The 56,384-nt window shown below is 60.7% G+C and carries 55 protein-coding genes and 1 pseudogene (1 of these 56 running past the window's edge); 13 read left to right on the top strand and 43 right to left on the bottom strand.

Going from position 1 to position 56,384, the window contains the following annotated elements:
* Window positions 1-107: 107 nt before the first annotated feature.
* The 5 genes and pseudogenes from AC1D1Z_RS07625 to AC1D1Z_RS07645 form a co-directional block, all read right to left on the bottom strand.
* Window positions 108-971, bottom strand: a complete 864-nt coding sequence (locus AC1D1Z_RS07625; RefSeq protein WP_477850022.1) for a D-amino-acid transaminase — start codon at window positions 969-971, stop codon at window positions 108-110.
* Window positions 972-1,037: 66 nt separating this feature from the next.
* Window positions 1,038-2,402, bottom strand: a complete 1,365-nt coding sequence (gene ntrX / locus AC1D1Z_RS07630) for a nitrogen assimilation response regulator NtrX (protein WP_018241921.1) — start codon at window positions 2,400-2,402, stop codon at window positions 1,038-1,040.
* The gene (locus AC1D1Z_RS07635) at window positions 2,392-4,662 is read right to left on the bottom strand and encodes a sensor histidine kinase NtrY-like (RefSeq protein WP_168299877.1); all 2,271 of its coding nucleotides are present in this window, start codon (window positions 4,660-4,662) and stop codon (window positions 2,392-2,394) included. The genes ntrX and AC1D1Z_RS07635 overlap by 11 nt, the downstream gene beginning before the upstream one ends.
* 330 nt (window positions 4,663-4,992) lie before the next feature.
* Window positions 4,993-5,982 (bottom strand): potassium channel beta subunit family protein, encoded by a 990-nt coding sequence (locus AC1D1Z_RS07640; RefSeq protein WP_018241919.1) that lies wholly within the window; start codon window positions 5,980-5,982, stop codon window positions 4,993-4,995.
* 606 nt (window positions 5,983-6,588) lie between these two features.
* Window positions 6,589-6,807 (bottom strand): annotated as a pseudogene (locus tag AC1D1Z_RS07645) (helix-turn-helix domain-containing protein); the annotation flags it as partial.
* Between the two features lie 99 nt (window positions 6,808-6,906).
* Between AC1D1Z_RS07645 and AC1D1Z_RS07650 the strand changes: the two are divergent.
* The 3 genes from AC1D1Z_RS07650 to AC1D1Z_RS07660 all read left to right on the top strand — a co-directional run bounded on the left by AC1D1Z_RS07650 (window position 6,907) and on the right by AC1D1Z_RS07660 (window position 8,877).
* Window positions 6,907-7,290, top strand: a complete 384-nt coding sequence (locus AC1D1Z_RS07650) for an EF-hand domain-containing protein (RefSeq protein WP_131606862.1) — start codon at window positions 6,907-6,909, stop codon at window positions 7,288-7,290.
* A 186-nt stretch (window positions 7,291-7,476) separates the two neighbouring features.
* On the top strand, window positions 7,477-8,310 hold the full coding sequence (locus AC1D1Z_RS07655; protein ID WP_026188384.1) for a universal stress protein: 834 nt from the start codon (window positions 7,477-7,479) through the stop codon (window positions 8,308-8,310).
* 210 nt (window positions 8,311-8,520) lie between these two features.
* On the top strand, window positions 8,521-8,877 hold the full coding sequence (locus tag AC1D1Z_RS07660) for a TraR/DksA family transcriptional regulator (RefSeq protein ID WP_018241915.1): 357 nt from the start codon (window positions 8,521-8,523) through the stop codon (window positions 8,875-8,877).
* A gap of 148 nt (window positions 8,878-9,025) precedes the next feature.
* Here AC1D1Z_RS07660 and ntrC read toward each other — a convergent pair whose 3' ends face one another.
* From ntrC to dusB, 3 genes are read right to left on the bottom strand one after another with little or no spacing between them, the layout of a single operon-like run.
* Window positions 9,026-10,477: a nitrogen regulation protein NR(I) gene (gene ntrC, locus AC1D1Z_RS07665; protein WP_477850027.1), complete on the bottom strand. Its 1,452-nt coding sequence runs from the start codon at window positions 10,475-10,477 to the stop codon at window positions 9,026-9,028.
* Window positions 10,474-11,628, bottom strand: a complete 1,155-nt coding sequence (locus AC1D1Z_RS07670) for a two-component system sensor histidine kinase NtrB (RefSeq protein ID WP_018241914.1) — start codon at window positions 11,626-11,628, stop codon at window positions 10,474-10,476. The genes ntrC and AC1D1Z_RS07670 overlap by 4 nt, the downstream gene beginning before the upstream one ends.
* Window positions 11,625-12,641 carry a tRNA dihydrouridine synthase DusB gene (gene dusB / locus AC1D1Z_RS07675; RefSeq protein ID WP_205928530.1) on the bottom strand — a complete coding sequence of 339 codons (1,017 nt, stop codon included), beginning with the start codon at window positions 12,639-12,641 and terminating at the stop codon, window positions 11,625-11,627. Before dusB ends, AC1D1Z_RS07670 begins: the two co-directional genes overlap by 4 nt.
* A 145-nt stretch (window positions 12,642-12,786) precedes the next feature.
* Here dusB and AC1D1Z_RS07680 point away from each other — a divergent pair, with 145 nt between their 5' ends.
* The gene (locus tag AC1D1Z_RS07680; RefSeq protein WP_446967724.1) at window positions 12,787-14,004 is read left to right on the top strand and encodes a bifunctional 2-C-methyl-D-erythritol 4-phosphate cytidylyltransferase/2-C-methyl-D-erythritol 2,4-cyclodiphosphate synthase; all 1,218 of its coding nucleotides are present in this window, start codon (window positions 12,787-12,789) and stop codon (window positions 14,002-14,004) included.
* The gene (locus AC1D1Z_RS07685) at window positions 14,001-14,504 is read left to right on the top strand and encodes a CinA family protein (protein ID WP_446967723.1); all 504 of its coding nucleotides are present in this window, start codon (window positions 14,001-14,003) and stop codon (window positions 14,502-14,504) included. Before AC1D1Z_RS07680 ends, AC1D1Z_RS07685 begins: the two co-directional genes overlap by 4 nt.
* Window positions 14,505-14,518: 14 nt before the next feature.
* On the opposite strand, the gene AC1D1Z_RS07690 is transcribed toward AC1D1Z_RS07685, so the two are convergent.
* Both AC1D1Z_RS07690 and AC1D1Z_RS07695 read right to left on the bottom strand, forming a co-directional pair.
* Complete coding sequence (locus AC1D1Z_RS07690; protein ID WP_003559123.1) at window positions 14,519-14,971, bottom strand: type II toxin-antitoxin system RatA family toxin; 453 nt, start codon at window positions 14,969-14,971, stop codon at window positions 14,519-14,521.
* 31 nt (window positions 14,972-15,002) lie between these two features.
* A complete protein-coding gene (locus AC1D1Z_RS07695; protein ID WP_477850032.1) occupies window positions 15,003-15,230 on the bottom strand; it encodes a hypothetical protein in 228 nt (75 codons plus the stop codon).
* Between the two features lie 221 nt (window positions 15,231-15,451).
* Here AC1D1Z_RS07695 and AC1D1Z_RS07700 point away from each other — a divergent pair, with 221 nt between their 5' ends.
* Both AC1D1Z_RS07700 and AC1D1Z_RS07705 read left to right on the top strand, forming a co-directional pair.
* Window positions 15,452-15,865 carry a hypothetical protein gene (locus tag AC1D1Z_RS07700; protein ID WP_128409088.1) on the top strand — a complete coding sequence of 138 codons (414 nt, stop codon included), beginning with the start codon at window positions 15,452-15,454 and terminating at the stop codon, window positions 15,863-15,865.
* A 285-nt stretch (window positions 15,866-16,150) separates the two neighbouring features.
* The gene (locus AC1D1Z_RS07705; RefSeq protein ID WP_446967722.1) at window positions 16,151-16,813 is read left to right on the top strand and encodes a class I SAM-dependent methyltransferase; all 663 of its coding nucleotides are present in this window, start codon (window positions 16,151-16,153) and stop codon (window positions 16,811-16,813) included.
* Window positions 16,814-17,042: 229 nt separating this feature from the next.
* Here AC1D1Z_RS07705 and lipA read toward each other — a convergent pair whose 3' ends face one another.
* From lipA to AC1D1Z_RS07770, 13 genes are all read right to left on the bottom strand, one after another.
* On the bottom strand, window positions 17,043-18,014 hold the full coding sequence (gene lipA, locus AC1D1Z_RS07710) for a lipoyl synthase (RefSeq protein ID WP_477850034.1): 972 nt from the start codon (window positions 18,012-18,014) through the stop codon (window positions 17,043-17,045).
* Window positions 18,015-18,060: 46 nt separating this feature from the next.
* Window positions 18,061-18,309, bottom strand: a complete 249-nt coding sequence (locus AC1D1Z_RS07715; RefSeq protein ID WP_012757333.1) for a GlsB/YeaQ/YmgE family stress response membrane protein — start codon at window positions 18,307-18,309, stop codon at window positions 18,061-18,063.
* A gap of 20 nt (window positions 18,310-18,329) precedes the next feature.
* Window positions 18,330-18,584: a GlsB/YeaQ/YmgE family stress response membrane protein gene (locus tag AC1D1Z_RS07720; protein ID WP_003539329.1), complete on the bottom strand. Its 255-nt coding sequence runs from the start codon at window positions 18,582-18,584 to the stop codon at window positions 18,330-18,332.
* A gap of 76 nt (window positions 18,585-18,660) precedes the next feature.
* Window positions 18,661-20,109 carry a dihydrolipoyl dehydrogenase gene (gene lpdA, locus AC1D1Z_RS07725; protein WP_477850039.1) on the bottom strand — a complete coding sequence of 483 codons (1,449 nt, stop codon included), beginning with the start codon at window positions 20,107-20,109 and terminating at the stop codon, window positions 18,661-18,663.
* A gap of 16 nt (window positions 20,110-20,125) precedes the next feature.
* Entirely contained in the window at window positions 20,126-20,707 is a 582-nt protein-coding gene (locus AC1D1Z_RS07730) for a GNAT family N-acetyltransferase (RefSeq protein WP_018241906.1), read from the bottom strand.
* A gap of 2 nt (window positions 20,708-20,709) precedes the next feature.
* Window positions 20,710-21,351, bottom strand: a complete 642-nt coding sequence (locus AC1D1Z_RS07735) for an SGNH/GDSL hydrolase family protein (protein WP_018241905.1) — start codon at window positions 21,349-21,351, stop codon at window positions 20,710-20,712.
* A 19-nt stretch (window positions 21,352-21,370) separates the two neighbouring features.
* The gene (locus tag AC1D1Z_RS07740) at window positions 21,371-22,732 is read right to left on the bottom strand and encodes a pyruvate dehydrogenase complex dihydrolipoamide acetyltransferase (RefSeq protein ID WP_283185010.1); all 1,362 of its coding nucleotides are present in this window, start codon (window positions 22,730-22,732) and stop codon (window positions 21,371-21,373) included.
* 15 nt (window positions 22,733-22,747) lie between these two features.
* Window positions 22,748-24,133, bottom strand: a complete 1,386-nt coding sequence (locus AC1D1Z_RS07745) for a pyruvate dehydrogenase complex E1 component subunit beta (RefSeq protein WP_018241903.1) — start codon at window positions 24,131-24,133, stop codon at window positions 22,748-22,750.
* Window positions 24,134-24,148: 15 nt separating this feature from the next.
* Window positions 24,149-25,195, bottom strand: a complete 1,047-nt coding sequence (gene pdhA / locus AC1D1Z_RS07750; RefSeq protein ID WP_003559100.1) for a pyruvate dehydrogenase (acetyl-transferring) E1 component subunit alpha — start codon at window positions 25,193-25,195, stop codon at window positions 24,149-24,151.
* A gap of 145 nt (window positions 25,196-25,340) precedes the next feature.
* Complete coding sequence (locus tag AC1D1Z_RS07755) at window positions 25,341-25,661, bottom strand: FtsB family cell division protein (RefSeq protein WP_018241902.1); 321 nt, start codon at window positions 25,659-25,661, stop codon at window positions 25,341-25,343.
* 137 nt (window positions 25,662-25,798) lie between these two features.
* Window positions 25,799-27,073 (bottom strand): phosphopyruvate hydratase, encoded by a 1,275-nt coding sequence (gene eno, locus AC1D1Z_RS07760; RefSeq protein WP_018241901.1) that lies wholly within the window; start codon window positions 27,071-27,073, stop codon window positions 25,799-25,801.
* A gap of 248 nt (window positions 27,074-27,321) precedes the next feature.
* Window positions 27,322-28,167, bottom strand: coding sequence for a 3-deoxy-8-phosphooctulonate synthase (gene kdsA / locus AC1D1Z_RS07765; protein ID WP_018445458.1), 846 nt, complete (start codon window positions 28,165-28,167; stop codon window positions 27,322-27,324).
* Entirely contained in the window at window positions 28,164-29,060 is an 897-nt protein-coding gene (locus AC1D1Z_RS07770; RefSeq protein WP_018445459.1) for a VOC family protein, read from the bottom strand. Before AC1D1Z_RS07770 ends, kdsA begins: the two co-directional genes overlap by 4 nt.
* Window positions 29,061-29,258: 198 nt before the next feature.
* Here AC1D1Z_RS07770 and lexA point away from each other — a divergent pair, with 198 nt between their 5' ends.
* The gene (lexA, locus tag AC1D1Z_RS07775; RefSeq protein ID WP_003539306.1) at window positions 29,259-29,978 is read left to right on the top strand and encodes a transcriptional repressor LexA; all 720 of its coding nucleotides are present in this window, start codon (window positions 29,259-29,261) and stop codon (window positions 29,976-29,978) included.
* On the opposite strand, the gene AC1D1Z_RS07780 is transcribed toward lexA, so the two are convergent.
* Window positions 29,959-32,391, bottom strand: a complete 2,433-nt coding sequence (locus AC1D1Z_RS07780; RefSeq protein WP_113542279.1) for a ComEC/Rec2 family competence protein — start codon at window positions 32,389-32,391, stop codon at window positions 29,959-29,961. The genes lexA and AC1D1Z_RS07780 overlap by 20 nt on opposite strands.
* A gap of 290 nt (window positions 32,392-32,681) precedes the next feature.
* Between AC1D1Z_RS07780 and gltA the strand changes: the two genes are divergently transcribed.
* Entirely contained in the window at window positions 32,682-33,971 is a 1,290-nt protein-coding gene (gene gltA / locus AC1D1Z_RS07785) for a citrate synthase (protein WP_477850045.1), read from the top strand.
* Between the two features lie 31 nt (window positions 33,972-34,002).
* Here the strand turns inward: gltA and lpxB are convergent, their stop codons facing one another.
* From lpxB to AC1D1Z_RS07855, 14 genes are all read right to left on the bottom strand, one after another.
* Window positions 34,003-35,181, bottom strand: coding sequence for a lipid-A-disaccharide synthase (gene lpxB, locus AC1D1Z_RS07790; RefSeq protein ID WP_283185009.1), 1,179 nt, complete (start codon window positions 35,179-35,181; stop codon window positions 34,003-34,005).
* A complete protein-coding gene (locus AC1D1Z_RS07795; RefSeq protein WP_018241896.1) occupies window positions 35,178-36,059 on the bottom strand; it encodes an LpxI family protein in 882 nt (293 codons plus the stop codon). Before AC1D1Z_RS07795 ends, lpxB begins: the two co-directional genes overlap by 4 nt.
* 3 nt (window positions 36,060-36,062) lie before the next feature.
* On the bottom strand, window positions 36,063-36,881 hold the full coding sequence (gene lpxA / locus AC1D1Z_RS07800) for an acyl-ACP--UDP-N-acetylglucosamine O-acyltransferase (RefSeq protein WP_018241895.1): 819 nt from the start codon (window positions 36,879-36,881) through the stop codon (window positions 36,063-36,065).
* Window positions 36,878-37,345 carry a 3-hydroxyacyl-ACP dehydratase FabZ gene (fabZ, locus tag AC1D1Z_RS07805; RefSeq protein ID WP_168299889.1) on the bottom strand — a complete coding sequence of 156 codons (468 nt, stop codon included), beginning with the start codon at window positions 37,343-37,345 and terminating at the stop codon, window positions 36,878-36,880. Before fabZ ends, lpxA begins: the two co-directional genes overlap by 4 nt.
* A complete protein-coding gene (gene lpxD, locus AC1D1Z_RS07810) occupies window positions 37,338-38,405 on the bottom strand; it encodes a UDP-3-O-(3-hydroxymyristoyl)glucosamine N-acyltransferase (protein ID WP_018445462.1) in 1,068 nt (355 codons plus the stop codon). Before lpxD ends, fabZ begins: the two co-directional genes overlap by 8 nt.
* A 50-nt stretch (window positions 38,406-38,455) precedes the next feature.
* A complete protein-coding gene (gene bamA, locus AC1D1Z_RS07815) occupies window positions 38,456-40,795 on the bottom strand; it encodes an outer membrane protein assembly factor BamA (RefSeq protein WP_113542290.1) in 2,340 nt (779 codons plus the stop codon).
* A gap of 199 nt (window positions 40,796-40,994) precedes the next feature.
* Complete coding sequence (gene rseP / locus AC1D1Z_RS07820; RefSeq protein ID WP_018241891.1) at window positions 40,995-42,128, bottom strand: RIP metalloprotease RseP; 1,134 nt, start codon at window positions 42,126-42,128, stop codon at window positions 40,995-40,997.
* Window positions 42,129-42,156: 28 nt separating this feature from the next.
* Window positions 42,157-42,987, bottom strand: a complete 831-nt coding sequence (locus AC1D1Z_RS07825) for a phosphatidate cytidylyltransferase (protein ID WP_477850050.1) — start codon at window positions 42,985-42,987, stop codon at window positions 42,157-42,159.
* On the bottom strand, window positions 42,987-43,730 hold the full coding sequence (locus AC1D1Z_RS07830; RefSeq protein ID WP_028732002.1) for an isoprenyl transferase: 744 nt from the start codon (window positions 43,728-43,730) through the stop codon (window positions 42,987-42,989). The genes AC1D1Z_RS07825 and AC1D1Z_RS07830 overlap by 1 nt, the downstream gene beginning before the upstream one ends.
* A 37-nt stretch (window positions 43,731-43,767) precedes the next feature.
* Window positions 43,768-44,328 carry a ribosome recycling factor gene (gene frr, locus AC1D1Z_RS07835; protein WP_018241888.1) on the bottom strand — a complete coding sequence of 187 codons (561 nt, stop codon included), beginning with the start codon at window positions 44,326-44,328 and terminating at the stop codon, window positions 43,768-43,770.
* Between the two features lie 51 nt (window positions 44,329-44,379).
* Window positions 44,380-45,102: a UMP kinase gene (gene pyrH / locus AC1D1Z_RS07840; protein ID WP_003539289.1), complete on the bottom strand. Its 723-nt coding sequence runs from the start codon at window positions 45,100-45,102 to the stop codon at window positions 44,380-44,382.
* A gap of 96 nt (window positions 45,103-45,198) precedes the next feature.
* Window positions 45,199-46,125: a translation elongation factor Ts gene (gene tsf, locus AC1D1Z_RS07845; RefSeq protein WP_018241887.1), complete on the bottom strand. Its 927-nt coding sequence runs from the start codon at window positions 46,123-46,125 to the stop codon at window positions 45,199-45,201.
* Between the two features lie 240 nt (window positions 46,126-46,365).
* Window positions 46,366-47,133: a 30S ribosomal protein S2 gene (gene rpsB / locus AC1D1Z_RS07850; protein WP_003559062.1), complete on the bottom strand. Its 768-nt coding sequence runs from the start codon at window positions 47,131-47,133 to the stop codon at window positions 46,366-46,368.
* Window positions 47,134-47,507: 374 nt separating this feature from the next.
* Window positions 47,508-48,344: a cell envelope integrity EipB family protein gene (locus tag AC1D1Z_RS07855; protein WP_018241886.1), complete on the bottom strand. Its 837-nt coding sequence runs from the start codon at window positions 48,342-48,344 to the stop codon at window positions 47,508-47,510.
* A 136-nt stretch (window positions 48,345-48,480) separates the two neighbouring features.
* On the opposite strand from AC1D1Z_RS07855, the gene AC1D1Z_RS07860 reads away from it, so the two are divergent.
* From AC1D1Z_RS07860 to AC1D1Z_RS07875, 4 genes are all read left to right on the top strand, one after another.
* A complete protein-coding gene (locus tag AC1D1Z_RS07860) occupies window positions 48,481-48,951 on the top strand; it encodes a RidA family protein (RefSeq protein WP_130716330.1) in 471 nt (156 codons plus the stop codon).
* On the top strand, window positions 48,948-49,667 hold the full coding sequence (locus AC1D1Z_RS07865) for a glycerophosphodiester phosphodiesterase (protein WP_018445469.1): 720 nt from the start codon (window positions 48,948-48,950) through the stop codon (window positions 49,665-49,667). Before AC1D1Z_RS07860 ends, AC1D1Z_RS07865 begins: the two co-directional genes overlap by 4 nt.
* A gap of 78 nt (window positions 49,668-49,745) precedes the next feature.
* Window positions 49,746-50,936, top strand: a complete 1,191-nt coding sequence (locus tag AC1D1Z_RS07870) for a GNAT family N-acetyltransferase (protein WP_477850055.1) — start codon at window positions 49,746-49,748, stop codon at window positions 50,934-50,936.
* A gap of 155 nt (window positions 50,937-51,091) precedes the next feature.
* Window positions 51,092-51,523 (top strand): HIT family protein, encoded by a 432-nt coding sequence (locus tag AC1D1Z_RS07875; protein WP_115157594.1) that lies wholly within the window; start codon window positions 51,092-51,094, stop codon window positions 51,521-51,523.
* A 72-nt stretch (window positions 51,524-51,595) separates the two neighbouring features.
* On the opposite strand, the gene clpA is transcribed toward AC1D1Z_RS07875, so the two are convergent.
* The 5 genes from clpA to cysE all read right to left on the bottom strand — a co-directional run.
* On the bottom strand, window positions 51,596-54,088 hold the full coding sequence (gene clpA, locus AC1D1Z_RS07880; protein WP_018241881.1) for an ATP-dependent Clp protease ATP-binding subunit ClpA: 2,493 nt from the start codon (window positions 54,086-54,088) through the stop codon (window positions 51,596-51,598).
* A 10-nt stretch (window positions 54,089-54,098) separates the two neighbouring features.
* Window positions 54,099-54,449: an ATP-dependent Clp protease adapter ClpS gene (clpS, locus tag AC1D1Z_RS07885; protein ID WP_017988219.1), complete on the bottom strand. Its 351-nt coding sequence runs from the start codon at window positions 54,447-54,449 to the stop codon at window positions 54,099-54,101.
* A 277-nt stretch (window positions 54,450-54,726) separates the two neighbouring features.
* A complete protein-coding gene (locus AC1D1Z_RS07890; protein ID WP_130716328.1) occupies window positions 54,727-55,098 on the bottom strand; it encodes a phasin family protein in 372 nt (123 codons plus the stop codon).
* 274 nt (window positions 55,099-55,372) lie between these two features.
* Window positions 55,373-55,576, bottom strand: a complete 204-nt coding sequence (locus AC1D1Z_RS07895; protein ID WP_003539277.1) for a DUF3126 family protein — start codon at window positions 55,574-55,576, stop codon at window positions 55,373-55,375.
* Window positions 55,577-55,716: 140 nt separating this feature from the next.
* Window positions 55,717-56,384 carry the 3' portion of a serine O-acetyltransferase gene (cysE, locus tag AC1D1Z_RS07900; RefSeq protein ID WP_003539276.1) on the bottom strand. The gene runs 166 nt beyond the window's last position, so only the last 668 of its 834 coding nucleotides appear in the window; its start codon lies off the right edge, out of view; the stop codon is at window positions 55,717-55,719.

The following is a 56,384-nucleotide window of genomic DNA, read 5'->3' on the forward strand; positions in this document are numbered from 1 at the left end:
CGCTTCTTTCTTTATTGCCGACCTGATCTGGCCGGTAGAATATCAATCAACCTCACCATGCGAAGACCGGTGGCATCCTCATTCCACCTGTCCAGCAAATCTTGGTATCAAATCGCAATCTTTTCCGCAACGTCGAAAAAGGCTTCGCGAACTTTCTGCGAAACGCTGCCCGGATGGCCGTTGGCAATGGCCTGGCCATCGACGGAAACGACCGGAAAACAAATGCTTGTGGCTGCAGTGAGGAAGACTTCGCGGGCTGCGAGCATCTCCGAAACGGAGAAGCTCCGCTCGGCGATCTGCAACCCCAACTTGGCTGCGACTTCCATCAGAGTGGTGCGGGTAATGCCGCGCAGAATGCCGTGTTCGGCCGGGCGGGTCACCAGCGTTCCGTCCGGATCGACGATCCAGACATTGGTCGCCGCCCCTTCCTTCACCATGCCGTCGCCGTCGACATAGATCGCTTCCTGGGCGCCGGCCTCCTTGGCTTGCTGGCGGGCCATGGCATTCGGCAGCAGCCCGACGGACTTGATGTCGACGCGGTCCCAGCGATTGTCGACAAGGGTGATCGCCCTGATGCCGTTGGCGTTCTTGGCGGCGATGATCCTGGCATCGGTGCTCTTCGCGGTAATGACCAGCGAGGGCGGCGTTCCATCGGCCGGGAAGACATGATCGCGGCGGGCGACGCCGCGTGTCACCTGCATGTAGAAAAGCCCGTTGCGGACATGGTTGCGGCGCAGCGTCTCGCGAATGACCTGCGTCAGCGCCGCCCGGCCCATCGGCCAGGCGATGCGCAATTCACCGAGCGAACGGTCGAGACGGTTCAGATGGCGCGTGAGATCGACGATATAGCCGTGGCGCACTTCGCAGACCTCGTAGACGCCATCGGCAAACTGGTAGCCGCGATCCTCGATATGCACGCTGGCATCGGAATGCTTGACGTAACGGCCATTCACATAGGCAATTCTCGGCATGGGAAACCTGGTCTTCCGGGAAGCAATATATAGGAGGCGGCGCGGCCTCGGCCGCGCCGGATACAATCAGACGCCGAGCGACTTCAGCTTGCGGTGCAGCGCCGAACGCTCCATGCCGACGAATTCCGCCGTGCGAGAGATATTGCCGCCGAAGCGATTGATCTGGGCGATCAGATAATCCTTCTCGAACATTTCGCGGGCTTCGCGCAGCGGCAGCGTCATGATGTGATAGTCGTTCTTGGCGGACACCTTCGGCAGCATGTCGCCGAGATCGGTCGGCAACATGTCGGCGGTGATCGGCGCATCCGGGCCGTCGGTGCGGGCAAGGATCATCAGCCGCTCGATATTGTTGCGCAGCTGGCGGATGTTGCCGGGCCAATCATGCGCCTGCAGCACCGCCATGGCGTCGTCGCCGATGCGGCGCGGACGGATGCCGGCCTGCTCTGATATCTGGCGCATCAGCTGATCGACGAGGAAGGGAATGTCCTCGCGCCGTTCGGCAAGTGCGGGCACACGCACCGGCACGACGGCAAGGCGGTGGTAGAGATCCTCGCGGAACCAACCCTCGGCGATGCGGCTCTCCAGATTATAGGCGGTCGAGGAAATGATACGGACATCGACCTTGACGCGCTTGGAACCGCCGACCCGCTCGAACTGCTGATCGACCAGCACGCGGAGGATCTTGTTTTGCGTTTCGCGCGGCATTTCGCCGACTTCGTCGAGATAGAGGATGCCACGATGGGCTTCCTCGAGCGCGCCGATCTTGCGCGCCTGGCCGGGCGTGCCCTCGGTGCCGAACAGCGCCACTTCCATGCGTTCGGGCGTGATGTTGGCGGCGTTGATCGCAACGAAGGGGCCGTTGGCGCGGGCCGACTTCTTGTGGATCATTCGCGCCACCAGCTCCTTGCCGGAGCCAGAGGCGCCGAGAATCATGATGCGACTGTTGGTCGGCGACACCTTCTCGATCGTCTGGCGCAGCTGCGAAACGGCGACCGATGTGCCGATCAGCTCCAGTGCGTCGCCGGTGCGGCGCTTCAGCTCGGAAACCTCGCGCTTCAGCTTGGAATTCTCCAGCGCGCGTTCGGCGATCAGGATCAGCCGGTCGGCCTTGAAAGGCTTCTCGATGAAATCGAAGGCGCCGCGCTTGATCGCCGAGACGGCGGTCTCGATGTTGCCATGGCCTGATATCATCACGACGGGCAATTCCGGATGGCGGGTCTTGATCTCGTCGAGTAGCGACAGGCCATCGAGCTTGCTGCCCTGCATCCAGATATCGAGGAAGATCAGCCGCGGTACGCGATCGGAAATTGCCGCCAGCGCGCTGTCGCTGTCATGGGCGGTGCGCGTCTCGTGCCCTTCGTCGGAGAGAATGCCGGAAACGATCTCGCGAATATCATGCTCATCGTCGACGACGAGAATATCAGAAGCCATAAACGCTTTCCTTGTCATTGGCTGCGGGGGCAGCAGGCGTCGGATCCAGGCGTGGCAGATGCACGCGGATCATGGCCCCTCTTCCCCGGTCAAAATCGGCGGGCGCATCATGCAGCTCGAGCTGCCCGCCATGTTCCTCGATGATCTTCTTGACGATGGCGAGGCCGAGGCCGGTGCCCTTCTCGCGCATCGTCATATAGGGTTCCAGAATGCTGTGGCGGTTCTCCACCGGGAGGCCGCGGCCATTGTCGATCACGTCGACGGTGAAGCGGTCGCGGCCGGTATCGAGTGCGGCGCGGACGAGAATCTTGCGTTCGTCCCGCTCGTCGCTCGGCACCGCCTCGATCGATTCCACAGCATTCTTGATGAGATTTCCGAAGGCCTGGCCGAGCATGCGGCTGTCGAACAGGCCCTCCAGCGGCTGCTCCCCGAAATCCTGTTCGAAGGTGACGTGATGGTTGCCCATCTCACGCAAGAAGATCGCGTCGCGCAGGATATTGCGCAGGTCGCTCGGCTCCTTGGTCGGTTTCGGCATGCGGGCAAAGGCGGAGAATTCATCGACCATGCGGCCGATATCGCCGACCTGTCGGATGATCGTATCCGTGCACTGGTCGAAGACCGTCCGGTCGCCCGGATCGATCTGCTTGCCGTAGCGGCGCTGGATGCGCTCGGCGGAAAGCTGGATCGGCGTCAACGGGTTCTTGATCTCATGGGCGATGCGCCTTGCCACGTCACCCCAGGCGGTCGAACGCTGGGCGATGACGAGATCGGTGATGTCGTCGAGCGTGATCACGTAGGATTCGCTCATGTCGCGCACTTCCTCGCGGGTGACCTGCACGCTCAGCGTCCGCACAGTGCCGCCGCGCACCAGCGCAATCTGCTTGCGGAAATCGCCGCGATAACGCACCGCCGCCTCGGTCAGCACCTGATCGACCTCCGGCGCGATGTCGACCAACTGCTTTCCGAGCATTTCGTCGGCTGACAGTGACATCAGCGTCTCGGCCGAGCTGTTGACGATGGCGATGCGGCGGTCCTGCTCGACGCCGATGACGGCGGCGGTGACGCCCGATAGCACCGCTTCGATGAAACGGCGTCGGTCGTCGACCTCGTCCTTGGCCTCGAGGATCTCGTCGCGCTGGGTGCGGATTTCCGAGATCATCTTGTTGAAGGTGCGCGAGAGATTGGCGACGTCGCCGTCGACGGCATGCACCGGCACGACGATATCCATATTGCCCGATGCAACGCTGTCGGCCGCCGTGATCAGCAGGCGGATCGGCCGGACGATGCGGTCGGCGACGGCGATCGCAGTCCAGATCGCCGCCAGGAGCACGATCAGCGCGAAGCCGATGTAGAGCACGGCAAAAGCGATCTGCAGCGAGAAGCGGTTGGCCTCCATCGAGCGGTATTCGGTGGCGTTCTCCTCCATCATGCGCATGGCGCCCATGACCTTGGGATCGACGGCGCGCACCGTATAGAGAAAGGTGCTCTGGATGGCATCGAGCTTGATGATAGCGCCGACGAGATTGGTAACGCCGGGCGGGATCAGCGTCGGCTGGCCGGCGGCGGCCTTTTCCAATGCGTCCTGCGGAATGGCCGGCAGCGGCTTTTCGGTGGCGATATCGGCCTGGACGATCACCGAGCCGTCGCGCTCGACGAGGAAGGCGCCAAGCAGGCCGCGACCCCTCGCCTGGCGGGTCATCAAGTCGGCAAAGCCCGTCCTGTCGAGGTTGTAGAGCGCGCGGTTGCGCTCCAAGTCGTTGGCCATGGAGACCGTCTGCCCCTGCAGGTAGCTGGCATTCTCCATCATGTAGGCCTGGCCGATATTGCGCGACGAGCTGACGATCGACTGGGTGCGCAGGGCAAACCAGCGGTCAAGGCCGGCATTCAGCGTGATACTGGCAAAGATGGCGACGAGGATCGCCGGCGTGATCGCGACGATCGAAAAGAGCACGACGATGCGGATATGCAGGCGGGCTGCGGCACGGCCGCGGGTGCGCGCCTTCAGCAGCCTTGCTACCTCGCGAGCGATCAAGGCGAGCAGCGTCAGGACAAAGAAGGAATTGACGATCACCGAGGTGATGACGACATGCGACGTCGGCGCGATCGGCGTCAGGCCGAGCAGCACGAAAAGCGTGGCCGTGGCGCAGAGAAGCGCGCCGCCGGCGAGCACAAGGCCAGGCACGGCAAAAAGGGCGCGGCGATCGGTCACCGTCGTCACCGTCTCGCCCGCCGCCGCCGGCGATACCCCATCCTGCGTCATTCGGCCTCTCTTCGGACGGCACCTGCCGCCCTCGCCATCAATCGAAACCAAGCAACGCCGGCTCAGAAAGCCAGCGTCGCAACGACTCGATCGGGAGCGAAATACCTAAACCCTTGCGTGACCTTTAAGCAACGCATTGTGGCGAAAATGCAACGCGTCTCGTCACGTTGTCAAGCCGTGCTTCCCTCGACGAGCCTTAATCTGACCCGTCGAGGGAAGTTGTTTCACCTGAAGCGCGTCGCAATCTTTCAGATCGCTCCTCGCGCTTTAGGTCTTTGTTTGACGCATGTCGTTAGCGCAAAACCGCTGCACACTTTTGCGCGACATGCTTTAGAAGCGACGTGGTCCTTCGGGCTTGTTTCCGACGATCGTGTCGATCCGGTCCAGCACGTCAGACGTCACCTTCTCTCGGTGTGAGAGGGCCGCGAGATTGTCCTGCAACTGGCTGGCGCGCGAGGCTCCAAGAATGACGGTCGAGACGTTCCGGTTGGCAAGGCACCACAAAAGGGCGAGATGCGTGATCGATATCCCGATCTCGTCCGCGAGCTTTGCGAGTTCGCCAACTTGTTTGAGCTGGGCAAGGCCGGCATCGCTCGACCACTTTTCCTTCAGCCATTCATAGCCCGGCAGGTTCATACGGCTGTCGGCTGGCACACCGTTATTGTACTTGCCGGTCAGGACGCCCGAGGCGAGCGGTGACCAGATCGTGGTGCCAAGGCCGATCAGGTCATAGAGCGGCAGATAGTCGGACTCGACCTTCTGGCGTTCGAAGATGTTGTACTGCGGCTGCTCCATGGTCGGCGGCGTGATGCGCAAGTCCCGGGCAACGGCGTAGGCTTCTGTCAATTGCTGCGCCGACCATTCCGACGTGCCCCAATAGAGCACCTTGCCCTGGGCGACGAGATCGTGCATCGCCCGGACTGTTTCCTCGATCGGCGTGTCGATATCCGGGCGGTGGCAGAAGTAAAGGTCGAGGTAGTCGACCTGAAGCCGCTTGAGCGCTGCGTGGCAGGCGTCGGTCACATGCTTGCGCGACAGGCCGCGCTGCGTCGGCTTCTGGCCTCCCCAGAAGACCTTGCTGGAAACGACAAAGCTGTCGCGGCTCCAGCCAAGCCTGCTGAGCGCCTCGCCCATCACGATTTCGGACTTACCGCTCTCGTATCCTTCGGCATTGTCGAAGAAGTTCACCCCGTTGTCATAGGCAAGCTTCATGAGGTCGACGGCGTCGCCTCCATTGACCTGCTTACCGAACGTGACCCATGAGCCGAAGGAGAACTCGCTCACCTTCAGGCCCGACTTTCCCAAACGTCGATATTCCATCATGCAACTCCCGTAAATTATGAATATGTGCCGGCCTGTCACCGGGGTCGGTGTCGCCCGATTGATCGACGACCGATTCGCGTAATCTATGGCATGCTCAACGATATGCGAGGCTCAGCCCGCCAAGTTGACCAAAACACAATGTCGCAGTTCCCGTCAGCCCGACCGTAAAGAAAAGGGCGCTCCACGACATCAGTCGGAGCGCCCGTGGCATGCGATCGACGACGTTTGCGGCGGAGGTCGATAGCAGCGACCGCAGAATGAAGAGATTCGGAACGGATAGGCAACATGCGATTGGAATCTGCGACGTTATCGCCCGCTGGTTGATCGTGTCGTCCACCGGATATCCACAGCTTATCCACAGGCATGGCGACGACGACCGCAGCAACTTCAATGACATTCGCCTGGCGCCAAATCACTCCTCACAAATGCTTATGTGACTGTTGAATGACACCGCACCTTTGTTTGTCTGCTTGGATATAAACCGCGACCTGGCTCAGATAGGCTCACCTTTCCTCCCGACCGTGGCGGCGGACGCCGGGAGGGGTGGGCGGTGGGCAAACATGAGGGCCCGCCGCCTTCTTTTTATCGCGCCCCCGAGCGAGCTCAGGCGGTGCGAGAACTCCTGTAGACCGAGACGCCAAGTTCCCTGATTTTCATGCGCAAGGTGTTGCGGTTGAGACCGAGAAGATCGGCCGCCTTGATCTGGTTGCCGCGCGTCGCCGTCAGTGCGGCGAGGATCAGCGGATATTCCATTTCCGTCAGCACACGATCATAGAGCCCGGGCGGCGGCAGATTGTCCCCGAAGCCTGCGAAGCAGCACCGGCAGTTTGATCCAACGCAACGCTTGAATCCGGCATTCGTCGTATCCCTAAAAGCAGCTCCATAGTCATGGACGATAATGGCTCAAAGAGGAGACGCAGAATGTCCATGTTCAGACTGCCAACTATCACTGTGCTGGCCTTGCTCGGTGGCGTCGGTGCCGTGGGCATCGCGTCCGCCCAGACGAAAAGTCCAGACTCGGCTCAGTCGGAGGTTAAGCCCGCGGCCGAAGGATCGGAAATGATGCCCGGCATGATGAGCCGCAACATGATATCATCGGACATGAATGAAGGAATGCGTATGATAGGGCCAATGCGCGGTCATATGATGAAGATCATGTTCGTCGTCGCCGATACTAGTGGGGACGGCGCAATTTCTTTCGAAGAGTTGACCGCAATCCACAAACGCGTCTTCGACGCGGTCGACGCAAACAATGACGGCAAAGTCACACCTGAAGAAATGCAGGCGTTTATGCGGGACATGTGACCGGCGCCTCGGCATTGCAGCGACCACCAACTCCAGGTGCAATGCTCCTTCGGGGCTAGCCTTACGCGGCGCCGTGCCAAGGCCGGAGAAGCCGGAGCGCCGGCAATTGCGTTACATCAATGCCGACTTGCGACGAATGGAATAGATCATTGCGATCGCGGCAGTCCGCGAGAGATGGAGCAGGACATGACGGCACAATATTTTCTCCCGCTGGCAACATATCCCGATTCAAGTTCCGGATTGATCATTTCGAACGCTGTAGCGTTTGCTGGGTACTACGGTGCAAATCTTCACGCCTGCGCGCTACGGGTCGGGATCCCGCACATTCCCAACGCCTGGTCGTCGTTGCTGCTCGATACTCCACAGATGATCGAGCATGCCGAGACTTTGAGCCGCGATCGCGCCGCAACCCTGGTTGCCGCGGCGACCAACCTCGCAGCGAACGCCATGGTTGAATTATCTTGTCGAACGGTCAAAACCACCTTGCCTCTATTGCACGAGACGGTGGCCACGGAAGCACGGTTCTTCGATCTGGCCATTCTCGAATGTATCGCGGACGTTCCGGATACCCGTATTGTCGCCGAAGCGGTCATATTCGGATCCGGCCGGCCAGCCATCATCTTTCCCAACAAGACCCTTGCGGGCCCAATCGACCATCTGGTCATCGCCTGGGACGGAAGTCGAGCCGCCGCTCGGGCCGTCAGCGATGCAAACCCATTCATTCACAAGGCCAAGCGGGTTTCGGTCCTCTCTCTGACGGGCGAAAAGCCGCTGCCGGAGACAACCGGGGCGCATCTCGCTGAGATCTTGGTTTCGAGCGGCGTCAATGCAAGCGCAACGGTCACTCGCTTTACGTCGTCATCGACCGGTCAGAGCATTCAACAAACAGCACTGGAACTGAGCGCCGATATGCTGGTCATGGGAGGATTTGGACACTCGAGGTTGCGAGATTTCGTCCTGGGCGGAGCAACCGATGGCGTCTTGGAAAAGCCTCTGCTGCCGGTGCTGATGTCACATTGAAGGAAACTGCCCGCATGGGTCTGTGACCTTCTTCTGCCCGTTTCCGAGTCACGGCCGTGGGCGAAGCCAATGTAAAGTAGTATCCTGAAAGTTGGCTCTTCGGACAAGGAAGCCTGGACACTCGCGGACCGAAAGCTACTTCCCGTCAGGGACGAAATTCCCCGCAAAACAAGGTGTCGGTCACGAACATAGGCCGGCTGGAGAGCGATCATGCAGAAGCAGTCCTCCTCGCAAACGAGGCAGTATATCGAAAAGCACAAAGCGATCCTTGAGCAACGCCGGCGCGAGCTAGAAACCCGCCTGCAAGCGATCGAGAATGATTTCGAAGAACCTCGGAATCCTGACGATGATGATCGTGCCACAGAGCGAAATAACGATGAAGTCCTGGAAGAACTCGGCGAAGCTGGACAAAAGGAGCTCCTCGCCGTGCAAGCGGCGTTGGACCGGATTGAAGCCGGAACTTTTGGCACATGTGTGAAATGCAGCAAGCCGATCGGCGAGAAGAGGCTTGACGCCGTCCCCCACACACCTTTCTGTCAGTCTTGCGCTCAGTCGTTTGAAGCCTGAGTTGCAAGGTCACCATGCTCATGAAGCACTATCTGATATCGGGCCAGCTCAGCCGGCGCGTGCGCTGATGAGCCATTCATGAGCGTCATCGCGACCGGGAGGATGCGCGTTCGACATCCCTCCGCAGCACCGTGCAAGCCCAACACGCTCAGGCGGTGCGGGAGCTTCTGTAGACCGAGACGCCAAGTTCCCTGATCTTCTTGCGCAAGGTGTTGCGGTTGAGACCGAGAAGATCGGCCGCCTTGATCTGGTTGCCGCGCGTCGCCGTCAGTGCGGCGAGGATCAGCGGATATTCCATTTCCGTCAGCACACGGTCAAAGAGGCCGGGGGGCGGCAGATTGTCCCCGAAGCCTGCGAAGTAGCTGCGCATGTTCTCTTCGACGGCTTGCGCGATCGTCATCGAGCCGCTGCGGATCGGCCCCTTGTCGATCGGGCTGTCGGGCACGTCGGAGCGGAGTTCCGCATCGATGATCTCGCGGGTGATCACATCCTGCGGATAGAGCGCCATCAGACGGCGGATGAGATTTTCCAGCTCACGGACGTTGCCCGGCCAGGCATAGGCCTTCATCAGCTCCAGGGCTTCCTGATCGAAGCGCTTGGAGCCAAGGCCCTCCTTTTCGGCCTGCTGGATGAAATGGCGCACCAGGTCGGGAATATCCTCGGCGCGGTCGCGCAGCGGCGGCAGGCGTAGCGGCACGACATTGAGGCGGTAATAGAGATCCTCGCGGAAGAGGCCCTGGTTGATCGCCTGCTTCAAGTCCTTGTTGGTGGCGGCAACGATGCGCACATCGGTGCGGATCGGCGTGCGGCCGCCGACGGTGGTGTATTCGCCCTGCTGCAGGACGCGCAGAAGCCGTGTCTGGGCGTCCATCGGCATGTCGCCGATCTCGTCGAGGAAGAGCGTGCCGCCTTCGGCCTGCTCGAAGCGGCCGGTCGAGCGGGTCTGCGCGCCGGTGAAAGCGCCCTTCTCGTGGCCGAAGAGTTCGGATTCGATCAGATCACGCGGGATCGCCGCCATGTTGATTGCGACGAACGGGCCGTTGCGGCGCTTGCCGTAGTCGTGCAGCGCGCGGGCGACGAGCTCCTTGCCGGTGCCGGATTCGCCGGTGATCATCAGCGTCAGGTCCGTCTGCATCAGGCGGGCGAGCACGCGGTAGATTTCCTGCATCGCCGCCGACCGGCCGACGAGCGGCATGCCGTCCTGCATGTCGTCTTCAAGCTTGGCAGGCTTGCGCTTCGGCTCGGCAAGCGCCCGGCCGATGATGCCGATCAGCTCGGTGAGATCGAAGGGCTTCGGCAGATAGTCGTAAGCGCCCTTTTCCGAGGCCTTGATGGCGGTCATGAAGGTGTTCTGGGCGCTCATGACGAGAACGGGCAGGTCGGGCCGCGCCTTCTTGATGCGCGGCAGCAGATCGAAGGCGTTCTCGTCGGGCATCACCACATCGGTGACGACCAGATCGCCCTCGCCTGCCGAAATCCAGCGCCAGAGGGTAGCGGCGTTGGAGGTGATGCGAACGTCATAGCCGGCGCGGCTCAAAGCCTGGTTGAGCACGGTCCGGATGGCCGCATCATCATCTGCAACGAGGATCGTGGCTGTCATCGAGAAGGTCCTGTCGAGCTTGCTATAGAGGCGTCCTCAAGCGAGGCGTCCTTCGACGCCGGCATGAGAACGCGGAATGTCGTGCGGCTGTTCTGGCTGTCGCATTCAATGATGCCGCCGTGATCGCCGATGATCTTGGCGACCAGCGCCAGGCCGAGGCCGCTGCCGTTCGGCTTGGTGGTGATGAAGGGATCGAAGAGATGCGGCACCAGATCGGCGGGAACGCCGGGACCGTTGTCATGGACGCAGAATTCCAGCGGCAGCGAGATCTTTTCGCGCGTGCCGGCGACCGAAAGACGGATGCCCGGGCGATAGGCCGTCGTCAGCATGATCTCGCCGTCCGGCCGATCGCCGACCGCTTCGGCGGCGTTCTTCACCAGATTGAGGAAGACCTGGACGAGCTGATCGCGATTGGCATAAACGGCCGGCAGCGACGGGTCATAACTTTCGGTAACTCGGATGTTGCGGGCAAAACCTGCCTTGGCGACGGCCTTCACGTGATCGAGCACGGAATGGATATTGACCGGCATGCGGTCGACGGGGCGTTCGTCGGAAAAGACTTCCATACGGTCGACCAGCGAGACAATGCGATCGGTCTCGTCGCAGATCAGCCGGGTCAGCGCCCGATCGTCATCGATCGCAGACTGCTCAAGCAGCTGGGCGGCGCCGCGTATGCCGGAGAGCGGGTTCTTGATCTCATGCGCCAGCATCGAGGCAAGACCGGTCACCGAGCGGGCGGCGGCGCGATGTGTCAGCTGCCGGTCGATCTTGTCGGCCATCGAGCGTTCCTGAAAAACGATGACGACGGCGCCGGGCTCGCTGAGCACCGGGGCGACATAGAGATCGACGAGCTTGTCCTGGCCGAGGCGGGGCGAACTCAGGTCGACGCGATATTCGTTGACCGGCGCCTTGCGCTCGCGCACCTGGTCGATCAAGGCGAGCAGCGGGCTGCCGAAGGGAATGAAGGTCGAGATACGGTAACGGGCCAGATGCGAGGCGCTGGCGCCGAAGAAGGCCTCCGCCTCCCAATTGGCGAAAACGACAAAGCCGGATTCGTCGACCATGATGACGGGGTTCTGGATGGCGTTCAGCACGGCCATGGCGACGGTCCCGCCGGCGTGATCGGACGGAGATGTCATATCCTTTGTCATGCCGCCTCCCGGCTGTCGACAATACTCGCCGCAAGCGCATCGTAGAGGCGCGCGGCCACCTCGCGCGGGTCGCGCGAGGTCATAATCTCCGCCTTTTCCGCGCCTGACAGATCAGGCGCGAAACGCTGGAGATACCAGCCAAGGTGCTTGCGGGCGTGGCGGATCGCCACCGCTTCGCCGTAGAAATCCAGCATCATGCGGTAATGCTCGACGGCGAGCTCGGCGATCTTCAGGGATTGCGGTGGAGGCGCACCTGATATGGTGCCGGCATGCCACGGCCTGCCCTGGCAGCCCCTGCCGATCATCACGGCATCGGCGCCGGAGCGGCGCAACATTTCCTGCGCGTCGCCTGCGGTTTCGACATCGCCATTGGCGATCAGCGGGATTGAGATTACGTCGCGGACGGCGCGTATCGCGTCCCAATCGGCCCGGCCTTCATAGAATTGCATGCGGGTGCGCCCGTGAATGGTCACAAGCTGGATGCCGGCTGCCTCGGCGCGACGCGCGATGTCAGGCGCGTTGATCGAATTCTCGTCCCAGCCGAGGCGCATCTTCAGCGTTACCGGAATGCCCACGGCCTTGACCGTCGCCTCGATGAGGCCGAGCGCATGATCGGGATCGCGCATCAGCGCCGAGCCGGAATAACCGCCGATCACCTTCTTTGCCGGACAGCCCATATTGATGTCGATGATATCGGCGCCATGATCGGCGGCGATCTTGGCAGCCTCGGCCATCCAGTGCGCCTCGCGCCCGGCAAGCTGCACCATATGCGGCCGGAAGCCCGCAGCCCGCAGCCGCGACCAGGACTCGGCCGTGTCATTGACCAGTTCGCGGCTCGCCACCATTTCGGTGACGACGAGGCCGGTGCCGAAGCGCCACGCAAGCTCGCGGAAGGGCATATCCGTGACGCCGGACATCGGCGCCAGCACAACGCGGTTCCGCACGGACACGGGTCCGATTCGGAAAGGCGCTGCGAGGTCCTTGGAAATCAATTGATTATCTTTCGGGCACACAATAGAACTGCATTATTTTTAGCCATTATTCCCTAGCTTGCCAAGGGGGCTGGGATGGGAATTGATATTTTTCGGGCAGATGCTGGAAAAGGCCAAAGCAAGACGTTAGAGCACTCGGGTCAATTCCGCATATTTTAGGGGATTTATGCTGCAAATGCCTTCTAAGCAACCGATATCGGCTGGAATTGTCATCGTGGCCGCCGGCCGCGGCGAGCGCGCGGGATCCTCCACGGAGGGCCCCAAGCAGTATCGCATGATCGGCGGCAAGCCGGTTATCGTGCATACGCTTGAAAACTTCATGACATGGGAAGCAGCAAAGCAGATCGTCGTCGTCATTCATCCCGATGACGAGGCGCTGTTTGCAAGAGCCTTCCGCCACATCATCTCGGCAACGCCGATCGAAACGGTGCATGGTGGCGCCACCCGGCAGCAATCCGTGCTTGCCGGCCTCAGATACCTCAAGGACAATCAAATCAGCCATGTGCTGATCCATGATGCCGTTCGGCCGTTCTTCGACCATGTGCTTCTGGACCGCATTGCCGAGAGCCTTGATGCCGGCGCACAGGCGGTCCTGCCGGCAATCCCGGTCACCGATACGCTGAAACGCGCCGACAGCGCCGGCACCGTGCTGACGACGGTTTCACGCGAGCATCTCTACGCGGCGCAGACGCCGCAATCCTTCGCCTTCGAAACGATCCTCGAGGCGCATGAGAAGGCGGCGGCGAGCGGACGAAGCGATTTCACCGACGATGCCTCGATCGCCGAATGGCTGGGCATTCCGGTGACGATCGTCGAGGGCACGGCCGACAACGTCAAGCTGACGGTCAGGAACGATATCGCCATGGCCGACGACAAGCTGTCGACTTCGCTGCTTCCAGACGTGCGCACCGGCAACGGCTACGACGTGCACCAGCTCGTAGCCGGCGATGGCGTGACACTCTGCGGCGTGTTCATTCCGCATGATCAGAAGCTGAAAGGTCACTCGGATGCCGACGTCGCGCTGCATGCGCTGACGGACGCGCTGCTCGCCACCTGCGGCGCCGGCGATATCGGCGATCATTTCCCGCCGTCCGACCCGCAATGGAAAGGGGCGGCCTCGCGGATCTTCATCGAGCATGCCGCCCGGATCGTGCGCGAGCGCGGCGGCACGATCATGAATGCCGACGTCTCGCTGATCGCCGAGGCGCCGAAGGTCGGCCCGCATCGCTTGGCCATGCGCGCGAAACTGTCGGATTATCTCGGCATCGATATCGAGCGTTGCTCGGTCAAGGCGACGACCAACGAGACGATCGGCTTCGTCGGCCGGCGCGAAGGCATCGCGGCGATCGCGACTGCCACCGTCGTCTATCGCGGAAGGAAATGATGAGCCTTTTTCCTCAGGATATAATTTCGATGGCGGAGGCGATCATCCGTGACTTCACGGCTGCGGGGCTGATGTTCTCCACAGCCGAATCCTGCACCGGCGGACTGATTGCCGGGGCGCTGACGGAGATATCGGGTTCATCAGCCGTCGTCGACCGCGGCTTCGTCACCTATACGAATACCGCAAAGATGGAGATGCTCGGCGTGCAGGCGGAAACGCTGCTGCGTTTCGGGGCCGTCTCCGAGGAAACGGCGCGACAGATGGTGCATGGAGCCCTCTTCCGTTCACGCGCCGAGATCGCCGTTGCTGTCACCGGTATTGCCGGCCCCGGCGGCGGATCGGCGGAAAAACCGGTCGGCCTGGTGCATCTCGCCGCCAAATCGCGCGCCGGCGCGCTCATCCATCGGAAAATGCTCTATGGCGATATTGGCCGCAGCGAGGTTCGGCTGGCGACGATCAGGACGGCGCTGGAGATGGTACGCTCGCTCCTTGCTGCCTGACGCGGGTTCGCTCATCAAGCCGGCGTGTAGATCCTGTTTGCCCTGGTCTCGAAGGCCTCGGTGAACATGCGAAAGGCGCGGTCAAACATCGAGCCCATCAGCGCGCCGAGAATGCGGCTCTTGAACTCATAGTCGATGAAGAAATCGACGGTGCAGCCGCCAGAAGGCGTCTCGGCGAAGTGCCAGCGATTGTCGAGATATTTGAACGGGCCATCGATATACTTGACCTCGATGACGTGCTCGGCCCGGTTCAGCAGCACCTGCGTCGTGAAGGTCTCGCGGATCGCCTTATAGCCGACCGTCATGTCGGCGACGAGCAGGATCTTGCCGTCGCGCTCCTTGCGGCTCCGGATGGCCAGCGCTTCGCAGAGCGGCAGGAATTCCGGATAGCGCTCGACATCGGCGACGAGGTCGAACATCTGCTCGGGCGTATGCGGGACGGGACGGTGCGTTTCGAATTGCGGCATAGGCGGCAATTAATCGGGCCGGCCGAGAAGATCAAGAAGCTCGCGCATCTCGCGGCGGGATTTTAGCCTCTTCCTTCCGCGCGAGGACAACTTGTTGGAAGCCATGCACGGGTACATCGGCGGGGTCGAGCACGTCCGATTTCGACCAACTGAGAGAGTTATCGCTCGAAATGTTGAAGAAGCGCGCGCGCCAAAGCTTCAAGAGCGCTTCAAATTGCCGAGCCCCATCGCGGCACAGCCGGATGAAGACAATAGCCATAACTTGCACACATCAAATTCTGCAAACAGTGATTGACGTCAACTCTGCCATTTCACAAACATGACGAGTAGAAATTTCAAGCGAAGTAACATTGACGGGACGGCGACCGGGTCTGCCTTCTACCGTAGTACACTCCGCTAAGAAGATTCGGTGCATTGCGTTTCGGAGATGGGAATGAATCAACGACGAAGCGCAAAGTCCCTAGGCCGATGGAGGTTGGCTTGATTCGCCTACAGAAAAGCAGCGCTAGGCGGACCTTCGTCACACTGCTGTCAGGCTTCGTGTTCGTCGTCGTATTGGTTTTCGCGGTTAAAATATCGCTCAATTATATAGGCGTTTGCACAAGAGGACCCGAATTTTGGCGATGGCATCGCATCAGCAATGCTGAGCTCATCGCGTTCTTAGAATTAAAGGGGACGTCGAACGCAGGTGTACAGACGGAATATTCCGTAGCCGAACCTTACAGCGTGCCCGGCGATCATTATCAACCGGCCAGCTTCATCGACAAGATTCGCGGGCGCGCCGCTACATTGGCGCGGTTTTATAAACCGTGGATGGACAACGGCCAGTATCTGCATCCGAGCGGCTATTTTTATACACCCAACTGTCTTCAAGGCTGGAGACCACCAACTTAACGAGGGTGCGCCAGGGTGCGCCGTCAGTGTAGCACAGCTGAATTTCCGAAGCTGACCGCGCAAGATGCCGCATCAAATACGCGCGAAGGCTGCCGCTTCTCCCTCACGATGGCGAACCAATATAAATAAAACAATAATCCCATATGTACTCTTTATATACCATCAATACTAAGTATTTACGATATATAATATAATTGCACCGAATCCAGAACGCGTCTAATAATATCGCTTGCTCGCCCTATATTCACAACCTATACATTGCCGAAAATTATGGATGCGGCGCGAATGAGCTTCTTGACAGAGCATTTTATCAGAAACGCACAAGATATACTTTCGGTCGGGAGCATACCGTTAGACTCGAAATTTCTACAGGCTGAGTTTTTGTCCGACCACCGATTGAAGAGCAGGCAATTTCTCTGCGATTTGTTCCCCAAGGGTGGTGTCGGCGCCGAGTTTGGCGTGTTTACCGGATTGTTCTCGACCATTCTGCTGGACCGGGCCAAACCGAAGTCTGCCTATTTCGTCGATCCTTGGTGGTTGATTTTCGGAAATTTCTATCCGGACTGGGGCATCTATACCGCCAATGGCCGGTTATCGACGAGCCGCGCCCACGATGTGGCCTCGCGACGTATCAAAAGGTCTGCGCAAGGCGCAAACGTATCGGTCCATGTCGACTATTCGGTGCCCTTCTTAGAGCAGCTTCCCGACGACCATCTCGACTGGGTCTATCTGGATTCTTCGCACTCCTATGATGGCACGGTCGAGGAGCTCAAAGTGCTGAAGCGTAAAGTCAAATCCGGCGGTATCATCGCCGGCGATGATTGGCACGACGCTCTCGATCATGCCCATAGTGGCGTCGCGGTCGCTGTTCGCGAAGCAGTCGGCGCTGGCGCGTTCGAGATGATCGGCAGCTATCCCGCGTTGCAATGGGCGATCCGCCGGCCCTGAGTGACATTACAGTTGCATTTTTGATTTGATGGAGCCGTAGCGAAGGCCGCTCGCTCGCGAGAGCCGCTTTGCCAGCATGCTCTCGCCGCTGCCGGGACAGCCGATCAACGGGATACCGTCGGTTCGATGAGAGTCGATTTCAATCCGCGGGTGATGTTCATCGTCGACTGCCCAAAGAAAAACCGCAGCGAAGATCGCCGCGGTTCAATCAAAAAGCAAATGCCGGATGTTACCCGGCCGCCATCAACAGCTTCTTCTCGCGCGCCGCTCTCAGCCGGGCAAAGTCGTCGCCGGCATGGTGGGAGGAGCGGGTTAGCGGGCTGGAGGCGACCATCAGGAAGCCCTTGCTGTAGGCGACGGTCTCATAAGACTTGAACTCGTCGGGGGTGACGAAGCTTTCGACCTTGTGGTGCTTGCGCGTCGGCTGCAGGTACTGGCCGATCGTCAGGAAGTCGACATCGGCTGTGCGCAGATCATCCATCAGTTGGAGGACTTCGTTTCGCTCTTCGCCAAGACCGACCATGATGCCCGATTTGGTGAACATGGTGGGATCGAGTTCCTTCACCCGCTGCAGCAGGCGGACAGAATGGAAGTAGCGGGCGCCGGGGCGAACCGCCAGATAGTTGCCGGGCACTGTTTCCATATTGTGGTTGAAGACGTCGGGCTTGGCGGCGACGACGCGTTCCAGCGCACCCGGCTTCTTCAGGAAGTCGGGCGTCAGGATCTCGATCGTCGTCATCGGCGAGGCCGCACGGATTGCCCAGATCACCTTTTCGAAGTGTTCGGCGCCGCCGTCCTCCAGGTCGTCACGGTCGACCGAGGTGATGACGACGTGGGATAGGCCCATCTCCTTGACCGCCTTGGCGACATTCTCGGGCTCGGCCATGTCGAGCGCATTCGGCTTGCCGGTGGCGACGTTGCAGAAGGCACAGGCGCGGGTACAGATCTCGCCCATGATCATGAAGGTCGCGTGCTTCTTGTCCCAGCACTCGCCGATATTCGGGCAGCCAGCCTCCTCGCAGACGGTGACGAGCTTGTGCTCCTTCACGATCGCCCGCGTCTCGGCATAACCCTTGGAGGTCGGTGCCTTGACGCGAATCCAGTCCGGCTTGCGCATGACTTCCGTATCAGGCCGATGCGCCTTCTCGGGATGCCGCACGCGCTTGGCGTCGGGATTGATCGTATCGAGAATCGTCACCATTGCAGTTTCAGCTTTCTACCGCCTCTATGCGGCAAATCGATCGGATCTAGCGCCGCACCAGCCGCGCAAGGAATATCAACAGGCAGGCGCCGAGGAAACCCGTCACGAAATAACCGAGCCGTCCGCCGACCACCTCGACATGGAATTGCGCGAGGACGGCGCTTGCGACGACCGAACCGACGATGCCGAGCACGATGTTCAGAAAAATCCCGTATCGCGCTTCCATCAGCTTGCCGGCGAGCCAGCCCGCAAGCCCACCGATGATGATTGCCGAAATCCAACCGACGCTTTCCATGCCCTGCCCTCAGTTATGCCTCAAGCGACCGCCCTGGCGATCAGAACCACGATGATGGCGCCGACGGTGGCGTGGATGATCTGCACCACCAGCGCGTTTTCAATGCCCAGCGAAATACCGAGCGCGCTGAACAGATAACCGCCGACGAAGGCGCCGATGATGCCGCTCAGCAGGCATCTTATCAGCCCGCCGCCACCGACGACCAGGCTTGCGAGGAAGCCTGCAACCAGGCCAATCAGCAAAAATACCAGCAACGCCTGCGTCTCCATAGACATGATGATTTCCTTTCGTTTTTTCCACCCCAGCGGCGTGGCTTTCCACTCCGGACATAAAGGGCAGCTTCGGAAATTCTCAAGCGTTCAGCACACGGCCGTAAGCATCTAGCACCGCTTCCTTCATCGTTTCGGACACGGTCGGATGCGGGAAGATCGTGTGCATCAGCTCTTCCTCGGTCGTCTCGAGGTTCATCGCCACGACGAAGCCCTGAATGAGCTCGGTGACTTCGGCGCCGACCATGTGGGCGCCGAGCAGCTCACCGGTCTTCTTGTCGAAGATCACCTTCACCATGCCCTGGTCCTCGCCGAGCGCGATCGCCTTGCCGTTCGCGGCGAAGGAGAAGCGGCCGACGCGGATGTCGCGGCCCAGCTCTTTGGCTTTCGCTTCAGTGATGCCGACAGAGGCGACCTGCGGATTGCAATAGGTGCAGCCCGGGACCTTGCCCTTGTCTGTGGGATGGACGTTCGGGAGGCCGGCGATCTTTTCGACGCAGACGACGCCCTCATGCTCTGCCTTGTGCGCCAGCATCGGTGGGCCGGCGACATCGCCGATCGCATAGATGCCGGCGACATTGGTCTTGCCGTAGCCGTCGATGACGACGCAGCCGCGGTCGGTCTTGACGCCGAGCGCCTCGAGGCCGAGGTTTTCGATATTACCCTGAACGCCGACGGCCGAAATCAGCCGGTCGGCAGTGATCTGCTGCACCTTGCCATCGGCCGTCTCGACATGGGCGGTAACGCTGTTCGTGGCCTTGTCGACCTTCGAGACCTTGGCGCTGGTGAAGATCTTGAGGCCGCGCTTTTCAAGCTGCTTGCGGGCGATGGCGGTTATTTCGGCATCCTCGACCGGCATGATGGTCGGCATGACTTCGACGACGGTCACGTCGACGCCCATCGAGCGGTAGAAGCTGGCGAATTCGATGCCGATCGCGCCCGAGCCCATGACGATCAGCGACTTCGGCAGCACATCCGGCTTCAGCGCCTCGAAATAGGTCCAGATCAGCTTGCCATCCGGCTCGATGCCAGGCAGCGCGCGCGGACGGGCGCCGGTCGCGATGATGATGTGCTTGGCGGTATAGGTACCCTCACCGCTCTTGACGTTCTTCGGCAGCGGATGCTGCGGTTCGACAACGGGCTTCGACGATTTGCCGACAACGATCTCGCCGGGCTTGGTGATCTTCGCTTCGCCCCAGATGATGTCGATCTTGTTCTTCTTCATCAGGAAGCCGACGCCGGCATTCAGTCGGGCGGAGACGGCGCGCGAGCGGCCGACGACGGCCTTGGCATCCGGCTTGACCGTGCCTTCGAGAACGAGGCCGAAATCCTTGAAGTGATTGGCGTGGTCGAGCACCTCGGCCGAGCGCAGCAGCGCCTTGGTCGGGATGCAGCCCCAGTTCAGGCAGATGCCGCCCATATGCTCGCGCTCGACGATCGCGGTCTTGAGGCCGAGCTGGCTGGCACGGATGGCGGCGACATAGCCGCCGGGACCCGAGCCGATGATGATGACGTCGTAGGATTCAGCCATGTGTTTCCTGCCTTTGTTACGCTGCGCTGCGGGTCATGAGCACCCACGCATGTCTCTTGCTGTTTTCGAAGAGCGGCACGGCATCGGCGCGCGCAGCCTCCAGGAATCCGTTTCTTCCATAAAGCGACAAAGCCGCTTCGTTGTCGCTTGCGGTGATCAGGCTGACGGGCCGCCGATCGGCCCTTTCGATCTGATCGTCCAGCAGCCTGCGTCCGATGCCGATGCCGCGCAGATGGCGATAGACGCCGAGACTGCCGATGAACCAGCTTCCCACAACCGTTTTCTGCAAGGCGAGCATCGGTGCGGTTGCCGGAATCGTCGCCTCGATATCGCCTATCCCCTCACCCAGCGCATGGCCGATCGCCACACCCGCGACCTCGCCATAGGCCTCGGCGATGACGGCATCCCGCCAACCGCCGACGGCTTCCTCCTCGCTCATCTTCAGCCGGCCTCGCTCCAGCGGCGTATCGCTCACGCCGTTTTCCACACCGGCAAACCAGAGCCAGGAGGCAAACCCGCGCGATGCGATATCCGCCAGAATCGCCAGCTCCGAGGCATCCCGCCGTGAGGCCTGCCGGAGGGCGATGAAGGAGGCCATGGTCAGATCCCCAGCATCATCCGCACGATCGATTCCAGCCCGCGTCCGAGCGCACGCGTATTGTCCGCATCGAGGTGAATGCCATCGATCGGCGTGGTCTTGGCGACGGAATTGCCATCGAAGAAGCCACAACCGAGTTCGTCGGCAAGATCACGATAAAGCGTTGCAAGCTTCGCCGATTCCTCGATACCGCCGGGAAAGGATGCGGCGAAGGGCACGTTGCCCGTCGCGCGGATCGCCGGCGGCGCCACGATCAGAATCTCCGGCCCATCAAATTCGAAGGGCCAGGCATGATTGCGGATCAGCCGCACGAGGCGGCTGATGCCCTGGCAGGCGGCAAAGGCCGAGCCTGCCACAACCGGCTTCATGTCATTGGTGCCAAGCAGAAGGATGACCAGGTCGAGCGGCGCATGCGTCTGCAGGATCGTCGGCAGGATGCGCGCGCCGTTGCGGTCGCAATCGGCGAGATGGTCGTCGAAAGCGGTGGTGCGACCGTTCAAGCCTTCGGCGATGACGCGCGCCTCATGGCCGAGCGCTGCCTGAAGCACGCTCGGCCAGCGATTTTTGTAATCATGACGGCCGATCGTCTCGGCGTCATAACCCCAGGTCAGCGAGTCGCCATAGCAAAGAACGGTCTTGGTCATTTCCGCCTCCGCGCCGCTATCAGACAAGCATGCCCATCGGGTTCTCGATGTAGCCCTTGAAGGCCTGGAGCAACTCGGCGCCGAGCGCGCCGTCGACGCAGCGATGGTCGGTCGAGAGCGTGACGGACATCACGGTGGCAATCGTCATTTCGCCCTTCTTGACGACGACCCGCTGTTCGCCGGCGCCGACCGCGAGGATCGTCGCATGCGGCGGGTTGACGACGGCTGCGAAGTTCTTCACGCCCATCATGCCCATGTTCGAGACCGAACTGGTGCCGCCCTGATATTCCTCAGGCTTCAGCTTGCGATCCTTGGCCCGCTTGCCGAGATCGCGCATCTCGTTGGAGATCGTCGACAGGGTCTTTTCCTCGGCCTTGCGGATGATCGGGGTGATCAGGCCGCCGGGGATCGAGACGGCGACGCCGACATCGGCGTGCTTGTGCTTGACCATGTTGCTGTCGGTCCAGGAGACGTTGGCATCCGGAACGTCGCGCAGCGCCAGCGCCATGGCCTTGATGACCATGTCGTTGACCGAGAGCTTGTAGGCCGGAGCGTTGTCCTTGCGCGGAGCCGCATCGTTCAGCTGGGCGCGCAGCGCCAGCAACGCATCGAGCTCGCAATCGACGCTGACGTAGAAATGCGGGATCGTCTGCTTGGATTCGACCAGTCGCCTGGCGATCGTCTTGCGCATGCCGTCATGCGGCACGAGCTCGTAAGAGCCCGGTTCGAAGAGCTTGAGCACGGCTTCTTCGGACGCGCCCTTCGGTGCAGCGGCGGCCGGAGCCGGCGCGGCAGCCTGCGGGGCAGCAGCGGATACGGGCGCAGCAGCAGCCTTGGCGCCACCGCCGGCAACGGCGGCTTCGATGTCGCTCTTGACGACGCGGCCGTGCGGGCCGGAGCCTGCGACTGCCGAAAGGTCGATACCGGCTTCCTTGGCTAGCCTGCGGGCAAGCGGCGAAGAGAAGGTGCGGCTGCCATCGGATGAAACCGAGGCGGGTGCGGCGGTGGTTACAGGTGCCGCAGCCGGAGTGGACTGGGCCGGAGCTGGCGCAGCCTCGGCCTTCGGCGCGGCTGCGCCGTCAGCCTTCGGCGCCGGAGCGGCGGAACCCGCACTGCTTGCGGCAGCGGAGACATCCTCGCCATCGGCGGCGAGAACCGCGATCAACGCATTGACCTTGACGCCTTCGGTGCCGGCAGCAACGACGAGCTTGGCGACCGTGCCTTCATCGACGGCTTCGACTTCCATCGTCGCCTTGTCGGTCTCGATCTCGGCGATCACATCGCCAGACTTGACCTTGTCGCCTTCCTTGACCAACCATTTGGAAAGATTGCCTTCCTCCATGGTCGGAGAGAGGGCGGGCATCGTGATATTGATCGGCATCGAAACACCCTCCCCTTATTTGTAGCAAACAGCCTTCACCGCATCGACCACTTCGCCGACGTTCGGAAGGGCAAGCTTTTCGAGATTGGCGGCGTAAGGCATCGGAACGTCCTTGCCTGCGATCGTCAGGATCGGCGCATCGAGATAGTCGAAGGCCTGCTGCATGACGCGGGTGGCGATTTCGGTGCCGACGGAGGACTGCGGATAACCTTCCTCGACGGTGACCAGACGGCCAGTCTTCTTCACCGATTCGATGACAGTCGGCAGGTCCATCGGGCGGATGGTGCGAAGGTCAATCAGTTCGACGTCGATGCCGATCTTCTCGAGTTCGGCGACAGCCTTGGTCGCATAACTCATGCCGATGCCGAAGGAGACCACAGTGACGTCCTTGCCCGGACGATGGATGCGGGCCTTACCGATCGGCAGGACGAAATTGTCGAGCTTCGGCACGTCGAAGTGCTGGCCATAGAGAATTTCGTTTTCGAGGAAGATGACCGGGTTCGGATCGCGGATCGCAGCCTTCAGCAGGCCTTTGGCGTCGGATGCCGTATAGGGCATGACGACCTTCAGGCCGGGAATGGCGCTGTACCAGGCTGCATAATCCTGGCTGTGCTGGGCGCCGACGCGAGCCGCAGCACCATTCGGGCCGCGGAAGACGATCGGAGCACCCATCTGGCCGCCGGACATATAGAGCGTCTTGGCGGCGGAGTTGATGATGTGGTCGATCGCCTGCATGGCGAAGTTGAAGGTCATGAATTCGACGATCGGGCGAAGGCCGGCCATTGCGGCACCGACGCCGACGCCGGCAAAGCCATGCTCGGTGATCGGCGTATCGACGACGCGGCGGGGGCCGAATTCCTGCAGCAGCCCCTGCGTGACCTTGTAAGCGCCCTGGTATTCGGCGACTTCCTCGCCCATGACGAAGACGTTTTCGTCGGCGCGCATTTCTTCAGCCATGGCGTCGCGGAGCGCTTCGCGCACGGTCGTCGACACCATTTCAGTGCCGGCCGGGATTTCGGGGTCGTTCGGAACGACAGCCTTCGGCTCGGCCGGAAGCGGCGCGGAGGCGGAACCGGTGTTGGTCGGCTTCTCTTCCTGGGCAACCGCGGGCGCTGCCGCGGCGGCGGGCTTGGCGGCGGAAATGTCCGAAGCGGATTCGCCGTCCTGCAGCAAAACAGCGATCTTGGTATTGACCTTGACGCCTTCAGTGCCGGCATCGACGAGCAGCTTGCCGATGATCCCTTCATCGACGGCTTCGACTTCCATCGTCGCCTTGTCGGTTTCGATTTCGGCAATCACGTCGCCGGAGGTGACCTTGTCACCTTCCTGCTTCAGCCATTTGGACAGTGTGCCTTCTTCCATGGTCGGAGAGAGGGCGGGCATGAGGATATCGATAGGCATGGGTTCCCTCCCCGATTAGAGCAGAATGTCGGTATAGAGCTCGGATGCATCCGGCTCCGGATCGGCCTGGGCGAAATCGGCACTGTCAGCGACGATATCGCGGACATCCTTGTCGATCGCCTTCAGATCGTCTTCGGAAGCCCAGCCCTTTTCGACGAGGCGAGCCTTGACCTGTTCGATCGGGTCATGCTCGGAGCGCATCTTCTGCACTTCGTCCTTGGAGCGATATTTCGCCGGGTCGGACATGGAGTGACCGCGATAACGATAGGTCAGCATTTCGAGAATGATCGGGCCCTTGCCGGAACGGCAATGTTCGAGCGCCTCGTCGGCCGCAGCCTTGACGGCGCGGACGTCCATGCCGTCGACCTGAATGCCGGGGATGCCGAAGCCGGATCCACGAAGCGAGTAGTTCGACTGCGCAGTGGCGCGCGCGGTCGACGTCCCCATGGCGTAACGGTTGTTCTCAACGATATAGACGATCGGCAGCTTCCAGAGAGCAGCCATGTTGAAGCTCTCGTAGACCTGGCCCTGGTTGGCGGCGCCGTCGCCGAAATAGGCGATGGAGACATTGTCGTTGCCGCGGTAGCGGTTTGCGAAGGCAAGACCCGTTCCGAGCGAGACCTGGGCACCGACGATGCCATGACCGCCGTAGAAATGCTTCTCTTTCGAGAACATGTGCATCGAGCCGCCCTTGCCGTGGGAATAGCCGCTGCGACGCCCGGTCAGTTCCGCCATGACGCCGCGTGCTTCCATGCCGGTTGCCAGCATATGGCCGTGATCGCGATAGGCGGTGATGACCTGGTCGCCTTCCTTCTGCGCCATCTGCATGCCGACGACGACAGCTTCCTGACCGATGTAGAGGTGACAAAAGCCGCCGATGAAGCCCATGCCGTAAAGCTGGCCGGCCTTCTCCTCGAAGCGACGGATCAACAGCATCTCGCGATAGGCCTTGAGCTCTTCATTGCGATCGAAGTCGGCTACAGGGCCTCCATTCGATGCTTTGGCTGCCGGTTTTGCTGCAGTTTTGCGGCTGGAAACGGTCGCGGTCTTTCGCGGCGCCATTCAACCCTCCCTATGGGTTTGTCGTTTCTTGGTGGGGCGTACCATAGGGAAGAAATATGACCACAGCAATGCCATAATTGCATGGCTCGTATTCGCTGCTAAATTATTGGAAGAACTATGAAAATTCCAATTAACCTGTTTTCGGTTAATTGGAATAATGGTTGAATATGACGATCTCGTCCGCGCGCGACATGTTGAGCTGATAACGCGCTTTTTCGTCCAACATATCCTTGTCGAGCGAGCCGTCACTGAGGAGCGCGACCTGATTTTCCAGATGTTCGCGCTTCGCCTTCAAGACTGCAAGCTCTTTTTCACGCGCGACACGCTGATGCTCGAACGTCTCCGTTGCGCGCAGGCCGTAATCGCCATGGATGCAATGATAACCGAAATAGGAGAGGAAGGCGACCGTCATGGCCGGAATGACGAAGCGACCGATCTTTCTCTTCTTATGATGCTTTGTCCACATACACGCATGCTCTTGAACGCATTACCAATTCGTTCAATCTAACGCGCAGAGATTAACCGTTCGTTGACTCTAAAATCCGCGCAACAAAAAACCCGCGCCGGGAAGGCGCGGGTCAAGCCATTGAACATCAGATCCGATCAGCCGCGAATGATCGAGCGGCCGGCATACTGGGCCTGCGGGCCGAGGCCCTCTTCGATGCGGATCAGCTGGTTGTACTTGGCAAGACGGTCGGAACGCGACAGCGAGCCGGTCTTGATCTGACCGCAGTTGGTGGCGACCGCGAGATCGGCGATGGTCGAATCTTCGGTCTCGCCGGAGCGGTGCGACATGACGGCGGTATAGGCCGCCTTGTGCGCCGTGTTGACGGCATCGAGCGTTTCCGTCAGCGAGCCGATCTGGTTGACCTTGACGAGGATCGAGTTGGCGACGCCCATGCGGATGCCGTCGCGAAGACGGGCGGAGTTGGTAACGAAGAGATCGTCGCCGACGAGCTGGGTCTTCTTGCCGGTCAGGTCAGTCAGCGTCTTCCAGCCGTCCCAATCGTCTTCGGCCATGCCGTCCTCGATCGAGATGATCGGATACTTGGCGGCGAGCTCAGCCAGATATTCGGCCATGGCGCCCGATTCCAGCGTGCGGCCTTCCCCTTCGAGAACGTATTTGCCGTCCTTGAAGAATTCGGTCGAGGCGCAGTCGAGGCCGAGGTAGATGTCCTCGCCCGGCTTGTAGCCGGCTTTCTCGACCGACTTCATGATGAAGTCGAGAGCTTCCGAAGCACTCTTCAGACCCGGTGCGAAACCGCCTTCGTCGCCGACATTGGTGTTATGGCCCTGCGCGGCAAGTTCCTTGCGCAGCGTATGGAAGACTTCCGAACCCATGCGCACGGCTTCGGCGATCGAATCGGCGCCGACCGGCAGGATCATGAACTCTTGGAAATCGATCGGATTGTCGGCGTGGGCGCCGCCGTTGATGATGTTCATCATCGGCACCGGCAGCAGGCTGGCGGAAGCGCCGCCGACATAACGGTAGAGCGGCAGGCCGGACGCCTGGGCAGCAGCCTTGGCGACGGCGAGCGACACGCCGAGGATGGCGTTGGCGCCGAGGCGCGACTTGTTCGGCGTGCCGTCCAGCTCGATCATGATATTGTCGATCTGGATCTGGTTTTCGGCGTCGATGCCACCGATCGCGTCGAAGATCTCGGTGTTGGCGGCTTCCACCGCCTTTTCGACACCCTTGCCGAGGTAGCGCTTGCCGCCATCGCGCAGTTCGACCGCCTCATGCGCGCCCGTCGAGGCGCCCGAGGGAACGGCCGCGCGGCCCATGCTGCCATCTTCGAGATAGACATCGACTTCGACGGTGGGGTTGCCACGGCTATCGAGAATCTCGCGGGCGATGATATCGGTGATTGCAGTCATGGGTTCTTCCTGCTCGGTGGGTGGTGATAAGTCGGTTCGAAACCTGTCTTAGTCGAAGGCGTGCAAATTACAATGCTGCAATTTCCAGCCTTCGAACCAGTGTTTGGATCTCGCCTAAAGCGCGTCGCGATCTTTCAGATTCGCTTGCCACGCTTTAGGTCTTTGGCTTTCCGCATGTCGTTGTCGCAAAACCGCTGCACACTTTTTCGCGACATGCCTATAGCACGATCATGTCAGGCTGTTGAACGTCAAGCCTTGGCGACCGCATCGAAGGCAAGCAGCTTTTCAAGCAGCCGCGGCATGTCCTTGAGATAGACCATGTTCGGGCCGTCCGAAGGTGCATTGTCGGGGTCCTGGTGGGTTTCGACGAAGACACCGGCAACACCGGCAGCCACTGCTGCGCGCGCCAGTGTTTCCACGAATTCCCGCTGACCGCCGGAGGAATCGCCCTGCCCGCCCGGCTGCGCAACGGAATGGGTGGCATCGAAGATAACGGGTGCGCCCATCGCCGCCATGATCGGCAGCGAGCGCATGTCGGAAACCAGCGTATTATAGCCGAATGAGGCGCCACGCTCGCACAGCAGCACGTTCGGATTGCCGCTGGCGTTGAGCTTCTTCAGGACGTTCTTCATATCCCAGGGAGCGAGGAACTGGCCCTTCTTGACATTGACGACGCGGCCGGTCTTGGCGGCGGCGATGAGAAGGTCGGTCTGGCGGCAAAGGAAGGCCGGGATCTGCAGGACGTCGACGACCTTTGCCACCTCCGCGCATTGCTCGGCGGTATGAACGTCGGTCAGGACAGGAAAGCCGAATTCCTTCTTGAGGTCGGCAAAGACCTCCATGCCCTTTTCGATCCCGATGCCGCGTTCAGCCGAAAGAGAGGTGCGGTTCGCCTTGTCGAAGGAGCTCTTGTAAACGAGGCCGATGCCGAGCTTTGCGCAAAGCTCTTTCAGCGTACCGGCAACCATGAAGGCGTGGTCGCGGCTCTCCATCTGGCAGGGACCGGCAATCAGCGACAGGCGGCCGGTATTGGAAAAGGTCACCTGGCCTTGGCCTTCGCCGATCTTGACTTCGGAATTCGTCTCAGTGCTCATCGTGTCTCCTCGAAGGCGAAGAGCGTGCCCTGCCCGGGCGCGGGCTTCACCAGAATGCGATTGTTCTTGCGCGTGTATGTCACCCCGTTAGCAGCCAAATGCGCTTCTGTCACGGCAAGATCGGCGACAATGAAGAGGATTGCCCGGCCACGCAGGCCGCGATCGGCGGATGATCCGGCGATCTCGAAATAGGCTTCTAGCCCTTCCGGCGTCATCAGGCTGATTTTCGCGTTCGAAGCAGCAACATTGACGCCAAAACCGGTTTTCTCGACTGCCGCCTGCGCCACGGCAAGGCCGACGAAGGCCCCGAAAGCAGCAGCATCAGGCGCGCAGAGCGCGATCTCGGCAATGCCGGTGACGCCATTGGCATGCGTCTCCAGCGCGCCGCGGTCGGCCGGCAGCGGATTGACGCGTTCGACGCTGAAAAGGAAGAGATCGGGCGCTCGCAGGTCACCGGCAAAAGCCAGCTTGAAGCCGGCGATGCTCTCGGAACCGTCCGGCATCGTCATCGGCCGGGTGAACTGCAGCATCTCGCCGGCGCTCGATCCGTTGCCGACGAAGTTCTGATGATCGATGCCGGCATCCTTACTGCCGAAAGCAAGCCCCGAAAGCCCCTCCTCGCCGCAGCGGAAGCGGAAGGCCCGGTTGCGGGCGGTGAAGACATTGCCTTGCCGCGCTGAGGCCTCGCTCTCCTCGACACTCGCAATCCCGAGCGGCTCCAGATAGGTCTTGTCGGCAAAAAAGACGCAGGCGTTTTCCGTTCCGAAGGGATGGCGTGCATCGGCGGCAACGGTGAAGCCGAGCTTGCCAAGCCTCTCGCGCGCCAGATCGATATTGACGACGGGCAGCACCACATGATCCAGCGGATGCGGCTTGGCGGAACGCTCGTTCATGATATCCCTCCTGGAAACGGCAAGAGATGTGCGATGGCGCGCCCCTCAATGCAACAGATGTGTCCCAATCCGGCGAATGAAAATAAAAATCTCAACGAGTTGGCGCCAAGTTTTACGGAAATTTAGCTACTTGCGGAACACATATGGAACATATAGTGTCTGTTCTGGATTTGTTTCAATCACGAGGTCACAACGTCGATGCTCACGCGCAAACAACAGGAGCTTCTCCTTTTCATTCATGAGCGCATGAAGGAATCCGGCGTTCCGCCATCTTTCGACGAAATGAAGGATGCCCTGGACCTCGCTTCCAAGTCCGGGATTCACCGGCTGATTACGGCGCTCGAGGAACGTGGCTTCATTCGCCGCCTACCGAACCGCGCCCGTGCGCTCGAGGTTATCAAGCTTCCGGAGGCCTACAGCCCCAGCATTCAGCCCCGGCGGGGCTTTTCGCCCAGCGTCATCGAGGGCAGCCTTGGCAAGCCGCAGCCGGTCGCCACTCCTGCTCCCGCAAAACCCGTCGCCGACAACGGCAACTCGGTCTCCGTGCCGGTCATGGGCCGTATCGCCGCCGGTGTTCCGATCTCGGCGATCCAGAACAACACCCACGACATCGTCGTTCCGGCCGACATGCTCGGTTCCGGTGAACATTATGCGCTCGAGGTCAAGGGCGATTCGATGATCGACGCCGGCATCTTCGACGGCGACACCGTGATTATTCGCAACGGCAGCACAGCAAGTCCTGGTGACATCGTCGTTGCTCTCGTCGACGACGAAGAAGCGACACTCAAACGCTTCCGCCGCAAAGGCGCCTCGATCGCGCTGGAGGCGGCCAACCCGGCTTACGAGACCCGGATTTTCGGGCCGGACCGCGTCAAGGTTCAGGGCAAGCTCGTCGGCCTCATTCGCCGCTATCACTGACATCAGGCAGTCTGGATTCGGCAAAACTGTTGCTGCGCCAGTCATAGGCGCGATGCCGCATCCATGGCCGCGACAATGCATCGAATGCGGTTGCGACCTCCAGGCCGGCGTCGGCGAAGCGCAACTCGACGGAACCGGTCCTGCGCAGCGTTTCGCCGGTGAAGAGCGTCGCCCCTGAGCGGCAGTTGTTGAAGCGCAGGCGGACCGACGTCACGACGATATCGGCCGCGTCGCATGCCGGACCGAGATAGGCGGCATTGTCGATGACAGCAACCACGTGACCATTGCCAAGCCTTGATGTGCACCAGGCCTTCTTGACGCAGGAAAAGCGGTTTGCTTCACCGGCCGCTGCAGCCGCCCGCATCGCCGACCTTGCTTCGTTCTGCTGATCGCGGGAAAGCCTGACACGGCGGTCTTCTCCCTCCGGCGGAATAACAGGACCATCCAGCATCTTCGGCGGGTGATGCGTCGGCAGGACCAGCGCTCTCTGCCACTGGTCGAAGATGAAATCCGGCGGTCTTTCACGGTTGGAAGCCATGGCCCCCGCCTCGACGATTGCGACGAGACCACCATCCTCCGAAATCGCCAGATCCGGCGGCCGGGGAACCGGCAGAAGCAAGAGGACGAGCGTCGAGACCGCGATGATCGATGTGCCGATATGGCGCAGCCGGGTGCGGAGCAGCGTCAGCAGCAGAAAGCCTGCGACGGCTATCGCGAAATACCAAGCGGGCAAGCGGCCGATGCCGATGTCGCCACCCCAGCCGGACACCGTCTTTGCGATCGCGATCACCAGATCGAGGCCGAATCCGACGACCTTCCAAGGCAAAACGTCCAGACCGAAAGGCATGAGCAGCATCGCCAGCAACCCGGCCGGCATGATGATGAAGGAGATGATCGGCATCGTCGCGAGGTTTGCCGGCAGGCCATAGGCAGTCAGGCGATGAAAATGCTCGATCGAAAACAGCGCGGTGGAAAAGCCGCCGATCAGCGAGGTCAGGAAGACGCCGCCGAAGAAACCCGCAACCGTAACGACGGGCCGAAACACCGGCAGCTTCAGGAAAGCGTTTTCGCGGACGCGCCGGTCCTTCCACAGCTGGTAGCCAGATACCAACGCCAATGTCGCGGCAAAGGACATCTGGAAGCTCGGACCCAAGACCTCGGACGGTGAAATGGCGAGAATGACGAGCGCCGAGAGAGCGACATTGCGCAGGCTGATCGACGGCCGGTCGAAGAAGACGGCAATCAACATGATCGCCATCATGATGAAGGCGCGTTCGGCCGAGACGGCAAAGCCGGAGATCAGGAAATAGGCCGTGACGGCGATGAGCGCGCCGGCAGCGGCGATCTTCTTGGTCGGATAGGCTTGGGCGACACCGGGAAAGAGGCTGAGCAGCATGCGGAAACCGACGAAGAAGATGCCGGCTGACAGCGCCATATTGAGGCCGGAGATAGCGATGATATGAGCCAGACCGGACTGGCGCAGCGCCTCCGTCGTCTCATTCGAGATGGCGCGCCGCTCGTCCGTCACCAGAGCAGCGGCAAAAGCGCCGGTGTCGCCGGGCAGGATCGACCTTATGCGGTCGCCGATACCGCTGCGCAGCCGGTAGAGACCTTCGAGCAGCGCTTCCGTCGTCGATCTGGCCGCTTGCGGACCTGCCTGCAAATCGACCTTTGTCGGCGCACCGTAGAAGAAGCCGTTGGCGCCGATGCCATCGAAATAGGCACCGAAGGAGAAGTCGTTGAGCTCAGGAAGCGCTGGACCTGCTGGCGGCGTCAGCCGTGCTCTGCCGGTTATGATATCACCGATCTCGAAAGGCGCGTCCGCGCCGCGGGCGATCGCGGTTATGCGCCCCGGCGGCCGCTTCACCTCCGGCGCCTCTGTGTCGGTGACGGCAAGAATATAGCGCCACCGCCCGCGACCATCGCCTTCGCGCCGCTCGACACGGCCGGTCACCGTCGTCGTCACTGATGAATCGAGGATCACGGTCGAAGCCCGTCGGCTCTCGAGCTGCGCCGAGACCACGCCGCAGGCGACAAGTGCAAGCGCCAGCAGCGTTGCCCGCAAAGCCGCCCGGCTGCGGCTGGCGATGAGAACCGCGACGGTCAGCACCAACAGGCAGAGCAGCGATGCAATGAGCGGGAAGTCCGATGCCGCTAGAAACCAGAAGGCTGAGCCGGCGCCGAGGAAGACCGGTGAGAACAGCAGCAGGCGGCCATGGTCCGCCTCTTCGCCCAGCATGCGCATGCCGGCACGCAGCGATTGCGAGGCTGCTGCCGGCAGCCGGTGGCGCCACGGTGTCGCCGACTGCGTCGTTGGCGGCCGCGTCACCACGACAGCCGGAGAAAAACCGGCGGAGTCGGCAAGGCCGGCGCCTGCTTCCGGCCGCAATTCGACTGTCGTCAACTCCTGCATGTGCTGCCCAAAGTCACTCGCCCCGACAGGCAGAATGCAACCGCCAATCAAATCCGGCAAGAATAATCGATTGAAAAGTGAGGGAAAATTGAAAGAGCCAAAAGAGCAGTCGAATCATCGGCTTCCGATATGCATGCGGCTCATCGCTGCAGTGCCTAAAAGGTGATACTGCAATGCACAAAATGCCATCACGGTAACTTGGCATTAGCCTCGCGATCATATAGCTATCGGTGAGGACGCTTAACCCCTATGGCGCTTTTATGGCGCCACCGCCATTTCGGAGGATCAGCATGACGGATCAAAGCGCTACAATAAAAATCGGTGACAAATCAGTCGACCTTGCCGTTAAAAGCGGAACGATCGGCCCGAGCGTCATCGATATCGGTGCCCTCTACAAGAACACGGCTTCCTTCACCTACGATCCGGGTTTCACGTCGACTGCATCCTGTGAATCGAAAATCACCTACATCGACGGCGACGAAGGTGTCCTGTTGCATCGCGGCTATCCGATCGAGCAGCTCGCCGAACATGGCGACTTCCTCGAGGTCTGCTACCTCTTGCTTTACGGCGAACTGCCGACCACCGTGCAGAAGAAGGATTTCGATTATCGCGTCACGCACCACACCATGGTGCACGAGCAGATGAGCCGCTTCTTCACCGGCTTCCGCCGCGATGCGCATCCGATGGCCGTCATGTGCGGCTGCGTCGGCGCGCTGTCGGCCTTCTACCACGACTCCACCGACATCACCGATCCGCACCAGCGCATGGTCGCCAGCCTGCGCATGATCGCCAAGATGCCGACGCTTGCCGCCATGGCCTACAAGTACCATATCGGCCAGCCCTTCGTTTACCCGAAGAACGACCTCGACTACGCCTCGAACTTCCTGCGCATGTGTTTTGCCGTGCCTTGCGAGGAATATGTGGTCAATCCGGTGCTTGCCCGCGCCATGGACCGCATCTTCATCCTGCATGCCGATCATGAGCAGAACGCCTCGACCTCGACCGTCCGTCTCGCCGGTTCGTCGGGCGCCAACCCGTTCGCCTGCATCGCTGCCGGCATCGCCTGCCTCTGGGGCCCCGCGCATGGCGGCGCCAACGAAGCAGCGCTCAACATGCTGAACGAGATCGGCTCGGTCGACCACATTCCGGAATATATCGCCCGCGCCAAGGACAAGAACGATCCGTTCCGCCTGATGGGCTTCGGTCACCGCGTCTACAAGAACTATGATCCGCGCGCCAAGATCATGCAGAAGACGACGCATGAAGTGCTTGGCGAACTCGGCATCAAGGATGATCCGTTGCTCGAAGTGGCGATGGAGCTGGAGCGCATCGCGCTCTCCGACGAATATTTCATCGAAAAGAAGCTCTATCCGAACATCGACTTCTATTCCGGCATCACGCTGAAGGCGCTGGGCTTCCCCACGACCATGTTCACCGTGCTCTTCGCGCTTGCCCGCACCGTCGGCTGGATCGCGCAGTGGAACGAGATGATCGAGGATCCGGAACAGCGCATCGGCCGTCCGCGCCAGCTCTATGTCGGCGAACCGAAGCGCGATTACATCCCGGTTTCGAAGCGCTGATCGCTTTAAAAGAACCCAAAAGAAAACCCGGTCAGAAACGACCGGGTTTTTTCTTTTTCAGCACGTCGAGAAGGATCTCGGCGGCGTGCTCGCCGGGCGGCTTTTCGGTCTGCATGCGTTGCCAGACGAGATCGTAACCCTCGTTCATTGCCTTCAATTGGAGCGTATCGGCCGACAGCCGCTCCATCCAGCGCGCCAGGCTGGCGCCGCGGACCACCTCGTTCAGATATTCCGGCACGACGGCATAATCGGCGATGATATTGGGCAATGCGCCCGTCCATACCTTGATGCGCTTGGTCAGCAGGCTGATGATCCAATCCGTCTTATAGACGGACACCGTCGGCACGCCGGCAAGGCCGAGTTCGAGGATTACCGTACCGGAAGCCGCCATCGCGGCATCCGCTTCGGCAAAGGCCTTCCACTTCTGCATGGATCCGACCACGACCTCCGGCGGCGTGGCCCAGCCGGCGACGAGACCCTTCACCAGCGCTTCATTGTGCGGCACGGTGGGCAGCAAGAAACGCATCGGGCCGTTGCGGGCGACGAGATCCCTGGCCGCGTCCTCGAAAAACGGCAGCAGCCTGCTGATTTCGGAGGATCTTGACCCAGGAAGCATCAGGATCGTCTTGCCCGCTTCGCTGACGGGTGCGCGCCCGGTGCGCAGCCGCCGCGCTTCGAGCAGCGCCGGATCGGCGGTCAGGCGATGGCCGACATAGGTGGTCTCAGGCCCGCCGAGCGTGCGCATCACTGCCGGCTCGAAGGGCAGGACGGCGAGCACATGATCGACGTAGCCGAGCATGCGCGTGGCGCGATATTCCTTCCAGGCCCAAACGCTCGGACAGACGTAATTGACAACAGGCAGATCGGGCAGCGCGGTGCGGACACGCTTGGCGACACGATGGGTGAAATCCGGGCTATCGATGATGAGAAGTATATCAGGCCTTGCGGCAATGATGGCAGCCGTCGTCTGGCGGATCAGGGTATAGAGCTTCGGCAGCCGGCTCAGCACCTGGGTGATGCCCATGATCGACAGCTCGGAGAAATCGAACAGAGATCGCAAGCCTTCCGCCTGCAGCCCCTCGCCGCCGACGCCGACGAGTTCCAACGGTCCGCTATGAATCCGCTTAAGGGCGGCGATGAGATCTGCTCCAAGCAGATCCCCCGACACCTCGCCGGCAATGACGGCGATCTTCAGCGGCGCCCCGTTCATTCGAGCCCCCATGACGGCAGGCCGCGATCGATGCCGCAGACGAAAAGCCCGGCCTCATCGGCGGCTTTGATGACGGCGGCGCGATCGAGCACCAGCGAGCGGCCGGCCTCGACGGCGACGCCGGCAAGGCCGGCTTTCCTCGCGTTCAAGACCGTGGAAACGCCGATCGCCGGCAGGTCTGCACGGATATCCTGTTGCGGCTTGCAGAGCTTGACAAGCGCGCCGCGGCGGCGCGGCGAGATGCGCCCGGCGGCTCTGAGACCCGCGACACGCTCCAGCATCTCGTCCGTGCCCTCAAGACCCTCCAGCGCGACGATACGCCCGCCGATGGCGACGGCGCCCTGGCCGACATCGAGCCGGCCGAGCATTTCGGCGGCTTCCGCCGCGCGGTTGATATCGCGCCGGTCTTCTTCGCCCGGTATCGCCGTGCCGAGCGGGCCGACGGCGGCAAGAAGGTCGGGGGCGATCTCATGGGCACCGACGACGCGCCGGCCGTTTCCCTCGATCAGCCGGATCACCATCTGCAGCACCGTATCGTCGCCGCCGGACAGCAAGGTGCGGATCGCGGCCGGCATCTTCATCAGAGTGCGCAGCGTCGGGCGCACCTCGCGCCATTCCGGCCGGCGCCGCACGCTGCCGGACATGACGACACGGCCGATGCCGTAGCGGTTCAAGAGGCCCTCGAGAGCTGCAAAATCGCCGATACCGATGACGGCATGGTCATACCCTTCCCAGCGCCGGTCGCTTTCGTCCTTCAGCGCGACGATGACGGGATTTTCGCCCGCCGCTCGCGCGGCTTCGGCGACATAGGAAGGCAGAAGGCCGCCGCCGGCGATGATCGCCAGCCGGCCCGCAGCGGTGTCGCCGGATAAAGTCACGGACTAGCCCTTCTGTCCCCGGGTCGGCGAGGACAAGGCGCGGTCGCTGTCAGCGGCGATGAAATCGAGGATGTGGACCACCTGCTCGCAATCGGCATATTCTTCGCGGATGGCGGCGGCGTTTTCGCGGACCGAGCCCGTTCCTTCGAAGATCGACTTGTAGGCGCGGCGCACTCTATGAATGACGGCGCGGTCGACACCGGCGCGCGTCATGCCGACGACGTTGAGGCCGCTCAGCAGCCCGGGATTGCCGTTCAGCATGCCGTAGGGAATCACGTCGTAGCTCACTGCCGAGAGCCCGCCGACGAAGGCCTGACGGCCGACGCGGGTGAACTGGTGAACGGCCGAGCCACCACCCAGGATGACGCGATCCTCGATGACGACATGACCGGCGAGCATGACGTTGTTCGACATGATCACGTGATTGCCGACCCGGCAGTCATGCGCGACATGGGAATTGGCAAGGAAGAGGTTGTTGTCGCCGACGATCGTCTGGCCGCCGAAATCGGCCGTGCCGGTGTTCATCGTCACGCCTTCGCGGATCGTGCAGTTGGCGCCGACCGTCAGCGTCGTTTCCTCGCCGCCGTGATGCACGCTCTGCGGATCGCCGCCGACGACCGCCATCGGGAAGATGCGCGTGCCCTTGCCGATCACAGTGCGGCCGGTAACGACCGCATGCGACAAAAGCTCGACATTCGCATGCAGGACGACGTGCGACCCAACATGGCAGAAGGGACCGATCTTGACGCCCTCACCGATAACAGCACCGTCTTCGACGGCGGCCATCGGATGAATGCGGGCGCTTTCGGCGATAGTGCTCATGCCTGATCCTTACGAACGATCATCGCGCCGATATCGGCTTCGGCGACAAGCGCGCCGTCGACCTTGGCATCGCAATGGAATTTCCAGATATTGCCGCGCTGCTTGTGCTTCTTGACATGGAATTCAACACGATCGCCGGGTACGACGGGCTTGCGGAAGCGCGCATTCTCGATGGTCATGAAATAAACGAGGTTGCCGGGCTGGCCATCCTTCTTGGCACAGATCGCACCCGCGGTCTGGGCCATGCCCTCGATCAAGAGAACGCCGGGCATGATCGGAGATTCCGGAAAATGGCCAGTGAAATGCGGTTCGTTCACGGTGACGTTCTTGATGCCAATCGCTGTGTTGTCGCCGTCGATCTCGATGATCCTGTCGACCATGAGAAACGGGTAGCGATGCGGCAGCAGTTTCATGATCTCGATGATGTCAGCCGAAGAAAGCGTTGTCGTGGCTTCCTCAGTCATTTTGCTCGCCTCCAGGTTTCTTCCCGCGCACTCTCGTCTTGGACATCATTTGCGCGACATCTCTCAGATAGTCATTTAGCGGACGCGCAGGTGTGCCACCATATTGTCCGCCGGCGGCAAGATCGGTCATGATACCGCTTTGGGCGGCGATCTGCACGCCGTCGCCGATCGTCACGTGCCCCTTGATGCCGACCTGGCCGCCGATCTGCACGCCATTGCCGATCTTCGCGCTACCGGCGATGCCGACCTGCGCAACGACGGCGCAATGGCGGCCGATCTGAACGTTGTGGCCAATCTGGACCTGGTTGTCGATCTTGGTGCCCTCGCCGATCACCGTATCGTCCATGGCGCCGCGGTCGATCGTGGTGTTTGCGCCAATCTCGACATTGTCCTGAATGATCACCCGGCCGATCTGGACGATCTTGATCATGCCGCGAGGACCCGGCGCGTAGCCGAAACCATCCTGGCCGATGCGGACGCCGTTGTGGATGATGACGCCATTGCCGAGCAGTGCACAGAGAATGCTCGCACCGGCCGCAATCGAACAATCCCGGCCGATCTTGACGCCCGGACCGATGATGCTCTGCGCGCCAATGCGCGTCCCCTCGCCGATCTCGGCATGCGCACCGATGACGGCCATCGGCTCGACGATCACACCTTTTTCGAGTTTGGCGCTCGGATCGATCACCGCGCTTGGCGCGATCTCGCCTTCACCTGGCGAAAAGGTGACCGGGCGCAAGGCTGCGGGATAAAGCAGGCCGCCCGCCATCGCGAAGGCCGCATGCGGATTGGACGACAGAATGACCGGGATATGCTGAGGTACGAGATCAGCAAGCGCCTTGTCGCAGATCACCACCGAGGCTTCGCATGTCGCCAGCTCATCGCGGCTGCGGCGCGACAGGATATAACAGACATCGCCTGCCCGTGCCCGGCTGATGGGGGCAACGGACCTGACAATAACACCGGCATGGTCGGAATTGACAAGTTCCGCCCCAAGAAACTCTGCCAGCTCAGCGAGCTTCAGACCTTCATGGGGCAGAAAGAAAACGTTTTGCTCCATCGGCAATGCTCCAGAACGGAATTGAGTCTTACAGTTCCGGACTGCCGATATCAGAATTGGTTGTTGATGCCAAACTTGAAGTTCTGCGTCTTGTCGAAGTCTTCCTTGAGGACCGGGATCGCGTAATCCAGACGCAACGCACCGAAGGGAGACTGCCAGACGACACCGACACCGACGGAAGCGCGCAGGGAGGCGTCTTCGCCTTCGATGCCGTCGCCCCTCAGGTCAACGTCGTTGCCGAACAACGTGCCGGCGTCGGCGAAGACCGCGCCGCGCAGGTTGAAGTCACGCGGGAAGCCGGGCATCGGGAAGGTCGCTTCGGCCGATGCTGTGAAATAAGTGGTACCGCCCAGCGGATCGTCGTTGGTACCGGAAACGCGCGGGCCGATACCCTTGTTTTCGAAGCCACGAATGTCACCGTTGGTCAGCGTGAACTGGTCGAAGACGTTCAGATGGTCGCCAAAGCCGATGACATAACCCGCCGAAGCCGAGACCGAACCGATGATATCGGCATCGTCGGCGAGCAGACGGTAGTAACGAGCCTTGCCGTAGATCTTGTAGAACTGCGAGTCACCGCCGAGACCGGCAATTTCCTGCGTCGCCGTCGCATAGATGCCTTCGCGTGGCAGGACCGTGTCGTCAAGCGTGTTGTAGGTCAGCGTCTGCGAGACGGAAGAACGTGTCCACGGGCTGTCCTCTACCAGGTGCTGATACGGAGCAGACAGATCGGAAAGATCGCTGTTATCAGCGTCATACTTCATCTGCTTGTAGTTATAACGGAAGGTCGTCGCCAGATCCTCGGTAATCGGCGCGGTGACGCGCAGGACGACACTGGTTTCCTCGTAATCGTAGTTGTCATTGCTCGACGTTTCGCTGCGGTTGACGTCGAATCCTGCCGCCAAACGGTAGCCAAGGAAATAAGGCTCGGTGAAGCTGACGCCGTAGGCGCGCGAGCCTTCCTGACCGCCGCCGGCCGAGATGCGGATATACTGGCCGCGGCCGAGGAAGTTCTTTTCCTCGATCGAGGCTTCGAGCAGCAGGCCGTCGCCGCCGGCGGCATAACCCGCACCGACACCGAACGAACCGGTCGACTGATCCTGCACATCGACAACCACCACGACCCGGTCCGGGGAGCTGCCCGGCTGGGTGGAGATGTTGACTGAGGAGAAATAGCCGAGCGCTTCGAGGCGACGCTTGGCCTTGGTGATCATCTGCTGATTGAAGGCGTCGCCTTCGCTCATGTCGAATTCACGGCGGATGACGTAGTCGCGCGTGCGGCTGTTGCCGCGAATCTCGATGCGCTCGACATAGGCGCGCTCGCCCTGGTCGACCAGATATTCGACACCGATCGTGTTGTTGTTGAGGTCGCGGTTACCGCGCGGCGTGACGCGCGCAAAGGGATAACCGGCAGACGCCACCTGATCGGAGATCGCCTCGATCGACTTCTGCACTTCCTTGGCGTTGTAGACCTGGCCTTCGCGAGTGCGTACGAGCGGCTGCAACTGGTCGGAGCCGACGCCTTCGACGGTCGACTGGACGGTCACTGGTCCGAAGTCGTAACGCTGGCCTTCCTCGATGTTGAAGGTGAGCGTGTACTTGTTGGTCGCGTCGTCGAAGGCGGCATCGGAAGAAACGATGCGCATGTCGGCGTAGCCGCGATTGTAATAGAACTGGCGCAGCGCTTCTTCGTCGGCGTGGAGCTTGTCTTCGTTATAGACGTCCTTGCGTGTCAGGAACGACAGGAAGTTCGAACGCTTGGTGTTGATGACGGCAGCCAGGCGGCCGGCGCTGTAGGCATTGTTGCCGACGAAGTTGATCGAATCGATCTTGGTGCGATCACCTTCGTTGATGACGAAGGCGAGGTTGACGCGGCCTTCGCCGAGCGGCACCACCTGCGTCGTGACTTCAACCTCGCTGCGGCCGGTGGCAGCGTAAGCTTCCTTGATCGACTGAATGTCGGATTGGATCTGGGTGTCGCTGTAGGGACCAGCAGCGTGGGTCTGGACGATCGTCGCGAGCTTGTCGTCCTTGATCTTGCGGTTGCCGTTGAAGACGACCTGATTGACGAGCTGGGCTTCCTGAACGTTGACGACGAGCGTGCTTCCGGAGACCGAGATCTTGACGTCAGAGAAGTAACCCGTCCCGTAGAGCTGCTTGACCGATGCATCGATATCGCTGTTCGAAAAACTCTTTCCAGGAGCGATGGTGAGGTTCGACCGAACGGCTTCCGCGCCGACACGGCTTGCGCCGCGCACATCGATGCGCTGGATAACCGCGGCCTCAGCGGCCGTAGCGGAAACGAACGTCAAAGCACCTGCGCCCGAAGCAACAACACTAGCAGACAGCGCAACCGCCGATACTGCGTTCAAAAACTTTGAACCAGCCTTCATTTCACCCATTACCTTTTGTTTCCCTCGTCCCCGGTTCCAGGAGAACCCGATTCCGGTCACGTGTGTCGTTTTACCCGCTTTTGACATACAAGCAAGGCAGGTCGTTAATTTCTGTTTACTTCATTTGCAAGCGTGACCCATTCGCCACTACAGCCTTGAAACATCGTAAATAAATAGTAATTACCCTCGCCTTGCTCGTTTACCCTCTCAGCGAGCCAATATCGTTCCAGGTCGTGAAAACCATCAATGTCAGTATCATCGCCAGGCCGATGCGAAAGGCAATTTCCTGGGCCGAAGAGCCCAGCGGTTTCCCCCTCACCGCTTCCACCGCATAGAACATCAGGTGGCCGCCATCAAGTACCGGAACCGGCATCAGGTTAAGCAATCCTATCGAAACAGAAAGCACCGCCGCAAGCTGCAACACCGCGCCTATCCCAAGCGACGCCATCTGGCCCGAAGCTTGCGCCACGCGGATCGGCCCACCCAATTGATCGGCGCGCATCGTTCCGCTGAAGATGTTGGCGATATATTTGAAGGTGCCGGTAACGATATCCCGGGTCTGGAGCACAGCCTCACGCAGCGCCTGCAGCGGCGTATAGGTCTGCAGGCGGAAATTGCCGGCCTGCTGGTTGGTGACGATGCCGATCTGGCCGACCTCAGCCTTGTTGCCGAACTGGTCAGTCATGTCGACGCGTTGCGGCACCATCGGCAGATCGAGCTTCTGCCCACCACGCTCGATGGTCACGACGATCTTCTGGCTCGGACGGATGCTGACATAGCGGCGCACGTCGTCGAAGGTCTCAACCTTGCCGCCATCGATGGCGACCAATAGATCGCCTGGAAGCACGCCAGCGGCAGCCGCGGCGCCATCAGGCTTGACCTCGGCAACGACAGGATCTGCGATCGTGCGGCCATAGACCGAGAAAAGAATGGTGAAGATGGCGATCGCCAGCAGAAAATTGGCGATCGGGCCAGCCGCGACGGTTGCAGCGCGTTTCCACAGCTTGGCGCCAGCAAAGGAGCGCGCCCTGTCTTCCTCGGACATGGCGGCGATCTTGTCGGTGTCGGGCTTGCTCGAGGCATCCTCGTCGCCGAAGAACCGGACGTAGCCGCCAAGCGGGATCGCCGCGATCTTCCAACGCGTTCCGTGGCGATCGGTGAAGCCGAATATCTCCGGACCGAAGCCAACGGAAAAGGCAAGGATGCGAATGCCGCTCCAACGCCCGACGAGGTAATGGCCCATCTCATGCACGAAGACGAGCAGAGACAGCACGAGGATGAAGGTAACGATATTCCCCATCAAAAATGCGTATATGCCGCTCAGCGTTTCCATGAGTGCCTTCCGTCAGACTGCCGCGTTGTCAGAGTCCGAACAATGCCGCGCCAAGCGACGTCATTCCGGTCCCCTTTATCAGGGAAAAAAGCCCTGCAAGCAAGAACGCCGAAAAACAGGCAAAAATCAGTCCGTCGACACGGTCCATGACGCCGCCATGGCCCGGAATGAGACGGCTGGAATCCTTGACGCCGAATCTCCGCTTGATGAACGATTCGAAAAGATCGCCGGACTGGCTGCAAATGGAGAGAACAAGCGCTGCGAAGGCGGCGATGATTTCAGCGCCCGGAAGGAGAAAATGGATGAGAACGACGCCGGCTGCGACCGCCGAAACGGCGCCGCCGATTGCGCCGGACCAGGTCTTTCCCGGCGAGATCGAAGGAGCAAGCTTCGGTCCTCCGAGCGCCCGGCCGACGAAATAGGCAAGGATATCGGTCGCCCAGACGACGGCAAAAACGAAGAGCATGGCGTAAAGGCCAAGCCGGTCATCGCTTCTGATCGCGGCAAGCGTCAGGCCGGTGACGCCGGCATAAAACAGGCCCACTGGCAACCAGCGGCTCGTACCATGCAGGATGACCAGGGCTATGCCGACGGCGGTGACGCCGGCCAACATGCCGGCGGCGAATTCGAAATTGCCGACAAGCACGAGGAAGGCGACCGCCGCCTCACCGATCCAGCCGACGGCATTGACGATCCAATCCCGCGCGATTCCGGTGATCTTCGACCATTCATAGTAGATCAGCAGGCCAATGGCGACCGCCAGGATACGGAAGGCAAGGCCGCCATACCAGGTGGCGGCAAGAACGATGGCCGCAAGAATCAATCCTGAAACGATGCGGAGCTTCAGTTCCCTCTGCATCAGGTGCCGACCGCAGCCGCCTGCGACGACAGGCCGCCGAAGCGCCGGTCGCGAGAGGCGAATTTCTCGAGCGCCGAGCGGAAGATCTCAGGGCTGAAATCCGGCCAGTATTCCGGAAGGAAGATGAATTCCGAATAGGCGGCCTGCCACAGGAGGAAGTTGGAAAGCCGCTCTTCGCCGCTGGTGCGAATAATAAGATCCGGGTCGGGGATACCCGCGGTATCGAGGCGGGCGTTAATCAGCGCGGGTGTAATATCCTGCGCCCTCAGGCGGCCGTCCTCGACATCCCTGGCGAGGCTCACCACGGCGCGGGCGATCTCGTCGCGCGAGCCATAGTTGAAGGCGATGACGAGCGTCAGTGACGTGTTGTCCTTGGTCGTCTCCTCCGCCTCCAGAAGCAGGCCGAGAATATCGCTGCGCAGGCTGTGGCGGTCGCCGATCACCTTGATCCGCACGTTCTGGCGGTGGAGCTCGGCGAGGTCGCGCCGGATGAAAGCCTTGAGCAGGCCGAGCAGATCGGAGACCTCGGCTTCTGGCCGGCGCCAGTTCTCCGAGGAGAAGGCAAAGAGGGTCAGATATTTTATGCCGGCCGCACCGGCGGCGCGTACTGTCTCGCGCACCGCCTCGACGCCCTTGCGATGGCCCATCGTGCGCGGCAGACCACGCTGCTTGGCCCAACGGCCATTGCCGTCCATGATGATGGCAACATGCTCTGGCACAGTCACAAATATAGATTCCGACATTTCCCGTCCGGTCTTTCCAGGCAAAGGCACAGATCCACTAGACCTGCATGATTTCCTTTTCCTTCTCGCCAAGCAAGCGGTCGATTTCGGAAATCGTCTCGTCCGTCATCTTCTGTACACGTTCCGACTGCGCCCGGCTCTCGTCCTGGCCGATGACGCCGTCCTTTTCGGCTTTCTTCAAGCCGTCCATGCCGTCGCGGCGGACATGGCGAATCGCCACCTTGCTCTTTTCGGCATAGTCGTGCGCCACCTTGACGAGCGATTTGCGGCGCTCCTCGTTCAGTTCCGGCAGCGGAATGCGCAGGTTCTGGCCGTCGACGATCGGGTTGAGGCCGAGATTGGATTCGCGGATGCCGCGCTCGACAGCACTGACCATCGATTTGTCCCAGACGGAAACCGACAGCATGCGCGGTTCGGGCACGGTGATGTTGGCGACCTGGTTCAGCGGCATGCGGGAACCATAGGCCTCGATCGTCACCGGGTCGAGGATGTTGGCCGAAGCACGGCCGGTGCGCAGCGATGCGATGTCGCTCTTAAATGCGGAAATGGCGCCGTCCATGCGGCGCTTCAGTTCCTTGATATCGATACCTTCACTCATGTCGATGCTCCCGTCTGGCGAGGGCTGCGCCGAAACCGCGGCGCAGCTTTATCAGTTGTCGGAGACGATGGTCTTGAGGCCACCGCCCGTCAAGATTTCAGCAAAACCACCCTTCTCGTGGATCGAGAAGACGATGATCGGAATGGAATTTTCCCTGGCGAGCGCCACGGCGGCAACGTCCATCACCGCAAGCCCCCTGTCCAGCACTTCCTGGTGCGTCAAGCGGTCGAGGCGAGTCGCATCGGGATATTTCTTCGGGTCGGCGGTGTAGATGCCGTCCACCTGCGTACCCTTGAAGATCGCTTCCGCGCCCATTTCGGCGGCGCGAAGTGCTGCGGCGGAATCGGTGGTGAAGAAGGGGTTGCCGGTGCCACCGGCAAAGATCACCACGCGTCCCATCGACAGATGATAAAGGGTTGCGCGCTGCGAAAAGCTCTCGCAGATCTCGGGCATGGAGATGGCCGAAAGCACCACCGTATCGATGTTCAGCTTGCGCAGCGAGGTCGCCAGCGCCAGCGCGTTGATGATGGTGCCGAGCATGCCCATATGGTCGCCGGTGACCCGGTCGCCGCCCTTGGACGCCACCGCGACACCGCGGAAGATATTGCCGCCACCGACGACGACGCCGACTTCCACGCCCATATGCCGTGCCTCGGCTATGTCGGATGCAATGCGGTCCGCCACCGTCACATCGATCCCGAAACCCTGGCCACCCATGAGCGCTTCGCCGGAAGCCTTGAGTAGAACGCGTTTATAGACAGGCTCTAAAGACATCTTGGCTCCTCGTAAATTGCCGTGAATGCCCGATACACGAAGGGCACCGCGTTGTCACGCGATGCCCTTCGTGTTTTCCCAATTATGACTGGAAGATCAACCCTTGACGGCAGCCGCAACTTCGGCCGCGAAGTCGGTTTCTTCCTTCTCGACGCCTTCGCCGAGCAGCAGACGGGCCATGCCGGCAACTTCGATCGGCGCGCCGACGGCCTTTTCAGCTTCCTTGATGGCGGCAGCAACCGTCAGGTCCGGATTGATGACGAAAGCCTGCGAGAGAAGAGCGACTTCCTCGAAGAACTTGCGCATGCGGCCTTCGACCATCTTTTCGATGATGTTGTCAGGCTTGCCGGAAGCGCGCGACTGCTCGATGAAGACGTTGCGCTCGCGCTCGGCGACGGCGGCATCGACTTCTTCCGGGCGGATCGCCAGCGGCGCGGTCGCCGCGATGTGCATGGCGACCTGACGGCCGATGGCGTTCAGGGCTTCCTTGTCGCCGGTCGACTTCAGCGCCACGAGAACGCCGAGCTTGCCGAGGCCGTCGGAAACAGCATTGTGGATATAAGTGGCGACGACGCCGTCCTCGACCGAGAGAGCGGTCGAACGGCGCAGGTTCATGTTCTCGCCGATCGTGGCGATCGCATCCTTGATCGTGTCGGAAACGGACTTGCCGGATGCCGGGTAGGTCGCAGCGGCAACGGCGTCGACCGTGCCGTCGGTCGAGACGGCGACCTTGGCGATGCCGCGGACGAGTTCCTGGAAGGCATCGTTACGGGCGACGAAGTCGGTTTCGGAATTGACTTCGACGACGACGGCCTTGGTGCCCTGGCTCGAAACGCCGATGAGGCCTTCGGCAGCGGTGCGGCCGGACTTCTTGTCGGCCTTGGCGATGCCCTTGGCGCGCAGCCAGTCGATCGCCGCTTCCATGTCGCCACCGGTTTCAGCAAGAGCCTTCTTGCAGTCCATCATGCCTGCGCCGGTCTTTTCGCGCAGTTCCTTCACCATTGCAGCCGTAATCTCGCTCATTAGCTTCCTCTTGTCGGTTCATACGGTGGGCCGTAAAGCGCGGCTCAGCACCGGATTGAGGCACGAAATGTACCTGTATGTATGACAGCGTGATGAAGACGCGCCATAACGAAACTTCTCTGGCGAAGAGCCTGATGCCTTCGCCCTGAAACAGGCAAGGCCGCCGAACTTCGATGAGTCGCGAGCGGCCTTTCCCAGTCTCTGTAAGCTTTGGCGGATCTTTGGATCCGCCCGCTTTCATCAGCCTTCGGCTGCTTCCTCGAGAGCCGGTTCGACCGGAAGTTCGGAGGATGCGCCGAGATCGCGGCCGGAAGAGCCCTGCTGACGGGCGATGCCGTCGATGGCGGCGCGGGAGATCAGCTCGCAGTAAAGAGCGATCGCGCGCGATGCGTCGTCGTTACCCGGGATCGGATAGTCGATCAGGTCCGGATCGCAGTTCGAATCGATGATGGCGACAACCGGGATGCCGAGGCGCTTGGCTTCGTCGATCGCGATCTTTTCCTTGTTGGTGTCGATGATGAACATCAGGTCAGGCGTGCCGCCCATATCGCGGATACCGCCGAGGGCCTTGTCGAGCTTTTCACGCTCGCGCTCGAGGTTCAGGCGTTCCTTCTTGGTGAAGCCCTGGGCTTCGCCGTTCAGGATCTCGTCGAGCTTGCGCAGGCGCTGGATCGAGTTGGAGATCGTCTTCCAGTTCGTCATCATGCCGCCGAGCCAGCGCGAGTTGACGTAGTACTGGGCCGAGCGCTTGGCGCTGTCGGCAATGATCTCAGACGCCTGGCGCTTGGTGCCGACGAAGAGAACGCGGCCGCCGCGGGCAACGGTGTCGCTGACGACCTGAAGGGCGCGCGACAGCATCGGAACGGTCTGGGCCAGATCGATGATGTGAATGTTGTTGCGATCGCCGAAGATGTACGGCTTCATCTTCGGGTTCCAGCGATGCGTCTGGTGGCCGAAGTGGACGCCTGCTTCAAGAAGCTGGCGCATAGAAAAATCAGGCAATGCCATGCCTTGTTACTCCTTTTCCGGTTGAACCTCCGCAAGGCGAACAGCACCCTCTTCGAGGATGCCACCGGGCGGAACAGCCCGGATTTCTCCCGGACGATCCCATGCCTTACGTGTGGAATGCCGGTGCCCATACATTCGATTTGGCGCAAAAGCAAGGCTTATGCCGAAAAAACCTGGCGGCTCAGCTTGCCAGCGTCGGCAGCAGCGACAGCATGACGCCTGCATTCGGCATCGGCAGGATGGCATCGACCTCGGCCGGCAACAGGATCGCACCGACCCGAAAACCAGGACGACAGACGCGACTCAGTCATCGCTGATCGCCGAACCATAGTGAATTTTACGATACAGTTTTATGACAGGCGAGATCTCGTCGCCTACTTGCAAACCTCGGCCTTGCGGTCGAGCAGCTCCAGCTTGGCGAGCTTGCCGGTCAGGACGAAATCGCCGTAATCCATCGTCAGGTCGCGGGTGATGCCGTTCTCATAGAGCTTGAAAGACATGCGGTAGACCGGCAAAGCATCGGATTTCGCATTCTCGTTGAAATAGGCGATCGTCACCGGCCAGAAGGCCGTCTTCGAGAAGGCGCCGGCATTGCCGGCATCGGCTTCCTCGGCGATCGGCGTCTCCTGCTTGCCGACGATCGTCGTCGTCGCCAGCGACTTGTCGCCGTCGTCGGAACCATCGAAGACGCGCGCCTCGAAGAAACGCTTGCCGTCCTTGGCATGCTGGATCACATCGAGCATATGTTCAGTGGGAAAACGGCTTTCAGCAAGCTGCAGTTCACGGTTCGCCGGCTGCTTGAGATCGACCTTGACACCATCCGGCTGGTCCTGCGCCGCCCCGTTGACCTCCTTGTCGAGCTGCTCGTCGGTGAAGGATTTGGTGTCGAAGGTGAACTTGCCGTCCTTCAGGTTCTCGAAGGTCTTCGTCTGCTGGTCGCTGACACGCACGCTGTCGCCGGTGTCGATCTGTGTCACGAAGCGGAAATTGGTGGTGAAGCCCTGGCAATAGCTGCCGTCGAACTCATAGACCATGCGACCATACATGCCGGCGATGCCAGAGCGGTCCGAGGCGTCCTTCAGTTCCAGATCGTAGACGGCGCGATGTGCGACGAGGCCGGTCGCGATCGCAGCGCTAACCGCGGGCGCAGCCGCCCATGCATTGGCGGAAACGCTGGCGAGAAGCAGAGCGACAAGACTCGATCGGAACATTCATTAACTCCTGTTGGACTCGGTCGCGATGTTATAAGAACGCTTTCGGCCAAATCGAGGCTCGAAACTGTCATATTAAAGATTCTAGTCTTGATGCATAATTTTTGAAGAATTGACAACAAAAGCGGAGACGAAAATGTCCGATGAAATTGCAGCGCGCCTGATTGAGATGGGGATAACCCTGCCCCAAGCCGCAGCACCTGCTGCAAATTACGTTCCCTATGTGATCAGCGGCAATCTTCTCTACATCTCCGGCCAGCTGCCGCTCGAAGGCGGCAAGGTCACTGTCTCGGGCCATCTCGGCAAGACCGTCGACGTTGCAACGGGCCAGCGCGGCGCAGAACTCTGCGCCATCAACATCCTTGCCCAGGCAAAGGCGGCACTTGGCGGCGATCTCGGCCGTATCCGGCGCGTCATCAAGCTGAACGGCTTCGTCGCCTCGGCGCCCGAGTTCGTCGAGCAGCATCTCGTCATCAACGGCGCTTCGAACCTGATTGCCGGCGTGCTTGGCGAAGCCGGCAAACATGCGCGTGCCGCTGTCGGCATGGCGGCCTTGCCGCTGAATGCCGCCGTCGAGATAGACGCTATCATGGAAATCGCAGAATGACCAATGTTGCCTGGATCAGAGACCTGCCGGTCGCCCATCGCGGCTATCACGATCTCAACACGCATGTCTGGGAAAACACGCTTTCCGCCTTCTCGCGCGCCGTCGAAGCGGGGTTTGCGATCGAATGCGACCTGCACTACGCCTCCGACGGCGTACCGGTCATCTTTCATGACGAGGACCTGCAGCGCCTATGCAACCTCCACGGCGACATCCGCGAGCGCACGTCCCGGGAACTCGGACTGATCGCCATCGGCGGCACCAGCGACAAGGTGCCGACGCTGCGCCAGCTCCTCGATCTCGTCAAGGGCAAGGTGCCGCTGGTGCTAGAACTCAAGGGGCGGGAGGCCGATGACGAAGGTTTCGCCGAAGCCGTGCTCGAGGTGCTCGAAGGCTATGAGGGCAAGGTGGCGCTGATGAGTTTTGACCACTGGCTGCTGCGCGATCTGAAGGCGCTTGGCGCACCTTACCCGCTCGGGCTGACGGCCGACGGCAACACGCCGGAGGCGTTCAAGACGCATGCGAAGGCGATGGAGATCGGTCTCGATTTCATCTCCTATCATTATGGCGATCTGCCGAACGCCTTTATCACCAGCGAACGCGAAAAGGGCATTCCTGTCATCACCTGGACGGTGCGTGACGAAGCGGCGCGCCGGCTTACATTCGCAAACGCAGACCAGATGACCTTCGAAGGCTTCGATCCGCGTGTGGCTGCTTGACGCTCGCTTTTTGGCCAAGATCATGCGCAGACTGAGACAGAGCCGAAACCATCCTCCCACAGGCTTCGCATTTGTCCGATGACTGACGAACTATCCATTCGCGTCGAACGCTCCTTCACCGCGATTTCCCCGGAGAGCTGGGCCAAGCTTTCCGGAGCGTCGAAGACCTGCGCTACGATTGCCTACAACCCTTTCGTTTCACACGCTTTTCTATCGTCGCTGGAGGAATCCGGCTCGGCCGACGCAGAGACGGGATGGCTCGGCCACCATCTGCTGCTCGAGACCGATCGCGGCGAGTTGATCGGTGCCCTGCCCGGCTATCTCAAGAACCACAGCCAGGGCGAATATGTCTTCGACCATGGCTGGGCCGACGCCTTCGAGCGGGCCGGCGGGCGTTATTATCCGAAACTTCAGTGCTCGATCCCGTTCACGCCGGCGACAGGCCCGCGTCTTCTTGTCGCCGAGGGGCTGCAGCGGCTGCCGATCCAGAGCGCGATCGCCGAAAGCCTGAAGGAGGTGGTGCGGCGGCTCGGCATCTCCTCGGCCCACATCACCTTCGTGCCGGACGAAGAGATCGGCGTCTTCGAGATGGACGGCTATCTGCACCGCACCGATCAGCAGTTCCATTTCATCAATGACGGCTATGCCAATCACGAGGAATTTCTCGAAACGCTTGCCTCGCGCAAACGCAAGGCGTTACGCAAGGAGCGCCGCGCCGCCCTCGAAAACGGTATCAGCATCGACTGGCTGACCGGCCGCGACCTGACGGAACGCATCTGGGACCAGTTCTTCAAATTCTATATGGATACTGGCGGGCGCAAGTGGGGCCGGCCCTACCTCACCCGTAAGTTCTACTCGCTGATTGGCGAGCGCATGGCCGACGACATCCTGCTCGTCATGGCCAGGCGCGACGGGCGCTATATCGCCGGCGCGATCAACTTCATCGGCGGCGATACACTCTACGGCCGTCACTGGGGCTGCATCGAGGACCATCCCTTCCTGCATTTCGAGGTCTGCTATCACCAGGCGATCGACTTCGCCCTTTCGAAAGGGTTGAAACGGGTAGAGGCCGGAGCGCAAGGCGAACACAAGCTCGCCCGCGGCTATCTGCCGGTGACGACGCATTCCGCCCATTATGTCGCTCATGCCGGCCTTCGCCGGGCGATCGGCGACTATCTCGCGCGCGAGCGCGCCGATGTCGAACAGATGAGCGAATTGCTGACCGAGCACAGTCCTTTCCGCAAGGGCGAACGTCTGCAGGAGGATTGACGCCGCCGCACCGGCCGCGCTACCCGCTCAACGACGCATATTCCTTAAATCGGAATCGATTTAAGGATAAAACTATGCAGCAATTCAAAGTGCTACAGCGTCCTTGGCGCGTTTGAAAAGACGCACGGCGCTGTGAAAAACGAGGAGATTTCGTGATGACCAGCCCGGCCGCTTATGACGACAACAACATCTTCGCCAAGATCCTCCGCGGCGAAATCCCCTCGCACCGGGTTTACGAGGACGAGCATACTATCGCCTTCATGGATGTGATGCCGCAGGCGCCGGGCCATGTGCTCGTCCTTCCCAAGGCGCCGTCCCGCAATCTCCTCGATGCCGATCCAGCCACCCTCACCCATGCGATATCAGTCGTCCAGAAGGTCGCCAATGCGGTCAAGGACGTCTTCGACGCCGATGGCGTGTTCATCGCCCAGTTCAACGAACCGGCGGCCGGGCAAACGGTGTTCCATCTGCATTTCCACGTCATCCCAAGGCATGAGGGCGTGGCTCTCAAGCCGCATTCCGGCAAGATGGAGGACGGCGCCGTGCTCGCCGCCAATGCCGAAAAGATCAGGGCAGCGCTGGCGTAACCGGTCCCTGCCGATGCCTGAAAACGAAAAGGCCGCTGAGAACGCGGCCTTTTCCAATTCGGTGACGGTATCTTACTTCTTGCGTGGAACCTTCGGAACCGCGCTTCCCTTTTTCGGGGCGTCGCGGACCTCAGGCTCGGCCTGCGGCACTGCTTTGGCGCGGGTCTTGCGGGCCGCCTTCGTCTTCAGCTCGCCGTCATCCCCATCATCGCCTTCGGGATGCACGACCTCGGCTTCGGGCTTCGGCTTGATCGGCGCCGTTTCCGAAATGGCTTCCAGCACGATGCCGGGCTTGCCATCTTCCTTCGGGCCGACGGTGACGTTGACGACGCCGCCCTTCTTCAGCTTGCCGAAGAGGATTTCGTTGGCGAGCGGCTTCTTGATCGTATCCTGAATGACGCGAGCAAGCGGGCGGGCGCCCATCTTCTCGTCGTAACCCTTTTCCGCCAGCCAGGCGATCGCATCCTCATGCAGGTCGAAGGTGACGTTCCTTTCGGAAAGCTGGGCCTCCAGCTGCATGATGAACTTCTGCACGACCTTGTGGATGACGGCCGTCGGCAACGCCGCGAAAGGAATGATCGCGTCGAGACGGTTGCGGAATTCCGGCGTGAACAGACGGGTCAGCGCTTCCTCGTCCTCGCCGGTGCGCTTGGACGAACCGAAGCCGATCGCCGCCTTGGCCATTTCGGATGCGCCCGCATTGGTCGTCATGATCAGGATGACGTTGCGGAAATCGATCTTCTTGCCGTTATGGTCGGTCAGCGTGCCGTGGTCCATGACCTGCAGCAGGATATTGTAGATGTCGGGATGCGCCTTCTCGATTTCGTCGAGCAGAACCACGCAATGCGGGTGCTGGTCGACGCCATCTGTGAGAAGGCCGCCCTGGTCGAAGCCGACATAGCCGGGAGGCGCCCCGAGCAGACGCGAAACCGTGTGCCGCTCCATATATTCCGACATGTCGAAGCGCAGGAGTTCGACGCCGAGCGACGATGCCAGCTGCTTTGCCACCTCGGTCTTGCCGACGCCAGTCGGACCGGAGAAGACATAGGCGCCGATCGGCTTGTTCGGCTCGCGAAGACCGGCACGCGCCAGCTTGATCGAGGTCGAAAGGGCTTCGATCGCGATATCCTGGCCGTAGACCACCGAACGCAGTTCCTGCTCGAGATTGGCGAGCACGGCCTCGTCGTCCTTGGAGACGGTCTTCGGCGGAATGCGCGCCATCGTGGCGACCGTCGCCTCGATCTCCTTTTCGGTGATCAGCTTGCGGCGCTTGGACGGCGGCAGCAGCATCTGGGCCGCACCGGTTTCGTCGATCACGTCGATCGCCTTGTCGGGCAGCTTGCGGTCGGAGATGTAGCGGGCCGACAGTTCGACGGCCGACTTGATGGCGTCGTTCGAATAACGCAGGTGGTGATACTCTTCGAAATAGGGCTTCAAGCCCTTCATGATCTCGATCGCATCATCGATCGACGGCTCGCTGACGTCGATCTTCTGGAAACGACGGACCAGCGCCCGGTCCTTCTCGAAGAACTGGCGGTATTCCTTGTAGGTGGTCGAACCGATGCAGCGAATCGCGCCCGATGACAGGGCCGGCTTCAGGAGGTTCGACGCATCCATTGCGCCGCCCGAGGTGGCGCCGGCGCCGATCACCGTGTGGATCTCGTCGATGAAGAGCACGGCGCCCGGATATTCTTCCAGTTCCTTGACGACCTGCTTCAAGCGCTCCTCGAAATCGCCGCGGTAGCGCGTGCCGGCCAGAAGCGTGCCCATGTCGAGCGAGAAGATCGTCGCATCGGCGAGCGCTTCCGGGACCTTGCCTTCGACGATGCGCTTGGCAAGGCCTTCGGCGATCGCCGTCTTGCCGACGCCGGGATCACCGACATAGAGCGGATTGTTCTTCGAACGGCGGCACAGGATCTGGATCGTGCGGCTCACCTCGGCGTGACGGCCGATCAGCGGATCGATCTTACCGCCCTTGGCCTTCTCGTTGAGATTGACGCAATAGGCCTTGAGCGCATCCTGCTGCTTCTTGGGGCCGCCCTCTTCCTCGCCGCCGCGCGCCGTCGGCTTGCTGCTTTCGGCTTCGTCTTCGGCGCCGCGCGGGGGACGCGCTTCGGAAACGCCCGGGCGCTTGCCGATGCCGTGGGAGATGTAGTTGACGGCATCGTAGCGGGTCATCTCCTGCTCCTGCAGGAAATAAGCGGCGTGGCTTTCGCGCTCGGCGAAGATCGCGACGAGCACGTTGGCCCCGGTCACCTCTTCGCGACCGGACGATTGCACGTGGATGACGGCACGCTGGATGACGCGCTGGAAGCCGGAGGTCGGCTTCGAATCCTCGTCATAACCGGTGATCAGGTTGGAAAGTTCGTTATCGACATATTCGACGAGCGTCTTGCGCAGCGCGTCGAGATCGACATTGCAGGCACCCATGACCGCGGCCGCATCGGCATCGTCGATCAGGGCAAGCAGCAGATGCTCGAGCGTCGCATATTCGTGGTGCCGCTCGTTGGCAAAGGTCAGTGCCTGATGGAGCGCCTTCTCTAAACTAGGCGAAAATGTTGGCACGTTCAGATCCTCACTTCTTTTCCATGACGCATTGCAGCGGATGCTGGTGCTGCCGGGCGAAGTCCATCACCTGGCTGACCTTCGTTTCCGCTACCTCGTATGTGAATATTCCGCATTCGCCGACGCCGTGGTTATGGACATGGAGCATGATGCGGGTGGCACTTTCACGATCCTTCTGAAAAAAACGCTCCAGAATATGGATGACGAATTCCATGGGAGTGTAGTCGTCATTCAAAAGCAGCACACGATAAAGATTGGGCTTCTTGGTCTTCGGCTTGGTGCGCGTGATGACCGAGGTTCGATTTGCGTTGTCCCCGTTCCTTTCGCTGTCGTTCTGCATCCGGATCGGCTTTGCGATCATTGTCATTTATTCCTCAAGCAATCCAGCGGAGCATGGGAGGGTGCTTTTCCCGCCGAATATCTGAAACACTAACTTAGTTCATAATAGGCTGATTTTAAGCCCCCTGTCAGACACTGCAATCAAGAAATGGCCGGCATGCACGGGAAAGACCAAAAAAGTCCCCGGCCGATCTCATGCGGGCGCTGCGGCGAAAGTGGAAACAAAAAGACCGGCTACAGATGCGTAGCCGGTCTTCTTTTTTCAATATGTAGCGCAGGTTGCGCCTTTTGAAATCAGTTCATGCAGCAGCAGACGTCGCCGCCGACACCGACTTGGCGGTCTTGACGACGGCAGCGGCGATCGGCGCTTCATAGGGCTTGTAGGCTGATTTGGCGAGATCGGCATACATCTCACCGAGCTTCGTCGTCTCGGAGACGAAGCCTTCAAAATACGCCTTGACGTAGCTCGTCTGCAGCTCGAAGGCAGCCTCAAAGCTCTTGACGCCGGCCAGCGTTTCGAAATGCGTCACCGCGTCCTGAAAGGATTTCTTCGAATATTCAGTGGCTTCTGCGGCGATTGCCTGAAAGCCCTTGGTCGTGTCGGAATAGGTTTTCAGGGCCGTGTCGACGGCTTCCTTGCTCTTCTTGTTGGCGTCTTCAAAGTTGAACATGAGCCATCCTCCGTTGGGCTGTTGATGGCGGCAGGGTAGCTGCAATGCACAAATAGTCAAGTAGTCTTGTGCGCCGCAAAACATCCATGAGTTGCATTACAATTATATAACAAAGCCCGCGCGCCGGGGCACGTACGTCTTTAACTGATTTTGCTAAAATATATCAGAATGCCGCAACCGGAAGTTTTGAAAAAATTCTCGTTCCGAATCGAAAAAACGAAAAAAGGACCGAACGGATCGCGCCGTTCGGTCCTTTTGAAGCTTTCGAGCGCGATCAGAGATCGACGTCGAGGATCGCCATCGAGAAGTTGTAGGAGCGGTCGCCGTCCTCGTCATCGATATAGACGACACCCAGAAATTCTTCGCCGAGATAGACTTCCGCAGAATCATCCTTGCGTGGACGCGCCTTGACGATCATCTGCGGATTGAACATGCGCTTGAAATAGGCGTCGAGCTTCTTGATTTCTTCTGGCTTCACTCTGTCATCTCCGTAAGCGGTCTTGATTGGCCGCTTCTTGCACAGGAAATGCAGCGGTGTAAAGGCAAGGTTGCCGTTTGCTCATGGCTCTCCCCGCTCGGATCCCGCCGACTTTTCCTATCCTTGTTTCCAACGGGCGCTCAGATATCGGCGCCGATCACCTGGTCCATATTGCGCGACGGCTCAGAACAACCGGCCTCACCAACGACCTTGGCCGGCACACCCGCGACTGTCTTTTTGGGCGGCACCGCCTTCAATACGACGGAGCCGGCGGCGACGCGCGAGCAATAGCCGATCTCGATATTGCCGAGGATCTTGGCACCGGCGCCGATCATGACGCCGGAGCCGATCTTCGGATGGCGGTCGGCGCCCTCCTTGCCGGTACCGCCGAGTGTGACGCCGTGCAGGATCGAGACGTTGTCGCCGATGACGGCCGTCTCGCCAACGACGAGGCCGGTGGCGTGGTCGAGGAAGATGCCCTTGCCGATACGGGCGGCCGGATTGATGTCGGTCTGGAAGACGCTGGAGGAGCGGCTTTGCAGATAGAGCGCAAAATCACGCCGGCCGCGGTTCAGCAGCCAATGGGCCAGACGATGTGTTTGCAGCGCATGGAAGCCCTTGAAATAAAGCACCGCCTCCATGAAGCGCAGGCATGCGGGATCGCGGTCATAGATCGCCTGGATATCGACGCGCAGGATGGAGCTCCAGTCAGGCCAGTCGAGGAGCATTTCCTCGAAGGTCTGGCGCAGCAGGTTCGCCTGCATGTCGGGGTGATCGAGACGTTCGCAGATGCGGTGGATGACGCATT

Source organism: Rhizobium sp. P1_E1 (assembly GCF_056406015.1).

Coding starts and splice junctions, on each gene's coding strand:
- AC1D1Z_RS07825 (WP_477850050.1), bottom strand. CDS start 42,987: ATGCAGAGGGAACTGAAGCTCCGCATCGTTTCAGGATTGATTCTTGCG.
- rpsB (WP_003559062.1), bottom strand. CDS start 47,133: ATGGCATTGCCTGATTTTTCTATGCGCCAGCTTCTTGAAGCAGGCGTC.
- AC1D1Z_RS07830 (WP_028732002.1), bottom strand. CDS start 43,730: ATGTCGGAATCTATATTTGTGACTGTGCCAGAGCATGTTGCCATCATC.
- pyrH (WP_003539289.1), bottom strand. CDS start 45,102: ATGTCTTTAGAGCCTGTCTATAAACGCGTTCTACTCAAGGCTTCCGGC.
- AC1D1Z_RS07715 (WP_012757333.1), bottom strand. CDS start 18,309: ATGGAAAGCGTCGGTTGGATTTCGGCAATCATCATCGGTGGGCTTGCG.
- lpxA (WP_018241895.1), bottom strand. CDS start 36,881: ATGAGCACTATCGCCGAAAGCGCCCGCATTCATCCGATGGCCGCCGTC.
- AC1D1Z_RS07680 (WP_446967724.1), top strand. CDS start 12,787: ATGCTGCAAATGCCTTCTAAGCAACCGATATCGGCTGGAATTGTCATC.
- eno (WP_018241901.1), bottom strand. CDS start 27,073: ATGACTGCAATCACCGATATCATCGCCCGCGAGATTCTCGATAGCCGT.
- AC1D1Z_RS07635 (WP_168299877.1), bottom strand. CDS start 4,662: ATGACGCAGGATGGGGTATCGCCGGCGGCGGCGGGCGAGACGGTGACG.
- AC1D1Z_RS07670 (WP_018241914.1), bottom strand. CDS start 11,628: ATGACAAAGGATATGACATCTCCGTCCGATCACGCCGGCGGGACCGTC.
- AC1D1Z_RS07745 (WP_018241903.1), bottom strand. CDS start 24,133: ATGCCTATCGATATCCTCATGCCCGCCCTCTCTCCGACCATGGAAGAA.
- AC1D1Z_RS07740 (WP_283185010.1), bottom strand. CDS start 22,732: ATGCCGATCAATATCACGATGCCCGCCCTCTCTCCGACCATGGAGGAA.
- AC1D1Z_RS07780 (WP_113542279.1), bottom strand. CDS start 32,391: ATGCAGGAGTTGACGACAGTCGAATTGCGGCCGGAAGCAGGCGCCGGC.
- lexA (WP_003539306.1), top strand. CDS start 29,259: ATGCTCACGCGCAAACAACAGGAGCTTCTCCTTTTCATTCATGAGCGC.
- lipA (WP_477850034.1), bottom strand. CDS start 18,014: ATGGTGACGATTCTCGATACGATCAATCCCGACGCCAAGCGCGTGCGG.
- frr (WP_018241888.1), bottom strand. CDS start 44,328: ATGAGTGAAGGTATCGATATCAAGGAACTGAAGCGCCGCATGGACGGC.
- AC1D1Z_RS07640 (WP_018241919.1), bottom strand. CDS start 5,982: ATGGAATATCGACGTTTGGGAAAGTCGGGCCTGAAGGTGAGCGAGTTC.
- pdhA (WP_003559100.1), bottom strand. CDS start 25,195: ATGGCGCCGCGAAAGACCGCGACCGTTTCCAGCCGCAAAACTGCAGCA.
- ntrX (WP_018241921.1), bottom strand. CDS start 2,402: ATGGCTTCTGATATTCTCGTCGTCGACGATGAGCATGATATTCGCGAG.
- AC1D1Z_RS07735 (WP_018241905.1), bottom strand. CDS start 21,351: ATGACCAAGACCGTTCTTTGCTATGGCGACTCGCTGACCTGGGGTTAT.
- AC1D1Z_RS07755 (WP_018241902.1), bottom strand. CDS start 25,661: ATGTGGACAAAGCATCATAAGAAGAGAAAGATCGGTCGCTTCGTCATT.
- AC1D1Z_RS07720 (WP_003539329.1), bottom strand. CDS start 18,584: ATGTCTATGGAGACGCAGGCGTTGCTGGTATTTTTGCTGATTGGCCTG.
- tsf (WP_018241887.1), bottom strand. CDS start 46,125: ATGAGCGAGATTACGGCTGCAATGGTGAAGGAACTGCGCGAAAAGACC.
- AC1D1Z_RS07695 (WP_477850032.1), bottom strand. CDS start 15,230: ATGGCTATTGTCTTCATCCGGCTGTGCCGCGATGGGGCTCGGCAATTT.
- AC1D1Z_RS07865 (WP_018445469.1), top strand. CDS start 48,948: ATGACCAATGTTGCCTGGATCAGAGACCTGCCGGTCGCCCATCGCGGC.
- rseP (WP_018241891.1), bottom strand. CDS start 42,128: ATGGAAACGCTGAGCGGCATATACGCATTTTTGATGGGGAATATCGTT.
- lpxB (WP_283185009.1), bottom strand. CDS start 35,181: ATGAACGGGGCGCCGCTGAAGATCGCCGTCATTGCCGGCGAGGTGTCG.
- kdsA (WP_018445458.1), bottom strand. CDS start 28,167: ATGAGCACTGAGACGAATTCCGAAGTCAAGATCGGCGAAGGCCAAGGC.
- clpS (WP_017988219.1), bottom strand. CDS start 54,449: ATGATCGCAAAGCCGATCCGGATGCAGAACGACAGCGAAAGGAACGGG.
- AC1D1Z_RS07690 (WP_003559123.1), bottom strand. CDS start 14,971: ATGCCGCAATTCGAAACGCACCGTCCCGTCCCGCATACGCCCGAGCAG.
- AC1D1Z_RS07870 (WP_477850055.1), top strand. CDS start 49,746: ATGACTGACGAACTATCCATTCGCGTCGAACGCTCCTTCACCGCGATT.
- AC1D1Z_RS07855 (WP_018241886.1), bottom strand. CDS start 48,344: ATGTTCCGATCGAGTCTTGTCGCTCTGCTTCTCGCCAGCGTTTCCGCC.
- ntrC (WP_477850027.1), bottom strand. CDS start 10,477: ATGACAGCCACGATCCTCGTTGCAGATGATGATGCGGCCATCCGGACC.
- AC1D1Z_RS07860 (WP_130716330.1), top strand. CDS start 48,481: ATGTCCGATGAAATTGCAGCGCGCCTGATTGAGATGGGGATAACCCTG.
- AC1D1Z_RS07705 (WP_446967722.1), top strand. CDS start 16,151: ATGAGCTTCTTGACAGAGCATTTTATCAGAAACGCACAAGATATACTT.
- AC1D1Z_RS07730 (WP_018241906.1), bottom strand. CDS start 20,707: ATGGCCTCCTTCATCGCCCTCCGGCAGGCCTCACGGCGGGATGCCTCG.
- gltA (WP_477850045.1), top strand. CDS start 32,682: ATGACGGATCAAAGCGCTACAATAAAAATCGGTGACAAATCAGTCGAC.
- AC1D1Z_RS07655 (WP_026188384.1), top strand. CDS start 7,477: ATGACGGCACAATATTTTCTCCCGCTGGCAACATATCCCGATTCAAGT.
- AC1D1Z_RS07890 (WP_130716328.1), bottom strand. CDS start 55,098: ATGTTCAACTTTGAAGACGCCAACAAGAAGAGCAAGGAAGCCGTCGAC.
- lpdA (WP_477850039.1), bottom strand. CDS start 20,109: ATGGCTGAATCCTACGACGTCATCATCATCGGCTCGGGTCCCGGCGGC.
- AC1D1Z_RS07625 (WP_477850022.1), bottom strand. CDS start 971: ATGCCGAGAATTGCCTATGTGAATGGCCGTTACGTCAAGCATTCCGAT.
- AC1D1Z_RS07875 (WP_115157594.1), top strand. CDS start 51,092: ATGACCAGCCCGGCCGCTTATGACGACAACAACATCTTCGCCAAGATC.
- AC1D1Z_RS07650 (WP_131606862.1), top strand. CDS start 6,907: ATGTCCATGTTCAGACTGCCAACTATCACTGTGCTGGCCTTGCTCGGT.
- fabZ (WP_168299889.1), bottom strand. CDS start 37,345: ATGACTGAGGAAGCCACGACAACGCTTTCTTCGGCTGACATCATCGAG.
- bamA (WP_113542290.1), bottom strand. CDS start 40,795: ATGAAGGCTGGTTCAAAGTTTTTGAACGCAGTATCGGCGGTTGCGCTG.
- AC1D1Z_RS07770 (WP_018445459.1), bottom strand. CDS start 29,060: ATGAACGAGCGTTCCGCCAAGCCGCATCCGCTGGATCATGTGGTGCTG.
- AC1D1Z_RS07685 (WP_446967723.1), top strand. CDS start 14,001: ATGATGAGCCTTTTTCCTCAGGATATAATTTCGATGGCGGAGGCGATC.
- lpxD (WP_018445462.1), bottom strand. CDS start 38,405: ATGGAGCAAAACGTTTTCTTTCTGCCCCATGAAGGTCTGAAGCTCGCT.
- AC1D1Z_RS07660 (WP_018241915.1), top strand. CDS start 8,521: ATGCAGAAGCAGTCCTCCTCGCAAACGAGGCAGTATATCGAAAAGCAC.